The sequence below is a fragment of the Paracoccus beibuensis genome (genome assembly GCF_026162625.1).
Classification (GTDB): domain Bacteria; phylum Pseudomonadota; class Alphaproteobacteria; order Rhodobacterales; family Rhodobacteraceae; genus Paracoccus; species Paracoccus beibuensis.
Genome location: NZ_JAOTBD010000002.1, coordinates 112,468 through 165,903, shown reverse-complemented (window position 1 = coordinate 165,903; position 53,436 = coordinate 112,468). Strand labels below are relative to the sequence as shown.

Sequence of the window (53,436 nt, the reverse complement as noted above, 5' to 3'; positions counted from 1 at the left end):
CCAGAACAAGATCCTGATTGCTCTCTCCAAGGAGTATGCCGGCCGGTCGATCTGGTGGACCAACGACACCGGCGTCGCGAAATCCATGGACGGCAAGAGAACCATCTCCTTCGGGCTGAAGGGCAGCCCGGACATCCTGGGCTGCCTGGGCGGGCGGTTCATCGGGATCGAGGTAAAGACCGAAAGCGGTAAGCAGCGAGAGGCTCAGGCAAAGTTCCAGAAGGCGTTCGAGCGGGCAGGGGGCGTTTACATCATCGCCCGGTCGGTGGAGGATGCTCTGTCTGCCGTCCGCACCATCGCCTCCGCGTGAAGCTCCAGCCGACGGTGCGCGGACAGCCGGCTGATATGTTCCCGCACCTCTTCCTCGATGGCTTCGCGCACCCACTGGAAGACTTCGTCCGGATGGTGGTTGAAGTTCTCCAAGCACCAGTAACGGTAGTCGTCGACGATGATCCAGGCGGGGCCGACGAATATCTCCTCGCTCAGATAGCTGACGTAGATCCCGTCGGCCGTGCTGCGGTTCGGCTCGATAAAGGTCGGATCGAACCTCATCCGAGGCTCGCTTGCATGAGAAGATCGAAGGCCTCGTTCGCCATCTTCATCTCCGGGCCCGGTCGCCGAATCCACTCCCCCTCGCGTCGTTCGACGGCAAGTCGGGCGCGGGGGCCAACATTGTAAGCGTCGATAAACCTGGCCTCTTCTTCATTCGAGGGCAGATACGCTATCCAGTCATGCCGGCGAACGACGACACGCTCCTCACCGTAACTCATGACGACGCTACCCCAGAACACAGTGATGTGGTCAGGCTCCTTGTCGCTGTAAGCGCTGTGGAGTTCCAGTTTCCGGTGCGCGGAGAAGGTCATGCTGAGTTCCTCGATGTAGACAGGCGCTCGAGCTTAGCGTGGTTGCTTTCGTTGGCGCGGTGGTCGAGTTCCCATTGGGCGATCATGTGCCGGCAGCGCTGCTCTACCCCCTGGACAAGATCGCCATCAAAAGTGGTCGGGAGTTGCGCCATGACTTCGACCTGCGCATCCGGCAGCAGATACAGCGGCCGCCTGCCGGTCGCCGGATGGTAGCGCTCAATGGCATAGCGCATTGCGACCGCGCGATAGATTTCTGCATGCCACCGCTGCCGCTGCCAGTCGATCGGAGCAAACGGATGGATGAGCGATCCGGTGACGCGAAATCCGCCGTCTGGCACGGGGGGCATACGCGTCACAGTTGCGCCGAAGAGTCCAGATTTTCCGAACTTCAGGCTCAGGTCGAATGGCACTGCGCAGTCTGGATTGCCTTCGTCATGGTATCCGCGCAGTTCCTCGACGGTGAGCGCCATCGTCTCCCGCCAGGCGGCGTCGAAAGCCGCATCGGCATACCGGCGGATGTTCTTCCCGTATCGAGGGAGGCGGATCATGACGCCGTCCTCCTGATCGGTTCAGACAGACGGCGATCCGCTTCTGCATCGACAATGTCACGGACGGAGCGAACATGCTGCCATCGCGCGCGCTGGGCGTCTGTCATACGTAGCGCCGCCCATTCGCGATCGAGAGCCACTTCTTCGCGGAAGGCGAGGTTGGAGAGCCTCAGGAGCCCTCCAATGCTGTATGAATTGAGCCGGGCGATGAGTGCCTGGCGCTGGTTCTCCGGGATAGTCATGCCGAGACCCTCCCACGCAGCTCGGCGATCTCCGCACGCAGTTTGTCGGCTTCCAGCTCAGCCAGCCGGTAGATCTCATCGGCGTCGTCTGGGTGCATATCATACTCGCGCACGATCGAAGCGCAGGTGAGGTGGAGGCTGTCGAGCTGCTCTTGGGCGGCGGCGAGGGCCTCTTCGGGGGTGTAGGTCATCTGTCTGTCTTTCCTGTTCGTGGGGGTGGCCGGGGCGTGTGGCCCCGGCGGTGGGGTCAGGCGCAGGACGACATCTGCATGCGGTCGTGATTCGAGAGAGATGCAACCAGGGCCTGGTATTCGGGGAAAGCTGTAGAGACGGGCGACCATGCAGCGTCATTAAGAGAGGCGACGGCTTCGGGCGCATCGAAGTCGAAATACCAGTCACCAAAGATATGACGGTAAAGCAGGCCGTCAGCCCCAAGCCGGAACTGGATGCGCGCGAATGATGCGAGCGGATAGCCTTCGACGTCGCAGATCAGGATGGCGTCCTCGTGCTCGTAGTCATCAAATGTCAGGATGCCATCTTGGATGCTCCGACAGAACTTGCGGACCTGCCGGACGCGCTGCGGCTTGGCAGAGGTTTTGGCTGCGGAGGGCTTTTCTGCCGAAAAGAGGTCGCGCAGGCCGTCCAGGCTGAGGGTGCTGTTTTCGATTGTCTTGCTCATGGCTCTGTTGCCCCTGTAGCGGTCGGGGCGTTTTCTGTTTGTTCACCCGCTACAATCAGGAAATAGGCCTCTCATCGGCACTCGGAAGGAAAAAAACAGAAAAAAAGTGTCTGCCGGTCTGTTTTTCTTTCATGATGCTGGCAGACAAAGAAAAACCCCGGCGGTGAGGCCGGGGTTGGGGGTGGCTGATTAGCCTTTGACGTTCTTGACGACCTTCGACATCACGACCTCCTTTCTTCGCTCGGTTTGCGGGGGATGTCGTTCATGAAGAGAATGAAGGCCGCCTGCACCGCCGACATCCGACGGGTCGCATCGACGGTCGCAGGGATTCCCGGCGACGTGTATGAGATCGCACGCTTCCGAAGCGCCTCGATCACCGCGGCTCTGGTGTCCTCAGCGCCGCCGGCAGCGACGATCTGTTGGAGCTCCTTGATCGGCTTCCCAGTCACGCGCTGAAGCAGATTCCATACCGGCACACCCCGTTCGACATGCTGGAGGATCTCTTCGCCGAGGGTCGCATGCTTGGTAAAATCGCGGAAGGTGCCAGCCCGGCGCGTCATCGGCGGCACGTCGAAGGGGTCGAAGTCCTCAAGGTCGCCAGCGCTAATAACTTTCACCGGATCAAGGGGAGCCTTAAGCTTCTTGATCAGGTCTTCGCTCAGCGTGAACTTAATTGGCTGCCGGATCTCGGGCGCGACCGCCTTCTCCTCCGCCTCTTCCATGATGCCTTGAACCAGCCGCTTGTGCTTCACGCCGCCGGACTGCGAACCAAGCCGCAATGCCGTCCTAACCACCTCCTCCAGGTCATCCCGCTTCAGCGTAATCGTCTTGCTCATTCCTGCCTCCTGTCAGTCTGTTTTTCCGAGCTGGTGGGGAAATAGGGACAAATCGCCTGAACCAAAAAAGAAGGGCGGGAGAACTCCCGCCCATATCCTTCACACCCCCTGCGCCTTGAACCACCGCACTGCGGCCTGGTTGACGAACTTCGCGACCGCAGACCATTCCAGACCCATCTCCTCGATCTCTGCCTGGCTTTCTTTCTTCACGTCGCCGCCGATCCATTTCAGGAAGTCGGGGATCGTGCGAGGGTCAGCGACACCGCCACACGCCTCGGCCAGACCCTGACGGCAGCGCGCCTCGGTTACGAAGGCCGAGACGAAATCCTGAGCGCCAGTCGGGATCGAGAGCTTCTCGGAGACCGCCTTGCCTTCCTTCTTGACCCGATGCGCCTCGGCCTTAGACTTGAATGTCAGGGCCGGCCACTCATAGATGGTCATCGGTGCGAGAGGGGCGAGCACAAGGCCCTCACCAGCGTCGCTGACGCCGAACATGCGAGCGATGTATGGGTCCTCTTGGGCGATGGCATCGACAGCGCCATTGACGCGCTCCACAAGCTCTGCGGTGGGTCCGGAGTAATCAATTAGGATCTCAAACTCGACGGGCAGGACCTCGATGTCGGGGTGCGACGGCGTCAGCGCCCGGATGAACTCCGGGTCGTAATGCATGATCTCGCCGACCTGGATCGCGAAGACGAAGAACCGACGACGGTCAGTCTTGGAGACAGCGTCGGTCGGCTGAACTCCGGGGCCCGCCCACTCACCGAAAAACACGGCGTCCTGAGGTTGGACGCAGCCGGCGAAGAGATCGCGGACGCCGTCAAGCCATGCCGCGAAGTCGAAGTTGTCCGCGTCGACACTGAGGTCGCGGTTGCGGGATTGGGCGACGACGGTGCCGTTGGTCGAGACCCGGATGCCGGCATTGGTGCCATGAAGCTTGATCTTCGCCCCGTAGCGGCAGATCTGCGGATTGAAAGATTTGAACTGCCGGCGATAGACATGCGAAAAGCTGTCGATGCTCGGAAACTTCGTGAAGGCGGCCATCGGATGTTCACTCCCTGTTCTGGTATCTGAAAGGGAATTAGGTCCAGCGGGATCTGCACAAAAACGAATGTTTCTTGGGGTGCGGATTGGCCCGGACGGCAGGATTCGAACCTGCAACCTCCGGCTTCGTAGGCCGGCGCTCTATCCAGTTGAGCTACGTCCGGATGCTTGGAGGTCCCGGCCATATTGCCGGGACCCGCATGCCTCACAGAGGAAATAGGGCCGGATCATCACCGTCGCACACAACATGCGAGTTTTTTTTCAGCTTGGGCGCAAGGTTGATGTCGGGATCACCATTCTTGCCTCCTGCCTGTTTTTCTTGAGCTATGGAGGAGATAGGCCTGGGAGCGATGAACCAAAAATCTGAGGCGTCTATGACTCGACCTGGTTACCTCCGGTGTATACGGTGCCCGAAAAACAACCTTGGACAGTGATTATGCCTTTGAACACCGAAGAAGTTTTGAGAATTGCCGGCGACCATTTGCAGGAGTTGTCCGGTCACAAGTTCGACGTCTTGACGGTAGAGCCGCCGGTGTCGCCAGAAGCAGCTGTGAACCTGTCGAAGATCGTTTCGAAGCTCTCTCCCATCCTCGGCAACCTGATCGAGTTCAACGTGGTCGAGTATCTCGACGATCAGGATGAGTTCGCTGGACAAGGGACATGGCGCCGCCAAGACCCTGGCTTCCCAGATGCGGTCTTCGATGGCGTAGTTCCGCAGCCCGGCTTCGAGATCAAGGCGTGGTTTCCGCTCTCAACCGAGATCACTGCACGGTTCAAGGACAGTCAGAACCATTTCACTGACGAAAATACGAATGTGTGCATGCTGGCTTGGCTGCCGGAAAAGATCCTTTACGGCAAGCCCCAGATCATCGACGTGGTAATCGTGTCCGGCAAGTCAGTCGCTGAGGCGAGGGACAACCACTATCACAATCCGCCCCACTACATCGTCCAAGAGCCTGAGAACACAGAGAACCGGACCAGCAATCTTCAGCAGACGAACACGAATGGCTACCGCATCCAAGATCCGACTGAAGAACAGCTGCGAGCAGCAGAGAGACTGATCGCGTCATGGGGGAATGATGGTCACATCTACAAACCAACGCCGGAGTATCAGGCCCAACTGCGGGAACTGATGAACATCTGCAACTATCGGTTGGATACGAATTACGCGAAGATGGACCGGATTGTTCATCCGGGCCTTGAGGCATTCAAAGCCCGCGTCCTCGGTATCGAAACCGAGGGGATGACGATCTCACAGTGGGCAAACCTTTTCCGTGCCAGCGCGAGGGCAGAAGCCAAGCTTCGCAAGGCGATCAAGGCTCAGGAGACCGCCGAAGAGAAGCAGGACGAAAACGCTCTTGAGGCAGCGCTTCGTCAGATCCATGCCGCAGAGGAGGAAGTGCGACACGCCGATGAGCATGTCGCGAGAATCCTCGAGGAACGCCTGAACATCAAAGAAGCGGATGCTGATCAGCTTCTTGAATGATCCGCTCCAGCCCATAGTGGAAATAAGTGGGGTCGATCTCAGCAGCGAACGACCTCCGCCCGAGCCTCCGAGCAGCTACTGACGCAGAGAACAGGCCACCGAAAGGCTCCCAGACAACTTCGCCAGGACGAGTGGTAGCTTCAATCGTCCTGGTCATGAGGTCGAGCGGCTTCTGGTTCAGGTGCACCGCTTTACCTGATGTGCCGTGCGTCTTGATCCGCTCAGCGCCACGCAGGGCAGGGCGGCTCCACACGTTCGTCATGCCGTGGGGGCACTCGAAGTGGGAGCGGGTCTCTTCCCAGTCGGCGGCCGTCATCGGGCGCTCGCCGTCCTGCGAGAAGTAGGGACGGCCGGCCGGTTTTCCATGCTCATTCGCGTAATCGACGAGCATCTGGAACTTGCCTGACGGCATCCAATACCAGAGATGTCCCTGGTCGAGATACTTTCTAACCGCTGCATCCGCGACGCCGCAGGCCCTGTTCGCCTCACGGACCGGAAGACCTGAGCGCTTCCATTCTTCAAGCAACCAGAACTTGATGTGCTTGCCGTTCATCCGAGGCTCGCGGACATATTGCACGCAGACTTCGGAGACGACTGGGAAGCGCCGGATCTTCTTCGTGTTCACGTTCCCGGCGATATGGCCAATGCCCTTGTCCCAGATATTCGCGTTCACATAGCGCCAGCCGTGCTTCTCCAGGATGGGATGAACTGCCGCCCAGCCGATCTCGCTGTTCCAGAACCAGAGCATGGTGCTGCCCTTCGCTCGAGCGGACCAGGCGGCAATGTGCGGCTCATACCACTCAGGCATGCCAGTGTGATCGGACGTGTCGCCTTCGAAGCCGAGGACGCCGTAGGCGCCGTCTGAGACGATGCAGTCGGGCGCGTCCCAAGATGCGTAGCGATCAAGGCTGTTCCCGAACATAACCGTGGTTTGGCCGTCTGACCAATGGTCCGCTTCGGGCAGATCGACACGCTTGATCGCCTTTCCTCTACCGACGGTCGAGGTAGGGGTGCTGCGCATGCTGGGTTTCTCCTCGCGCGAGGAGGCGGGTTTGGGATCGAGCGATTCAGTCATGGGCAACTACTGACAGAGTCCGGGAACGAAAGCGATACGGAATCTGCGTCGCTTGCCCATTTCCCATGCGGAGGTCACATGCTCGCCAACACTGCTTTCACCTGCCGAAGATCGATATGAATGGGCTCGATGCAGAGGCTGTAAGGAACGAAATCAAGTTCCGTTTTCCGATACTCGATGACCCTCCCGTCCCATTCCACGCCCCAACCCTTCTTGGCGTTGGCTGTCTTGAGGATCTCCCAGACCGCATCGAAGGAAATCAGCCGGCGGCGCTCAGGAAGCATTTCGACGCCTGCCTTGATGATGGGGATGGCCTTGGCTCGCTTCTGCATCAGCCCAGGCACGTCCTTTTCTGAAAGATTATCAATCGCGGCAGCTCTCAGGATGGATTTGATGCCACCTGCACCGAGTGAAATTGTGGCATCAGGAATGTGCCCTGAGTAGTCGAACACATCTCGAAGCATTCCCAGCGCCTGCCGAATAGCCGCCTCAGCCTGAAGTGGTCCATCTTCCAACTCCTGCATCAACTCGACCAGGCCGCCGGTCACTCGCTCCGCAATCTCCTTCCGTTTCAATCCGGAAGCTGCTCTCTCACGCCTCCTGTCGATCGCCGCGACTGTTTCCTTTCCTGCGATCTTGATTGCGCAGCAGTTGCCGCAGAGAGCCAGTGACCCATCTGGCAGCACCGCAAAATACCCTCGGCGGTGAGTCTGGCGCTGGGCACAGAAACAGCACCGGACCATGTTGTCAGCGTAGTAACCAGTCGGCAGCAGATCTACCGGCCGAACGCCTGGCTCGACTTCCTGAACGACGCCGAGCTGGCCGAGCGGATCTCGAACGAGGAAACTATCCTCGCTTGAAAAAGGCTTTCCCATGCATCTCTCCAATCCCCCAACGATGATGATGACAATCCTCCCATGATGCAGAGTATCTGTTTTGTTCTCTTGTGGCAAAGGGTAGATTGAACCGCAATATGTTGGTCAAGCATATTGCGTCATGAAATTGAGATTTTTATCAGGCCTGAAGACCTTTTCTGTTGTCGAGAGTTAGTTGCCCGCCTTCCCAGAGCACAAATCTCTCGCTATCCAGTTCCCATCTACACGGAGAGGTTGAATGGTCACGCTTACCGGGCGGGTTTGGGACATCTATCAGGACGAAGGTCATGAAGCCGAGGAAGGCGACGTCTGGCTGCAATCGAAGCTCGACAGCGCCGGGCGCGCCGCTGTTGCAGGCAGACACGCGAACAATGGATATTCGGGATGGTTCGCCGGGTTCATCCACGCAGATGGAGCACGTCGCAAGTTCCTCGGCTGGCGGATCTTGTTCCCCGATTTCCAGAACGGCTTTGAAAGACAGGGCGACAAAGGCGATACGGTTTTCAGGATTGAGGAATGCCTGAAGGCCCTCGGCGATCTGGAGATCGTCAAGGTGAAAGGTGGATACGGGTTCGCCGATGAAGCCGAGGCAGAGCGAAGGGTCAATCAGCACTGGGAAGACTGGAATGCGCCTCGGAAAGGGATGACCCGAGAAGAAGCTCAAGAACATGCAGACAGGCGGAATGCGTCGAGAAAAACGCGACGTATCTACACGGCCGAGGACATCCTGGCTGAGAAGGAGCCGGAGTTCGAGAAGCGCATGCGGCTTCGCGGCAATCGACCCTTCGGGCTGGCATCTCTGAGCAAGATCGGTCGGTCATAATAAAAAACCCCCGATCCGAGGACCGGGGGCAAGTTCAGAGGGGGGATCGAGCCCCTCTGGGTTATCAGTTGATAGCGACCAAGCTCGGCTGACGCTCGCGGAGACGTCCGTCAGACCCTGCCTTGATGTCGCTGCCGGTGTAGATGCCATCGGCGTAGTCGTCGCCGATGGAGCTCAGCATCAGCCCATGACGGACGACGACACCGCCCCTCTTCTCACCCTTGTGGCCCTTCTCTTTCAGCAAATCGCCGAAGGCACGAGCGGAGATGGCGAAGCCGACGGCGTTATGCTCGACCCACTCCTTGTATGCCTTATAGACACGCCCGGCCTGAACCACTGCCCCTTTGCGGACAGTCACGCACTGAGCGAAGAAGTCGCCGGTCGCATCGGTCTCCACACGATACTCGGAGCGAGCCTCACGGACGCAATCAGGCTCCTCACCCAGACCGTCAGCATACCACTCGACCGCACCCTCGACAGCCCATGCCAGGATGCCGGGCATCTCGTTGATGAGGGCAGAGCGCAGCATCGGGTCTTTCGGCTTGGATACGCCCTTCACGAAGTCCTCGTGATCCGGGCTCTCATAGTGGTTCGAGAAGACGATGTTCACGACCCGGCGCCAGATGGCCTTGTCCTGGCTGTGGATGCGCGGGCGGAAGTTGGTGTCAAAGACCAGCTTGCCAACCGGTTGAAATTCGAAGGCGCGTTCGAACTTGAATGACGCGATCTGGGTGCCTTCGCCCGAGAGACCCTTCATCTTGCCTTCATCGAGTGCGTCATCGGCGTCGCCTTCCGAGGCATGGATGTAGCGAGCGCCACGGATGCCGGCCAACAGGTCGTCGGTGCCGCTGGACTTCGAGCGAGGTCCGCGCTGCTTCATCAGGTAGTCCTTCGGCAGCGTCTTCGCGTAGTCATTCAGGAGACGCTCGATGACATAGGTGATGACGCCTTTCCCGTTCGAGCCCTGCCCGGTGAGGAACAGGAACTTCTGCTCGCGGGTCTCGCCGGTGAGGATGTAGCCGATCCACCGCTTGACGTAGGCGATGAGCTTCCGGTTGCCGTTGAAGACATCCTTGAGGAACTTGATCCAGTTCGGGCACTGGGCGGCGGCATCGAACTTGGCTGCTGCTTGCTTCGAGATGAGGGCGGCAGGATCGGCCGGCAGGAGCGTGCCGGAGCGGAGATCGACCATGCCGTTCTTGACGCCGAGGATGTGCGGCTGAGCGTCCATCAGGGTCGCGTCGACCTGCATATAGGCGCGGGACTGCTTCACCATTGCCGAGACCGACTTCTGCGACTGGGACTGATTGGCCCACTTCGAGAGGTCTTCGAGCGAGAAGAGGACATTCTGGGGGTCATCGACCATGCCAGCGCCGTCCTTGTCGCCTTCGCGCATGATCTTCGCCTCGGTCTTGCTGAGGGGCAGATACTTCACGATGTCCGGGCGGTATTCGTTCAGGACGCGGGCGGTCTGGATGTCGCGGCTGATGCTGCGTGCGGCCTCGTGAGCGGTGCGCTCCAGGGCGCCCTCTTTGCCGTCGGCAACCCACCGGGTCCCGGTCCAGGCCATGACGCCCAGGCCGACTACGTCAAGGATGCGGTGGCCGTAATGAACCAGCATCCGGTCGGTGTTGCCCAGGTCTGTGCGGTCTGCGTTCAGCAGGCACCAGATGTCGGCGGCGGTGATGCGCTCGGCAGAGGAGGAGCCTTTCGGGGCATCCTCGTCATCTTCACCCTCTGCGACGACGCCGGTCATGCGGGCTTCGATGGCGGCGGTGCGGGCATCCTTACGAGCGGCAAGGACCATGGCCTGCTGCTGCCAGCGACCCTTGCCAGCCTTCTCGGAGAAGCCCTCGGTCACATCCTCCAGCTCATCCTTCGACAGATCGGCAAGAGCGTGGAAGGTGCGGATGCCAGCGTTGGCGAACGCTTTCGCGATTGAGGGGCCGATGCCGCCGATCTCGGTCAGCTTGTCGGGGGTCTCGTTGTCGATCTCGTCCTCGGCCTCATCGCCGGCACCCTGACCCATGAGATCGGCGGCGACGACAGCCTGACCGCGCCAGTCCTTCGAGGCGGCTTTCTTGGCGTAACCCTTGCAGACGGCGTCCAGCTCTTCATCGGTGGCGCGGGCCAGCATAGAGTAGGTGCGGATGCCAGCTTCGATCAGCTTGGCGGCGACGGCCGGGCCAACGCCCGAGATGGTGGTCAGGTTGTCGTCAGCGATGGCGGCTTCGACAGCGGCGGTCTCGGTCTGCTCACGGGCAGCCAGAGCGGCTTCGCGGATGCCCTGGGCGACTTCCTCGAACTGGGCGACGGAGGCGCGGAGTTTTCTGATGTATGCGTGCATTGTTCTTCGATCCTGTATGAAGTGCGGTCGTTGCCGCGGTTGTTGTTATTGGGGGCGCTGAGAGCGGCTTGAGGGAGATAGACCCATCGGAGCCGATCCAAAAAAGATCATGCGCGGGTCAGAAAGACCGCGCCGCGGTCGTTGCACTGGGCGACAACAGCGAAGGCATAAGGGCGGATGTCGGAGGGCAGGGAGGGCAGGTCGGCATCGGCGACGAGGAACTCACTCTTGCCGAGCTTGACGAGACCGACGCGGGAACCGATGAGGGATTTGCCGACTGCGATGCGGGCTGCGGCGTGGCGCTGGGCATAGGACCCGGAGGTCTTTGCCAGGGCGACGATTTCGCTTGCCTGGCTGGTCGTGCCGAGGTATTGGGGTTTCGATAGGGTCTTCATGTTCCGTCTCCGTTCTTCTTGATGAAGGGGAGATGGTTCCCTGGTGTGCCGACCGGTTGAAGATTTTTAAGAAATCTTACAAGCCGCTGATTTGGCTTGTGTTTTTCTGTCTTCCCAGGACTAACAGGACAGTTGTTCAGGACCCCCTATAGTGTGGGGTCAAAGTTAACTTTCAGGACTATAAGATAGAGTTCCCCCATGCGCGTGTGGGGGGTATATTATACTGCCTTCAAAGTTAAAAATGGCCCTATGCTATAAGGGGTCCTGAACAACTGTCCTGTTGTTCCTGCCGGTTCGCGGTAAATCACTGGAAAAGCAGTAGGAATTCGAAAAGTGATTGTCCTGGTCAGGGTTGGCGCCGGGCTGATTTTGCCACTGATCAGGAAGACGCAACATGATGGCAATGAAACACGCCATCCGCATCTTCGCCCCGCTCCTCCTCACCTCTGTCTGTCTTTCGGTGATCTGGGAACGCGTCCATGCTATGCTGCCGGTATGACAGACCCCGGCCGCATAGATCTCGGCAACTATCTTGAGTCGCGCGCCGACATCCTTGGCGGCGAGCCGGTCATCAAGGGCACGCGCATAACCTGTCGCTCAGTCTTGGGTAGGATCGAAGACGGGGACACGATCGACGATCTGTGTGCTGAGTATGACAGCATCCCGCGTGCGGCATTTGAGGCGGCCATAAGGTATGCCCGCACGCATCCGCAGGGTAGTGGCTTCCGTTTCGGCATCCTGAAGGGCGCGGTGGTGCCACCTCCAGGCGAGTTCTTTGCGGCGCTCACCGAGGAGGAACTGGCAGGCTGGGAGGGCGACGACCGCAGCACTTGGGACTTACCCGCTGCACTGACGGTCAAGCCGGACGACGAGCGATGAGCGCCCGCAGTGCTCTCTGATCATCCGTCATCTTTGGCTCCTCTCACGCGCAGCATACTACTGATCCGCCGTCGCGATACGGTTTTTGAGCCATCTCGTCTCCGTCCTATCTCCTGTGAAAGACAGACAGAAAGTCAGGGAGGATGGAATATGAGTGACGGACAAGCCATGTGGGCATTCATCATCGGCTTCGGGTTTCTCGCGGGCATTCCCGCAGCTGGCGTCTCGAACGCAACCAGCGCGCCAATCGTGCGTGAAGAGCTGACTGGCGGGCTTACGACGCAGGAGCGCTATAAGCAGACGGTGTTGTGCCGTTTTGAGCATTTCGAGCGCACGGGGGAGATCCTTCCGTGGCCGCAGTGCTGACGCCCGCGGCCGTCGAAGCGGCGATGCTGCTCGCGTGGTATATCGCGATCTCCGCAGTGCCGCTCTCCCTGCTGGCGGAGTGGTATCTCTCCATGCAGCGACGGCGCGCGTGGGAGCATTCGGCACCGGACCCGGAGGCCGTCCGGCGCACCTGGGCGCATATCCGCGCCGAGGTTGAGTGGCTGTTCTCCCGCCCGTCGGTAACGGCCGATCCCGTTCCTGACCTCGACCAGGAAAAGCGCATCAGCTGGGGTCGGGCGCGGTGACATAGCGCCCCCGGCGCAGTAAGCTGGCGGCATGAAAGATCCCGCCGACATGTCCCGCGACGAACTCGCAGAGGAGGTGCGCCTGCTGCGCGAGCTGCTCGAACAGCGTCAGGCCGGGCCGTTCGTATCCATCCAGGAGGGAGAGAAACGAACGCTGGAGATGATTGCTCGGAAACGCGCGGAGATGGGTATGAACTGGGAGATAGTCGCGGGTCCGGGGGATATGACGCGCGATGCACGTGAATATCTCGACGAGCTCGAACTGGTCCCGGCCCAGACGCTACAGCGCTACCTCTCCGATCTCGCGCGCCTGGGTGTCCGATATGGCATCGAACTCCAATCCGACCTCGAAACCGGCTGTATGCGCCTGGTGCCTCTCACTCCGGAGCAAGGCGGCTATTATGCCGAGCGCGTCGATGACGGCCCTCGCGTGCTTGCATCATACGGCAGCGGAATGGCGTGGGACGATCCGACAGATGGCGTAGTAGGCGACGACATGCATCCCGACGCACGAGCTGAGCGCGCCCGTAGGTGGCGCGAGGACAATGCCGAGGCGATCGAGGAGCACAACCAGCGCGAACTGATGCCGCTGCACAAATCGCGACAATCACTCGACGACGACTGATTTTTGGTTCGGCCGCGCTGGGCCTATTTCCCTGGAAAGCAACAGGGAGATTTCCATGAAGTATCTGTCTTTCGCGTTTTTCGTCTCCGTCTATGCCAGCGTCGCTATTGGTGCTGGCGCGCTACTGGCGGGGCATCTGGGTGATGTCGGTATTTCGCTCGCATCTGCCGTTCTGGGCGGCGCTTGGCTTGCTGGCGTGCGTGTGGAGTGGGTTCGGCTGTTCGGGCAGAAGGGAGGTGCGGCATGACCCTCCATCCATACCAAGCCGAACAGCTTCCACAAATTCACGAGGCAATCGAACGCTTCGTCGCTGAGATATCATCGGGTGCCCTGTTTTGGCGGCAGAGCCCCTTCAGGTTCGAGCGCTCACATGCTGAGCAGGACTTCCGAACCCGCGTGATCCGCAGCGGCGCCGTTCCGATCGAGGAAGTGGTCTTCAAGCACCGAGGCTTCCGGAAGCGAGTCCTCATCGCGCCGGTCTGCAAGGGCGCAGCCTCGGCAACACTTCGCGTCAGGTGTTTTCAGCTCAGCGATTTGTATGAAGGCGCAGGTGTGGATCTCGGTCGGAGCACCGTCTCCATGTCCGTTTCTTCTTCCGATGATCAGAGCATTCCTCAAATGGCGTGGTCGATGCTTTCGTCACACCAGCGGATGGCGATGTTCTCGGCTGTGGCACATCGCACGCCGAAGGGAGGTGCGGCATGACTGACCAACCCACCCACAGCCCGATCATTCTCGGCGCTGATGCGATCCGAGGCTTTGCGGCCTGGCACGGCGTGACGCCTGCCGAGTTCGTGTCCCGTGCGGCTGATCACGTCATGACGACCATCCCTGCGGACAATGAAGACCGATACGCGATCGTCCCGCTGAACCAGTGCGAGTGGAGGATGGGCGATGACTGACAAACCCACCCCAGCGAAGATCAAGGCATTCATCGACGATCTGGCGCGGATTTCGATGCGGCATGGGTTCGAAATATCCGAGGATGAGGGGCGTCTATATCTCGATCGTATCACTACCGACTTCGAGGGCTACTCTGTTCGCGTTGCAGATGGTGTGACCGATGGTTGGCCGATGATGACCTGCGTGGTCAGCGGTGGTGACTATGTCTCCAGCATCGACCTCACCAAGCTCAGCAACCACCAGCGGCTGGCGATCATGGGAGGGCAGGGGTGATGGACCATCCAGACTGCCACGTCTTCGAGGTGCCACGCGGCGTCGACAGCTTCGAGGTTGCGTCGCGGGTGTCTCGCCTCGGTGTTGATGGCACTCTCGGCGGTCCTGGCCGCACGCTGAAGGTCTATAAGAAGGCTGATCGTGCCGAGGTCGAGAGGCTGTTTGATGAGGCTTTGAGAGAAGCCCGGAGCATGGGAGGGCAGGACTGATGCGCGCTTGACTTTCTTCCTGGCGCCGCACCCTCCGCAGCCCCGCTTTTGAAAGGGCTGGGAACGGCGCAAAGAAGTGGAGCAGGGTAACAAAGTTTCAAAAAACCGGCTCAGCGTGATATTCTTCTTCCATGTTTTTTGGTGTGGAGATGGATCGTGAAACTGACAGTATTCGTAGCAGCGCTTGCAGTATCGTCAGGCGCTGCCGTCGCGCAACAACTCGACGTTGACTTCCAGATCACTGAGGATACCCAAATAGCCGGATGCAGCGGTGCTTCAGTGGTCGGTTTAGATCCAAACGGCGACGGTTTTTTGGCGGTTCGGTCTGGGCCGGGCGCGAACTACCGAAAGATCGATGAGCTACATAACGGAGACGAGGTCCGGACCTGCGAACCTCGCGGCGAGTGGTGGGGAATCTACTACGATGAGCCGCGGCGAAAGGGGTGGGTGCATGAAAATTGGCTTGGGAACTGGGCAGGTTGAGATTGACTGAGCGGACATACCCACGCCCTGCCGTTGATCTGTCAGTTGATGGTGAGGGAGGGCGGGGCTGATGAAGGTTGATCCCAACCGGTTTCAATTCGTGACCGGCGACGATCCTCACGCGCGCCTTGTCTGCTACGGCAACATGCCGGTCATGACGCAGATGTTTGATGACCCCGACTCTGCGTCGGAACGGAAGCGCTCGATCGCGGCGGCGACAAGTCTGCTTGAATACAGATGGTCAGCAGCCTCGTCACACGCGCGGATGTCGATATTGGCAGCGATTGACGGAGATGGCGATGACTGACCCCGACGCATGGACCCTCGCAGTCGGCGCACTTGAGCATGTCTGCCGCACGCACAATGTTGAGTTGCGCGCAACGCCCGAAGGCGTGATGCTCGTGCCCGCTCGACCCGACTGGCAGGGCTATGAGTGGCGTCCTGCTGAGCGACCCGCGGGCAGCGTCATACTGCTTGATAGAGGCGACGGACCGGAATAAGACACAACATATAGTGTCGCGATTTTTTTTGACGCACAACCGGCGGGGGCCCCAGCCCCCGGCCCACCTATTGTGGGGTAGCGGGCGAGTGCGGCGCTTTCATGTTTTCAAAATTTGAAAAACCCCCTTAACAACAACCAAGCCTCGAGCGATCTGCGATCTGCCTGTTTTTCCTGGGGTATTCAGGAGATAGGGCCTCGCCGCCGTTGTTGCAAGTTAAAACATTCACACCCCTACATCTTAACAAGGACACCTCCAGGGGCGCGAAATGGCAGACCCGAAAGCTTGCTCGGCAAGCGAAGCGGCGAAGTGGCTGCCGCTGACCCGGCAGACCATCGTCAAATACATCGAGACCCACGGCGCCCCCTGCGTTCAGCGGGCCGATCGCGCTGCTGGCAAGGAGTGGCTGATCTCGGTCCCGGACTTCGCCCGCTGGCTCGTTGACTGGGAAAGCTCCCGGGCAGTTGCAGAGGCCGTGAAGAAGTTCAGCCCGACCGGCGACCTGGACGACCTGACAAATCCTGGCCGGATGGACATTGATGAGGCCAAGCGGCGCAAGGCGGTGGCCGACGCGATCATCCGTGAGATCGAACTGGCTAAGGTCGCCAAGCAGGTTGTTCCGATCGAGGATGTGCTGGAGATCGTCAGCCGCGAATATGGTGCTGTCCGCACCGCGCTCTTCAATCTCGGGCCCGGCCTGGCCTCTGATCTGGTGCATGAGACTGACCCCGCCGTGATCGCCGACATTATCCGGCGCGCCGTCGACGAGTGCATGGAGCGGATGCAGGCCGATACGAAGGGGATCTCTGCTGCTGACCCGGATGAGATAGAGGACGGCGACGAGGGCGAGGAGGAGTAATGCTCGATACCTCCAACCTCACCCTGGACCCTTATGCGTTTTCGCGCGACGCCCTGACCGAAGCCTTGATGAGCCGAAGGGGTGCGGCCTTTGTGCCGTCGCCGAAGCTCGATCTTTGCGAGTGGTCGGAGCAGCACGGCGTCCTTGCACAGACGGCAGCAAAGGCGGGCCAGCGGTTCAAGCCCACGGGCTACCAGCGCGGCATCTTGCAGGCCATGTCGGACCCGAAGACCCGGCGCTTGTCGCTCCTCAAGTCGGCTCAGGTGGGCGCGACGCAGATGGTTCTGTTCGGGTTGGGCTACTACCTCGAGCACGACCCGTCCTCGGTCCTCTTCTATCTGCCCACCAAGGAAGACGTTCAGGACTTCTACAAGGACGACTTCACAGAGATGGCGCGGGATGTCCCCGCGATCCGGAAGATCCTCTCACCGGCCGGCGACAACTGGCACACCCGCCGCACCTTGAAGGGGTCTGTGGTCCGTTTTCGTTCGGCCTTTGACGCGAAGAACTTCCGCCGCATCCGGGCCCGGGCTGTGTTCCTCGACGAGATCGACGACGACGCTTACAACCCAACCGGGAACACGAAAGAGGACAAGATCACCGCGGCTTCGGAGCGCGGCAAGTCCTACCACAACGCGATCCTGGTCATCACGGGAACGCCGGGCATCAAGGGTGAGAGCCGATGCGAGGCCGAGTTCCTGAAGGGAGACCAGCGCCGCTACTTCGTGCCGTGCCCGCATTGCACCGAAGCTAACGGGAGTGAGCTCGATGGCTTTCAGCACCTCGAATGGGGTGGGCCCGATGTCGCATATGGTATCAAGTGGAAGAAGAACCAGCCCGAGACGGCGCACTACGTCTGCAAGCATTGCGGAAAAAAGATCGAGGAGAAGCACAAGGGCTGGATGGATCGCAACGGCGAATGGCGGGCGACCGCCACGCCCTCAGAGCCGGGTTATGTGTCCTTCCACATCTCGGCCCTCTACTCCCCGATGCCGGGCGCGGCCTGGGAAAAATGCGTGCGCTTCTTTTTGAACGCCAACGCGGTGCGGCACGAGAAACCGGGCGAACTGAAGAACTTCGCGAACCTGTGGATGGGCGAGACCTGGGAAGACCGGACCGGCGTGGGGCGCCGGAAGGACCCGCACGACTTGGAGATTTCGAAGACCATCAGCTACCAGGGCTTCCGCGTTCCTGACTATGTCCGCTTCCTGACGGCTGGCGTCGATGTGCAGCGCGGCAAGGATGGCGAGAACGGCTACATTGAATGCTCCATCTGGGGCTGGGGTGCGGGAGAGCGCGGCGCGCTAATCGGGCACTGGGTTCTCGACACACACGATCCCTCGAGCCCGATGGCCTGGGAGCATCTGACTGAGCTGCTGTCGCGGCGGTTCTCGGCGGAAAACGGGCGCGAGTATCAGGTCAAGGCGGCGGCGATCGACTCTGGCGACGATACCTACCGGCAGGAAGTCTATGACTTCGCAGCCAGGAACAGCATGCGGAACTGGTTCGCGATCAAGGGGGCCAGCACCCCGAAGGACCAGATTTGGCCGAAAGCCCCGAGCCGCGGCAAAGGCGGCATGGTCTATTCGATCGACGTCTCTGCCGCCAAGCATGTTCTCTATCGCCGCCTCCACGACGAGCCGGGATACCCAGGCGAGCTTCAGTTCCCGATCGAGTGGCCGGAAGACGGCTACCCTATCGACACCACCTTCTTCGAGCGCATCGCCTCCGAGCACCCGCACAACGCCAATGGGCGGATCATGTGGAAGAAGGATGGGGCACGGAAAGGGCGGTTCGGCAACGAGCCCTGGGACTGCTTCGTCTATGCTTATGCTTCGACGCACGCGCTTAGGCAGATGGCGAACGGCAAGATTTACACGGTCATGATGTCGCAGCCGAAGACCCGGACAGCTCCGCCGAAGCGGCCTGATGCTGCACCGGCGGCGGTAGAGGCCCCGGCCCCCGAGGTCGCGGCACCGGATGCGACCAAGCCGAAGAAGGCCCTCAGGCACAAGCGCCGGCCAAGGTCGATCATCGCGAGCTTCTGACTGCCTGCCTGTCTTTCGTCTGCAAGGAAAAACATTCACTTCCCTATATCCCGGAAAGTCCGGGGTAGTGAATGGCAATCCGTTACAGCGCATTCGACGATGCCAAGCTGCACGCTTGGCTGGAGCAGCTTGTCGAGCAGCAGCACAGCGGAGTCGCGTCCGTCTCCTATAACGGCGAGACCACCGTGTTCTCCTCGCCCGCGAATATCGAGGCGGCGATCTCCGGCGTCGAAAAGGAACTGGCGCGCCGCTGGGCCCGCCGGGCCGCAAAGGCGCGACGCTCGCCCCTTCAGCCGCAATACCCGCAGATGCCGGGTAAGGGATTTGACGCATGAGCGATGTGAATGTTGTGAAGCCGCGTGTTCGCGTGAAAGCCAGCAGCCAGTGGACCCGCGTCATTGCGCAGGGCTCCGCCGTCGGGGGCTTCCGGGCGCAGGCCTATGAGGCCGCGAAGTCCGGCAAGCGTTCAGCCGCAATGGGCTCGACCGCAATCGGCCCTGCCACGGCGGCGATCCAGTCGCTCGACACACTCCGCAACCGGTCCCGGCACGAGTTCAGGAACAACCCCTCGATTGTCCCGGCCATCGACGCGATCGTTTCGCACACCGTCGCCGGACTGACGCCTAACGCCAAGGACCCCGCACTCCTGAAGGCTTGGCGCCGCTTCGAGCGCGAGTGCGACGCACATTGTAACACCGACTTCGCTGGCCTGCTCGAGCAGGCCATGTTCGAGATCGTCTCCGCCGGTGAGACTTTCGCGCGCCATCGGCCCCGCGACCCTGACCGGGACCCGCATCTCTTGGTTCCTTATCAAGTCGAGATGATCCCCGGCGAGCAGGTCCCGACCTACGACGCATCAGGTGAGAGCATTGCCGGAATCGTTTTCTCGGGGCCGGGCCGCAAGGCGGGCGTGAAGTTCTTCAAGCACCGTCCCGATGAACGCATCGACCTCAGGTCGGTGGGGATGAATGACTTCAGCATCGTCCCGATGGACAGCGTGATCCATGCCTTCCTGCCGCGCTATGTCGGTCAGGTTCGGGGTGAGCCCTGGCTTGTTCGCGGCCTGATTGGGCTCAGCGATCTCGATGCATTTTTGGACGCAGAACTGGTTCGCCACAAGCTGACGGCGATGCATGTGTTCTCGGTCGAGACGCCGATGCGCGATGAGCTTCAGGACGCGCCAGACGACTATGATGCCGAGGGCAACCCGATCAATGAAGACGGCACCGCTTGGGAGCCTGCCGATCCGATCGAACTCCTACCTGAGTTCAAGCCGGGCGCAGTGGTTCCGCTGCCGCCTGGCTATAAGCTCAACCCCTCCACCCCGGCTGCAATTTCGGGCGGCTTCGATCCGTTTGTCAAAGTGCAGCTCCGCCGCGTCTGCAAGTCGCTGGGCGTTCCCTATGAGATCGCCTCCGGCGATAGCACCGGACTGAATGACCGGGTGCTCCGTTTCAATCTCATGGAGTTCCGTCGCACGGTTCGCCGCTGGCGCCGGATGCTCATTGCCAAGGTGGCGCGTCCGATCTGGATGCGCTTCCTCAACGAAGCTGTCGAGGTGGGCGTCTGGACGCCCCCTGCCGGCACCACGCTTGAGGACTATTACAACGTCGAATGGATCGGCGAGCCGATGGGGCACCTGCACCCGAAGCAGGAGATCGAGGCTGATATCCTCGCAATGGATGCCATGATCGTCTCGCCGCAGAAGGTCATCCGCGAGCGCGGCGGCGATCCCGATCAGGTCCTGGCCGACATCGCCGCCTGGCGAGCCAAGCTCGCCGAACACGGCCTGACGCAGGCTGATGTGAATGCTGCCCTCGCTGCCATGTCGACTTCCGAGCAGGACGACCAAAAGCAGAAGCAGGAGGAGGCCGACGATGAGTGAGTGGCTCTTCAAGGGGCGCGCGAAGCGGCTGGATGACATCGATCTGCCCCGCATCGCGTCCCGCATCGGGGTGGGCGAGGACGAGCTGCACGCGGTGCTCGAGGTCGAGACCCGCGGCGGCGGCTTTGACAGCCAAGGCCGCCCGAAGATGCTGTTCGAGCCGCATATCTTCTGGCGTGAGCTGGGGGCAGGGGCTAAGCGCGATCGCGCCGCTCGTGAGGGTCTGGCTTGCCGGAAATGGGGCGAAATTAAGTATCCCCGCGACAGCTACCCGCGCCTCATTGCCGCGATGCGGATCGACGAGAATGCCGCTCTGCGTTCCGCCTCCTGGGGGCTGGGGCAGATCATGGGCTTCAACTGCCGGCCCGCCGGCTACGGCTCCGCTGCGGCGATGGTCCGGGATTTTCTCGATGACGAGGAGAGGCACCTCGAAGCGATGGTCGAGTTCCTGATCAGTGAGGGGCTGGACGACGAGTTGCGCCGCCACGACTGGTCCGGCTTCGCGCGGGGCTACAACGGCGCGGGCTATGCCGCGCACGGCTATCACACCAAGCTCGCGGCGGCCTTCAAGAAGTGGCAGGGGATAAAAGACACACCATTCGTGATCCCCCGCGATTGTCATTCCGGGATCTTCGAGGCCATCCATGAACTCGCCGACCGTGCAGGATTTTCACGCGGCTGATGCAAGCGAAAACATTCACCCCCCCATATCCCAAAAATGACGGGAAGCACGATGGCTGAACAGACCGAACAGACTGGCAAAGTCCTGCCCTTCCGCGCTGCTGTGAGCGGTCGCTCCTGGTATAGCCTGGAGACGAAGGAGGATGCGGTCGAGGTTTCCATTTACGACGGGATTGGCTTCTGGGGTGTTGATCCTGCGTCGCTCATCCGCGATCTGCAAGCGATCGACGGCGAGGGAAAGACCGTCCGTCTTCACATCAACTCGCCTGGCGGGGATGTGTTCGGCGGCTACGCAATCGGCAACGCCATCTCTCGCATGAAGGCCGAAACCGTCGCCCATATCGACGGCATCGCCGCTTCCATCGCGTCCATCATCGCGATCTCGGCTGATCGGGTCGTGATGCCGAAGAACTCGATGATGATGATCCACGCGCCCTGGACGGAAACCATGGGCAACGCCGCCGAGCATCGCCGGACCATCGCCGCCCTCGACAAGATCGAAGGCCAGATCGTCGCCGCCTATGAGGACCGCGCCGCCCGCACGCTGGGTGAGGCCCGGACAGAGGGCGTCGAAAGCTTTGCCGCCCTGGTCGCGGCTGAAAGCTACCTGACCGCTGAGGACTGCCTGGCACTGGGCCTGGCTGACGAGGTGGTTGAGGCCGTCGCCATCGCCGCCTGCATCCGTCCGGATGTAGCCGCAAAGTTCGTCAATGCCGCCGCTGTCGCTCAGTTCGTCATGGCCGTAGAGGTCGAGGATGAGCCGGCTGCTCCTGCTTCATCCGATGAGGAGGATGGTGCTGACGTCGCCGCTGACGCGCCGGCTGAGGTCGAAGCCGACACTGCCGCCCAGGATGACGCTCCCGAAGAGGAAGCGGAGATCACGGACGCCGAAGTCGCCGCGATCGAAGCCACCTGCGCGGCCTTTGACATGTCCGACCGTGCGCCTGGATACATCCAGGCCCGCACCGACCTCGAAACCATCCGCGCCGAGCTGAAGAGGGCCGCGCGGAAAGCTCTCGTCGCCGCCGATGAGGCGCTCGAGGTCAATACTAAGATCGCTCCGGCTGCACCGGACGATGCAGAGATCGCGGCCTCGCGCTCCCTGAACCATGCCCGCAACGCGGGTGTGAAAGCCATGCGCGGCCAGCGCTGAAACCTGAAGCAAAGAAAGAGCGCCTATGTCTCTCATTTTTGATCTCTCTTCGTTTGACGCGCGCACGCTGACAAGCCGCGCGAGCGAAGGCACTCACGTCCCCTACCTGGACCTCCAAGCGGCTCCTTGGTTTGCGGTGGATTTCGCCGCCACCGAGACCGTCCAGGTCGATCGGGAATCTTACGGACACCAGCTCCTTGGTTCGACCGCTCGCGATGTTGTCGCCGCTGCGACCACCTCCTCGCGCAAGCGCGGCACCTATCCGATCAACAGCCAGAAGATCGGCGACAAGGTTGTCATCACCGCCTCCGACTTCCGCAACCTGCGCAAGACCGGCGAGCTGAGCCTGGAAGACTTCCAGTCTGTGCTCGACAAGCGCCTGGTCGAGAAGTTCGGCAATATCGACATGACGCAAGAGTTCCTGCGCATCTCGGCGGTCAAGGGCTTCATCCCCAACCTCGACGACGTCGCCGGCGCACCGCTGGTCGACTTCTTCACGCTTTACGGTATCGCCCGTCCCGCGGTTCTCGAGATGAACCTGGGCGCCGCTTCCCCGAAGGCCGGTGCGGTCCGTCAGAAGGTCACCGAGGCCATCCGCGCGATCAAGGCTGGTCTGGGCGCTGGCGTGAAGGCCTCGAAGATCGTCGTTGCCTGCGAGACCTCCGCGTTCGACGCTCTGCGCGAGACCAAGGAACTGCGCGATGCGTTCCAACGCGCTGAGGACGGCTCCTACCTCTGGGCCGACGGCACCCGCCCGGTCGTGTTCGGCGGCGTCGAGTTCTTCGAGTATACCGGCATCGGTCTTGATGCTGGCGAGATGGTCTTCATCCCGCTCGGCGTTCCCGGCATGCTGAAGACCGTCTTCACCCCCGCTGACCACATCGAGCTGGTCAACGAGGAAGGCATCCAGCGCGTTGTGATGCCCGCCCGCGGTGACAGCGGCACGCTGGACTTCGGTAAGGGCTGGGAAGCCGAGGTTGCCTCGTTCCCTGTCCATTACAACCTGCGCCCCGAGGCTGTCGTGCGCGCCGTCGCCGGCACCGTCGAGGCCCCGCAGGTTGGCGTGGCCGCCTGAGAATAGGGTAGGGGGCGCCTCGGCGTCCCTGTCCACCTCCGATGGCGCGTCCCAATATTGCACAGGCCATTCTTAGGGCTCAGGGCCGCCCCGCGGAATATACCGCGCCAGGCGGCTTTGCCGTGCCGTGCCGCGTCAAGATCCGGGAAGCAGACGCCCGAGTCCGCCTCAATAAGACCGCTGAAATGGCCGCCGCCCAGGTTCTGGGCTGTGTGTCAGCCGATCTGGGCGTCACGAACGGTGGCATCATCGAGCAAGGCGACTCGCGCTATCTTATCGAAGACTGGCAGCCGTCGAGCGTCCCCGGCCTGGTTGATCTGATCCTGACCAGGATCGAGGGCCGAGCGCAGGTCATTCACGACATGAGCCGTGCCGCCCTGGCTGGCTACCGCGCCGAACCTGTCCCCTTTCTTATCGACGGAGAATGGGTGGAGATCCGGGGCCATGTCCGTCGGCAGGTCGTGCAGCCTGACGAAATGGGCGAGTTCACGGAGATTCTGCAAGTCATCGCAATCGCCGAAGCCGACGCCGCCCACCTCGATGAGGGAACCATGGCGCGCCTTGACGGTGTCGAGCGCCCGATTGCCTCGCTGATGCGCGACGAGGGCGGTATCGTGAAGGTGGTGATCTGATGTCCAAGGGCGTGATCGGCTACGACCCCTTTGCCAAGAGCTTCAAGAAGGCCGTGCAGAAAGCCCGTCGTAAGGCCGGTCAGGCCATCGGCGGCAAGGCTGTAAAGGCCCGGCAGCAGGCCCTGGGGGCTGTCTCTCCGCGTCGGAAGAAGGCTGTCCGGAAGATCGTCACCCGCGACGGCATGCTGATCCTGCTTGATCACGCGCCCCTTGCCCGCATCCAGGAGACCGGGGGCACGATCTCCGGAAAGGGTGGCCCGCTCTTCATCCAGGACCGACGCCGACGAGCTCAGCCTGGGGACAAGACCTTCGTGACCAAGGAAGGCTACGTCATGGCGGTCAAGCCGTGGATCAAAAACGCGGCGGACGGCACGAAGCTGTCCTGGAACAATGCCAACAAGAGGCCCCGACTCATCGGTGTCCTGAAATCCTCCGTCTATATCAAGCCACACCCCGCATCGGCTCGCTTCGAGGCAATCGTCGATCGGTTTCTGCCGGAATACTACGCGGAGATTGACCGCAATCTTTACAAGGACTTGCGCTGATGACTGATAAGGCCGAACAGATCCTTCTCGAACTCGTGAAGATTTGCGGAACGCTTGGCGCGAAGACCGTCGCCCGCGACCACCGCTTCACGGTCAAGGCCGGGGACGCGACATTCATCGACATCCGGTCCGAAGGCGAGCAGTTCCTGCCGCCCGAAGGTGCTTCGACAAAGCCGGCAAAGGCCAAGCTGCGCCGCTGGCTCGCCAAGGCCGAGATCCGTGTCTACCTCCACAGCAACGACCCGACCAAGCTCCGGGGCGAATACAGCGGCATCTGGCTGGCCTTCCTTGACGGTTTTCAGGCCTCGCGGATCGTCGCCGGCACGCACACCGAGCCTGCGATTATCCCGGTCGGGTATGTCCCCGAGATCGAGTGCACCTATCACCAGCCCGGCGAGGCGCATGACTGCGGCCTGATCCAGATCAGCCTCGGCATCCCGTTTGACCGGTAATCCGTGCAAGCGAAAACATTCACCCCCCTATATCCCGGAAAGCCCAGAAGGAACCGCTCATGTCCCTCAAGTCCTACCTCGCCAACGGCGACAACTGCACACTTCTCAACGCCCGCGGCTACCTCAAGCTGGATGGTGACGAGCGCCCGATCAACCTGGCAACCATCGACAAGCTTTCGATCACGCCGTCTGTCGAGACCGCCGAAAAGCGCAACGGCAACAGCGGGACGCTGAAGACGATCAAGACCCGGATCACGCAGATCTCGGCCGATGTCTCGCTGACGCTGGGTGAACTGACGGCGCGCAACGTCGCCATGGCCGTCGCTGGCCGGGTCAAGTCCTTTATCCAGGCCGCTCAGACCGGTGTCGTCGTGAATGCGACCACTGTCTATCCTGGCGTCCTGGTTGAGCTGCCGGGCAAGGATGCGACGAACGTCATCGCCTCCGACGGCACCAACACTCTGGTCGAGGGCGTCGACTACATTCTCTGGGCCAAGGCCGGCAAGGTCGAGCCGATCAAGGAGTTCGCGCAGTTCGATGTGACCTGCGATCTTCCCGAGATCACCGAAGCCGACGGCCGCGAGCAGATTTCGCTCCTGTCCGCCGCCTCCGGCATTAAGGGTGAACTGACCGTCATCGGCACCAACCCCGAGGGCCCGCAGTATCTGCTCGAAGGCCTGCGCATCGAGCTCAACCCGCAGTCCGAACTCGCGCTGATCTCCGACGACGGCGATTTCCAGAGCGTCGAACTGACCGGCAAAGCGATTGCGAACCCGGGCCGCCCGCTCGACGAGTTCGGCACCCTTACCCGGACCAACTGATCCAGGCAGGCAGGGCGCAGACCCCGCCTCCTTTTCACTGAATAGGAACGGACATGATCGCACTCCGCACGCTTTCCATCGGGACCGACGAGGCCCCCGCGCAGTTTCCGATCCGAGACTTTTCTCGCGCGACTGAGACTGCCCTCGCGTCTGGCGTTGACGTCGTCGTCTCGTTGCCGGCGGGGCATTACGAGATCCGGTCGGATGCGGCGTTTGCCTACAAGCACGGCCGTGCGGCCGAGGTAGCGGGCTTCGTGGCTGTTCCGCATGATGCCAATGTCTGGCTCGGAGTTTCGCTCGGCGAGTCTGCTGACCTGGTTGTGACGCCGGCCGGGGTGGGGACCCTGTGGATCGTCCCGGCGGAGGTTTACTGATGTCGTTCGGTATGTCTGGAGTTGGCCTTTCTGGCGCTGCACTTGCGCCCGCTGGTCCGCGCTTTCCCGATCAGATCGCCGGCTGCATCGCTTGGCTCGATCACAAGTCGGGTGTAACTCTCGATGCCAATAGACGCGTTAGCGAGTGGTCGGATCGTCTGAGTGGCTTTGCGTTCGGCCAAGAGGACGAGTTTATGCGGCCACACAAGCTGCCTGACGGCCTCGTCTTCGGTTTGGACGGAGTGCTCGCTGGCCCATCCAGTGCTGCTGGCAGCGAGTCGTTTCTTGAGTCCATCCACTTCCTGCTGTCGCCCGCCGCAGATCCTGGCTTTTACCTGATGAATTCAGGTGGTCAGATCCAGCTTTTGGTCATGGGGACTTACCAGGTTATCGACAGCGGGCTGCCCTTTGCCGGGCTGGAAATTGTCGATGTCCGTCTCGACGGCGTCTCGGTGATGGCGACGACTGATATCAACACGGAATACCTTGAAGCCTACGGCGAGATCGAGGTTTGGATGGGCGGCGCCACCGCCCCCGATCATGCGGTCGAGGTTGTCGTCCGCGTTATGTCGTCTCTCGACCTTATCGGCCGCGGCGATCGGACTTTTATCATCGTGTCTGATGACACTCGCTACTCTCCGGTCGATTACTTCCGGTTCGAAGGCAACGCCGAACTCAAGCTGTCTCGGAGGGACAACCTCAGCGTCTGGCAAGATTTCAATGAGTATCCAATCCGCGGTTTCATGACATCGGATGCGCGCGCGTTTGTTTTTACTGGCATCAGTTCCGGTTGGGCGGCGTCTGTCTCTGGCTATGAAGTCGCGGAGACTGGATCGGCACACCTCCTCTATCGCGAGGATCTTATGCCGCTGGCTGCGGCGGATCTCTTCGGCGTTGCGATCGGTGCTTCTGAGGATGTCGGTCACGTGATCCGACACCTCGTGGTCTTCGATCGTGCTCTGTCCTCGGAGGAGATCGCCGAGGTTGTCACTGCGTTGCGTGAAGGTGAATGATGTCCGTGCTCGATCCCAATTTTGAAGCCGAAAAGCGGCGACTTGAACTCAAGCGTCTTTGTCGCGTCCGCATCCTCTCAAAAGCCCCTGAGGAAAAGCAGCGCAACATCGGGCTCGGTCTTCTCACCGCAGAAGAAGCGGAGCCTATCCTCGCACATATTCGTGGCTGCCTGGTCGCTTACGAAGCCGCGAAGATCGAGCTCCAGGCCATTGTCGCGAGCGAGGAGAGATTGGGGCTGAAGGTCGCCAAGATCCGGCGCCTACGGCTTCCCCTCTGATCCAAGGTGCAAGTTAAAGCATTCACCGCCCTATATCCTGCAAAAGGAATAGGGACCGCGAATGGCATCCATCTTCGACACCGCTCCTCTCTCGACGACTGTTGAGATTGACGGCAAGGACATCCAGGTCACGGCAGTCGGCATCGACACGCTGATCGAGGCGATCGGGAGCCAGGCCGCCGTCGCGCACATCGTGCGCTCCGACAACCGCGCCGCCGCGCTGGCCGCCGCTGTCGCCGCCGCCGGTGCAAAGGCGATCACGAAAATCCTGGCAGCGGGCCTGCGGGAAGACGAGAAGAGGCTGGAGAAGTTCGGCCTGGCCGGCGTCTATCAGCTGCGCCTCCTGAACGCGATCGCTGCCGTCTCTGTCCCTGAGGTCGAAAGAAAAAAGCTCGTGGCCGAGGTTCTTCAAACGGTCGCGGGCCTCGGCATGTCGGACCTGTTCGCAGAGACCCCGGCCAAGGCTGGGCGGAACTCAAAGAATACCTGATCGCAGCCGGACATTCGGACCCGGGATCTTACTCCCCCCGCCAGGCCGTCGCCTATGCCGAACTCGCCCTCGAACGGGAGAAGCGGGAAGCCTGGAACAACTACCTCGCCATGCGGATCGCGTTCCACGGCGGCGAGGATGCTGATGACCTGATGAGGAAACTGCTCAATGGCGACGCGTAGCTCCAAGCCGGTCCGTATCCCGTTTCTTGCGGATGTGCAGGACGCGCTGGCTGACCTGAAGGAGCTCGACCAGGCCGTCGAGGCTGTCGGCACCGCCGCTCAGCAGGCCGACCGGGAACTCGGCGAGATCGGCGACGACGGCGCGGCGGCAGCCCGGAAGGTCGAGACGGCATTCCGCGATCTCTATGTCGTCTCCGAAGAGACCGCCGAGCAGACCAAGCGTAAATACCGCGAGGCCTATGAGGCTATCGCAGAAGCCGGGCGCAGGGGCGAGCGCTCCGCCGACGAGGTCAAGCGCGCCTACATCTCGATGGAAAAGGGCATCGAGAAGGTCAATGAGCGGCTGGTCCGCGATACCGAAACCAAGTTCGACCGAATGGTCAGCAACATCTCCGGCAAGCTGAAATCCGTCGGCACAAGGATCACCGCAGGCGTCACGGCGGGCATCACCGCTGCGGCGACCGGCGGTGTGATGGCGATGCAGAACCTCAACCAGAAAATCATCGACGTGAAGAATGCGGCAGATGTCGCAGGCGTGAGTATGCGCGAGTTCCAGAGGTGGACGGCAGCCGGTGCAAATGTCGGCCTGGAGTTCGAGGATATTTCCTCGATGCTCAAGGACATGGGGGACCGAATTGGCGACCTCGCGCAGGCAGAATCCGGCCCACTGGTGGACTGGATGGAGCGCGTTGCTCCGAAGATCGGCCTCGTGTCCAAGAGTATTGTCGGCGACACCGCCGCTATCTCGGCCGAGACGAAGCGCCTCTTCGGAAACCTCAGCTCAACTGAAGCACTCCAGCTTTATGTCAGCGGGTTGGATAAGGCCAATCTCTCTCAGCACGATTTCCGGTTCTTCATGGAGGCTATCGCTGGCGACTCGACGAAGCTCCTGCCCCTCCTCAAGGACAACGGAAAGGCCCTGAAGGAGCTGGCCGACGCCGCCGAGGCTCGCGGCGCCTTCTTCGATGAGGAGGATGTGAAGAAGGCTCGCGAGCTCCAGGCTGCCAACGCACAACTCGCAAGCTCATTCCAGGCCCTCGGCATCGCCTTGATGGAGGCCGGGGTTCACGACGCGATCATCACCATCGTTCAGGCCGTGGCCAGCTTCATCACCTTCCTGGCCAACAATGTCAGCCCTGGCGTCCTGAAGTTCGTCGCCATCCTGGGCATGATCGCCCTGGCGGTCGGTCCGATCCTTGTCGCCATCGGCTTCATGATGACGGCCCTGGGTGGTGTCTCCATCGCCGCCGTCGGCATTGGGGCGGCCTTCCTTGCGGTCGCCGGTGCGGTGGCTGCCATCGTCTACGCCGTCGCCAAGAACTGGAACGCGATCACCAACCTATTCGGCGACGGGATGCGGTGGGTCCAGGACAACTGGCACAAGATGCTACTCAACATGGCCAGGGCGGTCGTGAACACGCTGCTCGCGCCGATCCGGGGCGTCATCAAGGCATTCAACTGGGTCCAGCGCCAGCGCGGCGGCCGCGAGGTCCCGGTGCCGGGATTCCGGTCGGGCGGCTACACGGGCGACGTGGCCGAGGATGAAGAGGCAGGGGTCGTGCACGGTCAGGAATTCGTGGTCCGCGCGCCGATGGTGCGCAAGTTCGGCCGCGGCTTCTTCGAGGCCCTGAACCGCGGACTCATGCCGCCGACGGTCGGGGCGCGTCTCAGCGGCTCTCAGGCTGTATCTCGGCCGGCATCGAGCGGCACGCCGGTGAATGTCCACCTCGATGGGGAATCCTATTCGATGCGCGCCGAAGACGATGTCGCGGCTCGCTTCCTCGAGCACGCTCGCAAAAAGGCGGCTCGTCGCTCCGGCTCCACCCCTGGCTTTGTAGGTGCCTGATGTTCACTGATCTTCGCATTTTCCGGCTCAATGCGGATCGCACCCGAGGCGCCGAGATCGCCATTTCGGCTGGCGGCGACTACGGCATCACGCAATCGCTCGATCCGATCGGCGGCGACGTGGACATGCGGTATGACGTCAACGGAGAGTTGATCATCGTCGAGAACCCGCTTTTCCGGAAATACGAAATCTCGATTTCGGCTCGGAACATGGCGGCTCCGGCCCTTGGCGGGTTGTGGCGCGGCACGCTCATACAGGTTTGGTCTATCCAGCAGCTCACGCACACAACCCGAGCGGACGGCACGGTCTACCTCGACCGCTCACCGGTGCCCGGCTCGATTGACGCGCGCACGGCGTCCGGCGCCAGCATTACGGCAGCGCTTGAGTTGGACGGCCGCACCGTCACGGCCCCTGGCTCTGCCGTCGTCCACTATCGCCCGATCCTCAACGGCGCGCTCGCAGAGGCACCCGGCAACTTCGACGAGGACGGCGGGCAGTCGTCCTGGTCACTGACCCTGAAAGAGCTCTGATGCGCCTGTTCTTTGCATACCTCGCGCCCGGCGAGAGCTTCGATGCTGCCACCCATGCTCGCCTGGATGAACGGCCGGTCCGGTTTTCCCTTTCGCACTCCGAGGGCGATTTGGCAGGCGCGACCGTGACAATCCCGGCAAAACCCGATGGCTACATTCGTCTCGGCCGCCGGGTGGCCATCTCGGTCGAGCACCTGGGGCAGGTCCATCCGCTGATCGTCGGCACGATCACAGCCGCACCGATCGGCCTTGATGGGGAGTATGCCGACATCGATATCGTGTGCCGCAACCCCGGCTGGCAGGCCGCACGGGACGTGCTTGTCGAGAGCCTGGCTGTCGCCCCCTACTTCGACGAGCTTTTCGCTCAACCGGGCCAGGCGCGGGACCAGGGCGCGGTGCTGACCGGGCGCGGCGCGACTATCGCCTGGGACCGCGTGACCGGCCTTCCGCGTCTCAATGACCTGATCGACGCGCCGCGGACGATTCAAGCCGGCCGGGTCCACCACAGGTCCGTTGTGCCGTCGACGGAGGCCCCGCCCCTCAAAGCCGTCGAGATCGAGGTCGGCGCGTCGTGGCATCAGGATGCGAGCGTCTACTCCGAGGTTGCGTGGGAGCATGGAGCGCAGATGTCCGTCGTCGCTGACGAGGCGATCCAAGAAGCCTGGCCGGCTGTCGGAGAGGAGATCGGTGGCGGTTGGCTCGTTGATGAGGCCGTGCTGCGTCTTGGCTCTCCGTCGCGGCGGAGGCTGAAGAACATCCCCGCCCAGTATGACAGCGCCCTCTACTCCGGCGACGTGCTGATCCATCCTGCATCGACTGCTCGCGTCATCCTCCGCAACCCGCGCAAGCAGGCCCGCGAAGAGCGAGTGACGGTCCGGGTCGAAGCGGACATTCAGGACCTCACCGAGGCCGGCGAAGAGGTGCAGACGATTTACCTGCGCGATCTCATCGGAGAGGGCGACGAGATCGACCCTTGGCAGCCGACGGCGAGCTACCAGGTGGGCGAGATTGTCTTCTATGCTGGCGACCTCTGGCAAGCTCTCGAAGAGCACACTGGCGGCTATGTCTTCATCGAGGCACAGTGGCAGAAGCTCGATCCTGTTCAGGGTCGGATCGCGGAAAGCTTCTTTGCGACCGCGCGCGGGCAGGCCGCTTTGCGTCATGCTATCGAGCGGGCCAAGGCGCGCCTCAAATACGCCGCCCGAGCTGTCCGGGTGCGCTTTTCCGTGCCACTTGAAGATGTTCTGGGCCTCCAGATCGACGACGCTGTGTCCATGTCCGATCCGCGCTTCGCCCCCGCGGCAGGGAAGGTCGTCGATTACGCATTCGAGATCGCAGACGGCCATTCGGTCGCGCATATCGAAATCGCCTGCGCGGTCGGCCGAGGTGGTCCAGAGTGGGTCGAACCCGTCATGCCCGCCATCGTGCCGCCGGTGCTTGGCCCTGCGGAATATCCCGCGACCGGCCGGGTGTCGCCCCTCGCCGACGCTCAGTTCGCCGCCCTCGAGCAGGCCCCGGATGTCTATGACATCTCGATCCGGGTCGAGATTGACGCGCCTCCTGTGCCGACCGCTTCGCGGTTGGGGCATTCGGTGCGGTTCGAGGCCGGGACTATTTCCATCGAAAATGGAGTCGACGTCGAATGAGCACGATGGCAGCCCTGATCCGGGCACACGAGCGCGATCCGCGCACGCTTTATCAGGCCCCGAAATCTGATCGGGAGAGCGCCCCTGGTCGATATGACAAGACGGCCTCGCAGGGGTCTCCCGCTTTGGAGCGGCGCGCGATCCGCGACGGCGCCCGCAGCCTGGCGCCGATGTATCCTCAGATCCCCATGGAGGCCTGGGACGACATCTACGACTACGACGATATCCAGTCCTACCTCGACGGCCTGGCCGACCCGGACATCACGCCACCAGATGTCCCGGAAGTCGATCTACCGCTGGTGCCCTCGCCGGAGTTCCCGGAGACACCGCCCGTAGATATGCCGCCGGTCGCCGGCGAGCGGCTTGTCGTCTTGCATGACGGCTCAGTCTCCTTGTCCGAGGATGGCGGCGACGGCTGGAAGCATATCAGCGGCGCTCCGGCGTCCCCGCTTGGCTTGTCCGCACCCAATGGGGCGCCGGTCATCGTTGCGACTGCCAACGCCGTCTACCGCTCCATCGACCTGGCGTCCTGGCTCGACATCAGCGAACTGGGTGTCAGCGAGGTCGAGATTCCCATCCTGAACGGCGACTTCGAGGACTATACCAACGGCTGGGACTACGTCTCTGGCGACAGTCCCCGGACCCGCTCGACGACACAGCCGGCGCAGCGTCTTGGCTCGACGAGCTACCTGACACGGGACTGGGTTACGGGCGACAACTCTGGAAATTTCGAGATCTCGCAGCGGGTGTTGCTGTCCGAGGGTGCCCGGAAATTGAAGCTGACCGGCGCAGCCTACACGGAAATCGGCGCGACGGCGACCATCGGCCTGCGCGGCGAGATCGAAGCGCCCGAGGTGCCGGGCTTCGATGCTCTGCTCTGGGATGGTAATGTCGGCGTCGGCTACAGCACGCACAAATATCCGAGCGTCGTCCGCAATGTGACGCAAATCAACGGCCGCGAGGTTGAGGCGGCTTGGCTGCTGGAGAGCTACATTTCGGGTGTGCATTCAATGAACGCTGACCCGACCGGCGCGCGCGGCCCCGCAGGAGGCATTCGGTCTCGCTACTGGGATATGGTCATGAGGCTGAACTTCCGGTTCAACGACACGAAAGAGCCTGCTCCCGTGAGTGGCGGCTTTTCCCTTAATAACATGGACTCTGGTCGCGGTGCCTACATCGAGAAGGTCGCTGGCGTCGAGATCCGTCCGGCTGAGGGGACTGAGCTGAAAATGGGAACTCGCAACTATGAGGGCCGTGCCTACACTGACGCGCGCTCCAATGTTGTGAATGGAGCCTGCTCGGTCCTCCTAACCGACGTCAGTCAGGTGCGGATTATTTTCGCGACCACCGACACGCCCTGGAATGAGGTGAGACTCCTGCCGACCCCGCTCTTTGAGCATCAAGGCGGCACCCGCTGGATCGATGTCTCAGCATCTGCGACCGGAGACGTCCAGTGGATGGACCTCGAAGTCCTGGCCGATCTGGCCGCCGCGCTCGACGAGGTTGAAGTCTATATCCGCGGCGAGGGCACGCCAGCCAACGTCTACATCGACAATGTGCGGCTGTTCGAAATCCTCGATGCGACGAGCATGGACATCGCCGCCATTGAGCGCAACGTCCCGGATGGCTCGACCTCGATCCTTGATCGGGACCGGGCTCTCCGCGTCAAGGCGGGCGTCGTCTCTCAGGTGGCGGACTACGGCATCGCGGCGACGCATGTCGCTCACACAGATAAGGGGGAACGGTTCGCAGCCTCGGCCTTGGGCGCCCATACCCCGAGCGGTCAGCTTGTCGGGCTCGATGGCCTTGTTGTCGATCGCTTGATCGGCGGGACAGATCGCTTGCTTGCGGTCTGTGTAAATGGCGCTGTGATCGAGATCGATGGCGACGACCTGACATTCCGAGTTCTCTCGGTCGTTGAAGCGGGCTCTGCGCTGGTCTGGTCGAAGCCGCTGTCGAGCTACTGCAAGGTCAGTCCGTCCGGCATGGTGCATGCGAGCGACGACCTCGAAACTTGGCGCGAGATGCCGAAGCTTCCCGCCTTCGAGACTCCGGAAAAGACGCATGAGGGGCTGAGCCTGATGGCGGCCCCGTCGGGGCGACTCTTTGTCTACAAGGCTGGCTGGAAGAGCCTGTCTTTCCTGGATGCTGGCGCGACGGCCTGGGAGGTATCCGGGCAGTTCCCGGACCCGATCATCGACGCGGAAATCAGTTCTCCGGGCTGATTGTTTTTGGGTAGGCTTTCCGGGTCCTATCTTCCCTGTATGAATGAAAAAACATGCAGGTCGGGCCATGAAGCAGAACAGGCGAGCGGAGCAGTTTCGAAGCGGGGCGCAATCCCTATCGATCCTCGTCGTGCCGGACACTCACTTCCGGCCTAACGAAAGCTTCGATGACACGGACCGCGCCGGCGCTGTCGGGCGGTTCGCGCTCGACAAGCGTCCGGACGTGATCATCCACATGGGCGACCTGGTCGACATGCAGTCCGTCAGCAAATGGGCTGGCGCGAAATCCGTGGGCGGTGCTGGCGGCAGCCGATCTCACGAGCGCAAGCGCATCCGCGAGGACTTGGCCTGCTTCCGGGAGATGCAGCGGGCGATGTGGGCTCCGATCCATCGAGCGAACGAGCGCCACATCAATCGGAGTAGGCATCGCGAGCGCGTCTACACGCCTCGGGGTATCCAGCTCCTTGGCAACCACTGCGGATGGCTCGACCGGGTGCCTGAGAACATCCCCGAACTCGATGGCTTGATCGGGACGTTCCTGCTTCACGAGATCAGCGAAGACAATGGGCTGGAATGCTACGACTTCCGCGAGGTTGTCACCATCGGCGGGATCGACTTCTCTCACAACTTTCCGACAGGGAACTCGCGGCAGCCGGTCGGGATCGCGCAAGCGCTCAACAAGTGGGGCAAGAGCCTTGTCTTCGCCCACACCCACACGGTGGGCTACGATCGCAAGCCGGTCGGCAAGGACGGGGCCATGATGGCCTACATGGCCGGTTGCTTCATGCCTCCGCATCGTTGCGGGCCCTTCGAGTGGTCGGGCTTGTCGCTTCTGACCGAGGTGGCGGACGGCAACGCGCTCATCCAGCAGTTTTCCTACGATCAGATCATGGAAGGGTGGGGTGAGGGCGGCTATGCCCAGCAGCTCCGCCAGGCACGTGCCGCGGGCGCCCAACTCCGCTATGACGCCGAGAGGGCCTTCGAATGACGCTCTCCACCCGAGACAGCAACAAGCTGCTGCGTGATTTTCTCCCGTTCGCGGAGAAGACAGTGCGGGCTTTCGTCCGGCGCCACCCGGATCTCGATGCCCATGAAGTGGAATCCCGCGCCATGGAAGCCTATTGGCTCACGATCGACTTGTTCGACCCGCAGCGCGGCCTGAGCTTCGCGACCTATGCCGGGGCCAGGATGAAGGGCCGGATGCGGGATTATGCTCGCACGGAGCGGGCACGTCGGAAGGCATATCGCGACTTCGTGGAGGAGCACCCCTACGACGACATCGACACCGCCCACGGCCCCGACCTGATCGAACAGGCCGACGCGGACCGCGCCCTGCAAGGCTGGCTGGACCGGATCAAGGACTCTCGGCACCGTGAGGCACTCATCAGTCGCCTTCAAGGCATGACCAGCCCCGAGATCGCCGCCCTGGCGGGAGTAGATTCCTCGACCGTATGTCGCTGGCTCCAACGTGCAAGAAAAATCATTCAAGACCCTACATCCTGATAAAGGGTGTGAGGGGTTAGATCATGTCGGATGCGGCTGCGTCGCCAGACCTGTGGGATGTTTTCAAGGTTCTGGTGCCGGTCGCTATGGCCGTCATAGGGGGCGGGCTCGCGCTGCTCTGGCGGCGGATCGACGGCAATGAGAGCCGGTGCACTGGTGGTCTGAAGGACTTGGATGCCAAATTGGACGCACTCGCAGCTAAGCAGCACGAGCATGAGCTGGCCAGCTCTCGCAGCTACGTTCAGCGCGAAGAGTTCAACCGCGTGGTCTCGAACTTGGAAACCAAAATCGACGGGCAGGGCACGATGATCCACGAGATCCACCGCCTCGTCGCTTCGATGAAGGCCAAACTCGATGCCAGCGAGCGGTGAGATCCAAGGCTTCTCCTGGGAAAATCGTCGCCGCCAGGTCGCCCTGACATTGGCATTTTGTCGCTGGATCTATGGTGCCGCCCTACTGCTCACCGCAGCGGCCTTTGTGGGGCTCTGTGATCCCGATCAAGCGGCTTGGGACGGCGTTGCGGCAACTCTGACGGCAAACACTGCCGTCTATGTCCCGACCCTCATGTCCTATCTGTTCGGGGCCGCCGTCGAAAACCGCGCTATCGCCTCCGCATCGAAAGGCACCCTGACATGATCACCACCGCACTCCGCGTCCTGAAACTCACCCCCTGGCTCGCCCTGGCCGGGGTCGCCTGGCTGTTTCTCGATATGCGGTCGGATCTCCGAAGCCAGGATCGTGAGCTTGTCCGCCTCGAACAGGAGCTGACCAACGCCGCCGCCCAGATCCAGACGGTGAAAGATGAAGCCGACGCCGCAATCGAGCGGCAGGTCCAGGCCATCGCCGCCGTCGAAGCCGAACTCGAAAGACAGACAGAGATGCAGGTCCGGTATCGAGACGCCAGAGAGAGCCTGGCCGGTCTTGATGATGGAGAGGTCGCGCCCGTTCTGGGTGCCGCACTGGAGGCCCTGAGATGATCCGAGCAGTCCTGCTCCTCATTGCGGCATCCCTTGCCGCATGCGCCAGGGTGGAGAACCAGGAGCGCGTTGTTCGCATTCCGACGCCCGTCAGCCCGCCGGCGGCTCTCCTGCGTTGCCATGGCGCTCCTGTGCCGCCCTCAGGGGCGATAACCCAAGCCGATGTTGCGGCGTATGTTCTCGATCTCTCAGAGGCCGGCGAGGATTGCCGCAGCAAGCTGGATGCCGTGCGCGGATACATTGCAGACACGCTCAAGCAAGGCGCTCAATGAGGTCTTCCTCCGCACGCGTCGGCACAACCAACACCGCCGGAAACAACCTCACGAAACTGTGATCCAATCCGGCTCTCGGATTTTTTCATCGGTCGGATGTCATGGCCATGAACGAGGTCATGACAGAGCCAGAGGCCGCTGAGTATCTGCGGTGCAGCACGAAGACGTTGAAGCGTCGTCGTCGCGACGGTCAGATCGCGTTCATCCGGGATGGCCGAATACTTTACCTGCGTTCCGACCTCGATACCTACCTCCAAGCTCGCCGCACCGCAGCAGTAGCTCCTCCGCCGCCAACGAAGGCGCATAAGTATCGTGTGACGAGGACCCCTGCTTACGACGTCGTCGACTTGCTCTACGGCTGATGCATCTGCTATCCCAAAGGAAATTCACGGGAACACTGATGCATGGAAAAGGTGGAAAAATTTGGTCGGTTCACCATCGCCATAAACCGAGGGGCGTTTTATCTGCGGTGGTGGAACCCACACACCAAAAAGACTCAGTCCGAGCGGTTGCAAGCAACTGAGGTCGAGCAGGCCAGAAAGCTTGCACGTGAGCGCGCGAAGCTTCACATGGATCGCACCGAAGCGATCCGCCCCGGTAGTGGTGACGATCCAACCTTTGGCGAAATCTGGCTTGGTTATGAGCAAGATAAGCGAAAGCGGCTCGCCAGCGAGCGGTTTCGGCTTCTCGAGAACCGGCGGGAACTCTACTACAAACCCCATCTTTGGTCCGTCAGAATGTCAAAAATGGGGCCAGCCTTGCGCGCCTTGGTGTTGGGCATGGAGGAGGGCCGGATACGTCCCGAGAACACGAAGTCTAAACTCAAGACCCTGACCTCGGATGGCAAGCCGCGCCTGCATCCCAACACAATTGCGGACATCGTCGGGAGCGCTGCGGAAGCATGTGCTTTGGCAAAGAGCGATGGCCTGACGATCCACAACCCGCCGAAGATCCCATTCATCGTCGGACTCACGGCGCCCGAGGATCGCGATCCGAAGGGGCGCTACGTCAGCTTCGAGGAGATCGGTCTCCTGATTGATGCGTGCCGCCGTCCTCACATCCTCGATCTGCTGCTTCTGGATCTGGGCTGTGGTGGCCGCGTTGGCGCGGTGGCCGACATGAAGGGGAAGAAGGTCAGCCTGGACCTCGGCATCATCGACCTGCTGGGAGAGGGTTTTGTCGACACCAATCGACGAAAGCTCACACCAATCGTCCCCATCACCGGACCAATGCACAGGATTCTCGTCCGGTTGATAGCGCAGCATGGCAACGACTTCCTAATCTATGCGGGAAAGGAGCCGTTGGCGGAGGGCTCAAGAAACTGGACGCAGATCATTCAGAGGGTCGTCGCAAGGGGCATCAAGAATCGGACGCCAGATCAAGTTAAGCGGAAGCTTCTCGAACCGACGCCAGAAGGCAACGTCAACTGGTATTCGATACGACGGACGTTTCCGGACTGGCTGGATGAGCGGGTCAGTGATGCGGCCATCAGTGCGGTCATGGGCCACTTTGAGATCACGAACCGAACAAGGCGCCGGCTCTTCGAAGAGGGCAGTCCGACGACCGATCTATACAAGCGAATGAAGCTCGGTCCCGTGCTCGAGGTTGCCGACGTCCTGGAGCGCGAATGGTGGCCTTCCATCCAGCCGTTCACGAGCGTAGACCTGCGTTCAGACGCAGCGCGACTGATGCGAGCTGATGCAGCGGAGTAAAAAATATGAAAAAATACAATGTGCATCAGCAAAAAGATGACCACGTCCACGACGTGCAGATCACGCGCGAATCGCCGAACTACAGGCTGGGCTGACGGATCGACCGCGCCACGTCAGGGCGTGTATTCGACAAAGCTGCTCGTGCAGCCGAAGGATGAACATTCCACGTGGGGTGTGGGCTTCGGTGCGCAGGCGGCGGTCGCGAGGATGGTGAGAATAACAAGGTACCGGGTCACTGGGTAATTCCTTTTCGCTCGACCGGCGGGCTTGGCTGCAACGCCGCGTTCGCTGGCCGGGCCACGTCATTGAAACAGGCGGGCCGCTTGCGTGGCCCTTCACCATGATGCGCCGAAAAAGATCCGATTTGGCCCTGTCGTTTTGTACAGGCTTCATCATCGCGTCCCGACAAGGTTCGGCGCGGACCCTTGCAGCCCCGGGCAGGGTCGCGGCATGATGGCCAGATGCGGCCCGGACCGGACATATTGCCGCGCGACCCAGGGTCGCGATTGAAAATCCTCGCAATCGGCGGTGAACCACTCCACCATGACTGCAGAGGGAACGATTGCGGACGACAGGGCGGGGGCCTGGCGGTTTGGCAAGAGATCACGACAGGAACCCAAGCGCGAAGGCCCGGATGAGACGAGACGTCAACCCGTTACTACAGAACCTGATCCACACGCGCCTGCAACAGATCGCCGAGCGTTTCGGCACGGTGTCGACCCCCCTCGGCACGGCCATGCAGCATGCGGCACTGTCGCCTGGCAAGCGATTCCGCGGCATGCTGCTGCTGCTGGCTGCGGATGCCTCGGGCAATGTCAGCGATGCGCTGGTCGACGCGGCCGCCGCGGTCGAGATGGTGCATGCCGCCTCGCTGATCTTCGACGACATGCCCTGCATGGACAATGCCACCCTGCGCCGTGGACAACCGGCGACGCACGTGGCGCATGGGGAAAGCCGGGCGCTGCTGGCAGGCATCGCGCTGATCACCGAGGCAATGTCGGTGCTGGCCGCGGCACGGGGCGCCTCGGCGCCGGTGCGCGCGACGCTGGTGCGGATCCTCAGCGACGCGCTTGGACCTGCGGGCCTGTGCGCGGGACAGGATCTTGACCTTCACGGCGACAAGGACCGGCCCGGGATCGAGCTGGAGCAGGACCTGAAGACGGGCGTGCTGTTTGTGGCGGGCCTGGAGATGCTGGCCGTGATCCAGGACTTTGACGAGGAAGAGCGGGCGCAGGTCGTGGCCTTCGGCCGGCAGCTGGGTCGCGTGTTCCAGTCCTATGACGACCTTCTGGACGTCATCGGCACGCCCGACGCCATCGGCAAGAGCACCGGTCGCGACCGTCCCGCGAACGGTCCGGCGCGGGGGCTGCTGGCGGTCGGGGACATGCAGCACGTCTCAAGGCATTACGAGGCGAGCCGCGCGCAGCTGGACGCGATGCTGAACCATCGCCGCCTGCGCGCGCCGGAAATCGCGGCGCTGCTGGAACGGGTGCTGCCCTACGCGGTGCGCAACAGCGCCTGACGGATCACCGCCCGTGCGGTCGCGTCCACAGACCGGCACGCGGCGCCCCGTGCCGGATCAGGCGCGATGATGCGGTATCAAAGCCGCCACGCGCCACCAGCCTGATCTTCGCGGCCTTCGACGTGCTGATCCTTTGGCGATAGGCCGCGGGGCCGCCGCGTCGGATGCGCATGCCGATCGCGTGATAGATCCGCAAGGCCGCGGCAATGGACCACGCGCAGCGCGGCGGCAGGGCGGCTAGTCCCAGCCGGGACGAGGCGTAGTAGGGCTCGGCCGCGTCCAGAAGTCGGATGATGACCCCGTAAAGCGCGGGCGAGGGGATGGGGCCGTCGACCCGCGCCTGCGCCTGGTCCAGCCAGTCCGACGGCAGGTAGCAGCGGCCGATGGCAGCGTCATCAATGACGTCGCGCGCGATGTTTGTCAGCTGGAAGGCCAGCCCCAGGTCGCAGGCGCGATCCAGTACGGCGCTGTCCCTGACGCCCATCACCCGCGCCATCATCACCCCCACCACGCCGGCGACGTGGTAGGAATAGTCCAGGACATCGTCCAGCGTCCGATAGTCGCGCGCCTGGACGTCCATCGCAAAGCCGTCGATCAGGTCCAGCGGCCAGCGGTCCGGAAAGTCGTGCCGTCGTGCCACCGCGCGCAGGGCGGCGAAGGGCGGCGTCACCTCGGCCTCGTCGTGAAGCGCCTCGAGGGTCTGGCGGCGCAGATCCTCGAGCCGCGCCTGCGGGTCGTCGATCAGTTCGGGACGGTCACCCAGAACCTGCCCGTCGATGACGTCATCCGCATACCGGCACCAGGCATAGAGCATCACAGTATCCTCGCGGATGCCCGGCGGCATCAGCTTCGCAGCGGCGGCAAAGCTTTGCGACCCCTTGGCGATGGCTTCGTGCGAGGTCTGGACCAGCTCGCTCATGCGACGGCCGCGTCTGCCAGCATGACCTGAGCCGTCGCCTTCGCGCTGCCGACGACGCCGGGAATGCCAGCGCCCGGATGAGTGCCTGCGCCGACGATGTAGAAGTTGCGGATGCTGCGGTCGCGGTTGTGCGGCCTGAACCAAGCCGACTGCGCCAGGATCGGTTCGACCGAAAAGGCGCTTCCGTGATGTGCCGACAGTTCCGATTTGAAGTCGGCAGGGGAAAAGATGCGCCGGACCGTCAGGTTCTTGCGCAGGTCGGGGATCATGCGCTCCTCGAGGCTGGCCAGGATCTTGTCGGCGTAGGCCGGCCCGATGCGGTCCCAGTCGATGTCGGCCCGGCCCAGATGCGGCACCGGGGCCAGCACGTAATGCGTGGACCCGCCCGGCGGCGCCAGGCTGGGGTCGGTCACGCAGGGCGAATGAAGGTAGAGCGAGAAGTCGTCGGCCAGCCTGGGCCCCTTGAAGATCTCGTTTACCAGTTCCTTGTAGCGCGGCCCGAAGAGGACGCTGTGATGGGCCAGCCCCTCGGGCATCTTCGACAGGCCGAAATGCAGCACAAAGAGCGACATCGACCACCGCTGCTTGCCAAGAATCGCCGCCTTGGTGCGCCCGCGCCGCGTGTGGCCCAGAAGATCGCGATAGTTGTGCATGACATCGCCGTTGCTGGCGACCATGTCGGCGGAGAGCATGCGGCCATCCTGCAGCGTCACGCCCGTGGTGCGCGGCCCGTCGGTATCGATCCGGGCGACCCTTGCGTTCAGCATCATCTGCCCGCCCAAGCGTTCGAACAGCGCGACCATGCCGGCGACCAGCTGGTTGGTGCCGCCCTTGGCGAACCAGACGCCGCCGCGACGCTCCAGCGCGTGGATCAGGGCATAGATCGCGCTGGTCGAGAAGGGATTGCCGCCCACCAGCAGCGTGTGGAACGAAAACGCCTGCCGCAGGTGCGGGTCCTTGATGAAACGCGCCACGACGCTGTGGACGGACCGATAGGCCTCCAGCTTGATCAGGGCAGGGGCGGCGTTCAGCATCTGGCCCAGCTTCAGGAACGGCGTCGTGCCCAGCTTGAGGTAACCCTCCTGATAGACCGCCTCGGCATAGTCGTGGAACTTGCGGTACCCCTCCAGGTCGTCGGGGTTGAAGGCGCCGATCTGCTCCTCCAGCCGTTCGCCGTCGTTGACATATTCGAAGACCTTTCCGTCCGCCCATTGCAGCCGATAGAATGGCGACACGGGCATCAGCGTGACGTCGCGGGCCATGTCCTGGCCCGACAATGCCCACAGCTCGCGCAGTGCATCGGGGTCCGTGATGACCGTCGGCCCTGCATCGAAGACATGGCCCTGGTCGTGCCAGACATAGGCGCGACCGCCCGGCTTGTCGCGGGCCTCGACCAAGGTCGTGGCGATCCCGGCGGATTGCAGGCGGATGGCCAGGGCCAGCCCGCCAAACCCTGCGCCGATGACGATGGCGGTCCTGGCGGTCATGCATTCTCCTGCAGAAGGGGCCGCTCTGGCAGGCAGCGGATGGCCTTACTCAGCGGGATAGGGGGCTTGCCAGTGACGATGCGCAGCTGGTCGACGCGCGTCAGGCGACCGGCATAGAAGCGCTCGATCAGACCCTCGGGCATGCGATAGAAGCGCTGGAGTAGCGTGTAGCGGCGGTCTGGCGGGCAGCCGCGGAACAGCATCCGGTTCAGCAGCCGCAGAAACCGGTCCTGCCGGGCGCGGAAGATGGCGAAGTCGCGCAGCGCGCTGCGCAGGTGGTCCGTCGTCAGCCGGTCCTGCCGCGCAAGATCCGCGACGACATCGGCGATCTGCGCCGCATAGGGCAGCGAATAGCCGGTGACCGGATGGAAGAAGCCGGCGCGAAGGCCCACTGGAACCGCACCCGCCGCGTGATCCGCCCAGAACGCGGCTGCATCATGGGCCAGCGCGATGGGCAGGATGCCGCGTTCGCGACGAACCTCCTGTCCCGTCCAGCCGCGTGCGCGGGCATAGTCGTGCGACGCCCGCGCCAGGCGTTCATCGTCCAGATCGCCGCCGTCGCTATAGCGCGTGTCCTCGATCAGGATGCGGGTCGGGGAAAAGGGCAGCAGGTAGATGAAGCGATAGCCGTCCTGCTGGGGAACGGTCGCGTCCATGATCATCGGGCGCCGGACGCCATGCGGGCTCTCGGTCTCGATCTCGATGCCGACGAATTTCTGAAAGCCCACCGCCAGATGGGCCGAGGGCTGGGCGCCACGCCCGTCGATCACGCAGGGCGCAGCAAGACGCTCGTCCCCGACGGTTGCCGCATTGGCGTCGATGGACGACACCGGTCCGTTCCAGCGGATCTCGGCCCCGGCCTCGGACACCGCCCGCATCAGCCCGCCACCGTCCAGCGAGCCATAGCCCGTGCGCATTCGGCGGGCATGATCGGGGAAGCTGACCTCCTGATCGGGCCAGCTGGCACGTCGGATCGGCCGCAGCAGGTCCAGCCAGCGCGGCTGAAGGTCGGTGTCGTGGCAGGACCAGGTATGGCCGTCCGATGCCCCCGACGCCTGGTCCAGCAGCAGGACGCGCAGGTCGGGCCGCGCCTTGCGCAGCGCCAGCGCGATCAGGCCGTTGGCAAGGCCGGCGCCCGCCAGCACGACATCGTGGCTCATGCGGCACGGCCCATCAGGACGACCGCTCGGCGTCGGGGCGCAGCACGCCCGACCGCTTGAGGTCCTTCTTCAGCTTGTCCACCGGCGGTGCATAGATGAAGCCGAAACTGACGCAGTGGTCCCGCCCCTCGACCGCGTGATGCAGCCGGTGCGCCTGGTAGAGCCTGCGGAAATAGCCGCGTCGGGGGATATAGCGGAACGGCCAGCGCTGATGAACCAGACCGTCGTGCAGGATGAAGTAGATCAGCCCGTAGACCGTCATGCCAAGCGCGACCCACCACAGGACCGGCCACCAGACCGCACCCACCGTGAACAGGATGGTGGCGAGCACTGCGAAGACGACGCCGTAGAGGTCGTTCTTTTCCAGCGCGTGGTCGTGTTCCTCATGGTGGGACTTGTGCCAGCCCCAGCCCAGGGGGCCGTGCATGATCCAGCGGTGGACGGAATAGGCTGTCAGCTCCATCACCAGGACGGTTGCGACGACGATGAGGAACTGCGTCATGCGCGGCCTCCGGATTTGCGGGTGCGGGGCAGGCGCCACCACGGCACATGCGGGTGCAGGTGATGTTCGTGGTGATAGCCGCCGAAGTGAAAGCAGGTCAGCAGCGACAGCGGGTCGCCGATCCCGGTCGAGCGGGCGTTATGACGGTCGGGAAAGGCGTCATGCCCGGGACGGTGGGGCAGCCAGGTCCCGAAGACGAACAGCTGGATCGACGCCAGTATCGCAGGCACCGGCCAGAAGACGACATATATCCAGCGGTCGCCCAGGATCAGCGCATAGGTCGTCACGATCACCGGCAGCAGCAGTCCCTCGCGCCAGCCGAAATAGGTGGCGACGAAACTGCCGTACCAGCGGACCGGCCCGCCGTGGTCGAAGTCCGGGTCGTCGTCGGTGCCGGCATGTCTGTGATGCGCCATGTGCTTGGCGATCAGCTTGCGCCAGGAAAATCCTGCATAGAGCCACAGCGCCAACTGCCCGATCGCGGCGTTCATCCGCGTCCGTCCCGGCACGATCGAACCATGCATCGCGTCATGCGCGATGATGAACAGGCCGACCGACAGCCACGTCAGCCCGGCCAGGCACAGGACCGCCAGCCACGGATGCGCGGGCGCGTCCAGCGACCACAGCGTGAAGACATGCAGCGCCAGCCAGCACAAGACGATCGCGGCACACAGGCCGAGGTTGACGATCGTGTCGCCAGGTTTGCCGAGCGTGCGTCCGGTCATCCGAAACTCCTGCGTCGCATGGTGACAGCCTAGCCCTCTGTCCGGTCCTCTTCCAGTCCCGCCGGTTGCGACCAATGGCCACCGGGTTCGGGTTGCAGCAGGGGCGCCTGCCGCAGCGCGCCGAGGTCGGACGAGCCGGTGCAGAACATCGCAATCCGCAATTGCGCGATCACGTCCGTAAAGTGGTCGACCAGTGCCTCAGCACCGTCGCGGGCGGCTGGCAGGGCGCCCGCGGCCTGCCCCGCCAGATCAGCGCCCAGCCTGAGGGCGCGGGCGACGTCCAGGCCGTGACGCACCCCGCCAGAGCCGATCAGGCTCTGCCCGTCGCCGATCAGCGGTGCCACTGCGCGAAGTGCGTCCGCGGTGGGAATGCCCCAGTCGTGGAAGGGCGCGGCCAAGGACTGCAGGCGGGCGTGCCCGCGCTCTGCCTCGACCCGCGCCCAGCTGGTGCCGCCCGCGCCGGCGATATCCAAGATCGTGACGCCCGCATCCAGAAGCCGCCGGGCGACGCCCGCCGAAAGACCCGCACCGACCTCCTTGACGCCAAGTGGGACGGGCAGGGCGCGGGCCAGCTCCTCGATCCGGGGCAGAAGCGACGCAAAGTTGCGGTCGCCCCCTTCCTGGATCGCCTCTTGCAGCGGGTTGAGGTGCAGGACCAGCGCGTCGGCCCCGATCATGTCCACCGCCCGCTGCGCCTCGGCCACGCCGAAGCCATAGTTCAGTTGGACGGCGCCGATATTGCCCAGGACCGGGATGGCGGGGGCTGTTTCGCGAATCTGCCGTCCCAGCCCGCCCCGCGCGCCGGATTCGACCGCGATGCGCTGCGAGCCGACGGACAGGGCGATGCCAAGGTGGTTGCACGCCTCGGCGATGTGCCGGTTGATCCGCTCGGCCTCTTCGGGACCGCCGGTCATGGCCGAGACGAGAAGCGGCGCTGCCATGTCCCGGCCAAGGAACCGGGTCGTGCAATCGACCCTGTCGAGGTCGATCTCGGGCAGGGCGTCGTGCAGGAACCTGACGCCGTCAAAGCCCGAGTGCAGACTGTCCTGCCTGCCACGCCCCTCGGTCACGATGCGCAGATGATCCGACTTGCGGCGCGAGATTTCGGTCATGGTGTCGTCCTGCCCTGCTTTCGGCGACTGTCGCCGCTGTCGGCCCAAGTTTCCAGACCGATAGAAGCCCTGCGAGACGGTATCCGTTCCCGCGTCGACCCGTGCCGGTCCCTCTGGCGATCAGCCGGCGACGATGCTGCGCACGGCCTCGGCCGCAAGCGGCGCGATTCGGCGGCGAAATTCCTCGGGTTCCCATTCTGCCAGAGAGGCGGCGATGTGGATGGCCGCGACGGGTCGACCCGACGAATCGGGAATCGCGACGCCAAGCGCCACTTCGCCCATCAGGATCTGCTCGGTCGCCAGGGCGTGTCCATTCTGGCGCGTCAGCGCGATCTGGTCGCGGATGACGGCCGGGTCCGTGATCGTTCTGGGTGTCAGCTGGCGGAAGTCGGCCTGCGCCAGGATCGCGTCAACCTCTGCCTGGGGCAGCATCGCCAGCACCGCCCATCCGCCCGAGGTGCAGACCGTCGGCACGCTGTTGCCCACCAATGTGGCAAAGAACGTCTCGCGCTTGCTCTGCATCCGTGCGGCATAGACCATCCGCTGGCCGTCGAACAGCGATAGGTCCACGCGTTCGCGCACGTTGCGGCGCAGTTCCAGCAGGATCGGGTTGGCCCGGCGCACCAGCGGGTTCAGCCGCAGATAGTCGTGCGTCAGGTCCAGGATCGGCAGGTCCAGACGAAAGCCGCGGCCGTCCTCGGCCATCCTAAGATAGCCCAGCTTGCGGAACGTGTGCACCAGGCGCTGCGCGGCGCTTCGGGTCAGCCCCGCCCGCGTCGCGATCTGGTTCAGCGACAAGGCTCCCTCGGCGCCCTTGAACGACTCCAGCACGCCCATTCCGCGGGCAAGCGACTGCACGAAAAGCGGGTCCGTCCCGGGCGCAGGGTCTTCGGGCGGACTTTCACCGGGCATGGCGTTCTCCGGCATTGACATCTGACTTTTCGCCTCAATACATTCGTCTTGCAATGCAGCCGTATCGGATGGCAATACCTTGCTGAACCGCTCGCGACAAGACCCGCCCCTGCGAATTGCCGTTGCCGGCTTCGTCCACGAGAGCAATTCCTTTGCCCCCAGTCCCGCCGACATGGCGGCGTTCGAACAGGGCGGCGGCTATCTTCCCCTGTCGCGCGGGTCGCAGATCCTGCAAAGGGCGCGGGACGTGAACCTGCCAATCGCAGGCGCCATCACTCATGCCCGTGCCCAAGGCTGGGATCTTGTGCCGCTGGTATGGGCGGGTGCCGTGCCCTCGGCACCCGTGACGTCGGAGTGTTTCGAGGCGATCGTGGAAGAGATCGTCTGCGGACTGCGCGATGCGGGGCGGCTGGACGGTGTGTTCCTCGACCTGCACGGGGCAATGGTGGCGGATGGCCATCCTGATGGCGAAGGCGAGATCTTGGACCGCGTGCGCCGGGCCGTCGGTCAAGACGTTCCGGTGGTTGCGGCGCTGGACCTTCACGGCAACATCAGCCCCCGCATGATCGACATGGCGAACCGCGTCATGGGGTTCCGCACCTATCCGCATGTCGACATGGCGGCGACTGGCCAGCGTGCCGCCGTCGAACTGGACCGTCTTCTGGCGGGCGGCCAGAACTTCAAGGCCTTTCGCCAGCTGGACTTCCTGATCCCCATTGCATGGCAGTCGACGATGGAGGAGCCTGCGGCGAGCCTCTATCGACTGGTGGCCGCGACAGATGACGACGACGTCTGCCTGTCCTTCTTCATGGGCTTCCCTGCCGCCGATTTCGTCGACTGCAGGCCCTCGGTCGTTGCCTATGCCGACAGCCAGTCAAAGGCGGACGCATGGGCCGAGCGCATGGCGCGGGCCGTGCGCGATGCCGAACCCTCGTTCTGCGGCCAGTCGTGGCTTGCCAGCGACGGTGTCGCCGAGGCGCAGCGTCTGGCATTGACCGCCGACCGTCCGGTGATCCTTGCCGACACGCAGGACAACCCCGGCGCGGGCGGCGACTCTGACACGACCGGCATGCTGCGCGCGCTGGTCGAGGCACGCGCCACCGATGCGGCCATCGGTCTTCTGACGGACCCGGAAGCTGCAGCCGCCGCCCACGCCGCAGGCGAGGGTGCGACCATCCAGATATCGCTCGGCGGTCGATCCGGCATCGCCGACGACGAACCCTTCACCGCCACCTTCCTGGTCGAGAAGCTGTCCGACGGACATTGCCATGCCACCGGCCCCTATTACGGCGGCGCGCATCTGCAGCTGGGTCCCTGCGCCTGCCTGCGGATCGGCGGCGTTCGCGTCGCGGTGGCTTCCGAAAAGGCGCAGATGGCCGACCGCGAGATGTTCCGCTTCCTGGGCATCGAACCCGAGGCCCAGGCAATCCTGGTGGTCAAGAGCTCGGTCCATTTCCGCGCCGACTTTGCGCCCATCGCCCACCGTATCCTGACCTGCGTCGCGCCCGGTCCCATGCCGGTCAGCCCCGCAAGCCTGCCCTTCCGCCACCTGCGTCCCGGCCTCCGGCTGGAGCCATGCGGGCCGGCATTCGACCCAGAGCGCAAAGCCGACGCCAAGATCGGCCTGCGTCTCGCATCAACAGAGAGGACACCATGTTCAACCGACTGACCGCGACCCTTCTCGCCTCGACCATGCTGACCGGCGCTGCCTGGGCTGATACGACCGTCAAGGCCGTGATGCATTCGGGCCTGCGCGTGCTGGACCCGATCATCACCACGGCGCATATCACGCGCAACCATGCCTACATGATCTACGACGTGCTGATCGCGCAGGATTCGGACTTTCAGCCCCAGCCGCAAATGGCCGACTGGACCATCTCGGATGATCAGCTGACCTATACCTTCACGCTGCGCGACGGCCTGACCTTCCATGACGAGGCACCCGTGACGGCGGCCGATGCGGTCGCGTCGCTGAAGCGGTGGGCCCAGAAGGATGCTGGCGGTCAGGTCATCATGGACCGCACCGCCAGCCTGGAAGCGACGGACGACAAGACGATCACCTGGACGCTGACCGAGCCTTTTGTTCCGATGCTGGACGTGCTGTCCAAGCAGTCGGCCATCCCGCCCTTCATCATGCCCGCCCGCATCGCCGAAACCTCGGCCGACGAGGCGATCACCGAATATGTCGGCTCGGGTCCCTTCCGCTTCGTCGAGGACGAGTTCCAGCCCGGCCTGATGGTCGTCTATGAGAAGTTCGACGAATATGTTCCCCGGGAAGAGCCCGTCGACTGGATGGCCGGCGGCAAGGTGGTGAACATCGACCGCGTCGAATGGGTCAACATGCCGGACGTCCAGACCGCGGTGAACGCCCTGTCCGGCGGAGAGATCGACTATATCGAGGCGATGCAGGTCGACCTGATCCCGCTGCTGGAGGGCGATCCGAACATCGTCGTCGAAAAGCGCGAACCGACCGGCATGCAGACGATGGTGCGAATGAACTTCCTGCACCCGCCCTTCGACAACCAGCAGGTCCGGCAGGCCGCGCTTAAGGCGATCCAGCAGGAACCCGTGCTGGCCGCGATGGTCGGCAACCCGGAATATTATCAGGTCTGCGGCGCCATTCTGGGTTGCGGAACCCCGCTGGAGGACACGACGGGCGCCGACACGCTGACGCAAGGGAGCGGCGCCGAAGCGGCGCGCGCGCAGCTCGAGGAGGCCGGCTACGACGGCACCCCGGTGGTGCTGATGGCGCCCACGGACATGGTCGCACTGGCCACGCAGCCGGTCGTCGTGTCGCAGATGCTGCGCGAGGCGGGTTTCGAGGTCGAGCTGCAGCCGATGGACTGGCAGACGCTAGTGACCCGCCGCGCCAGCCAGGCGGCCCCGGCCGAAGGGGGCTGGAACGTCTTCATCACCAACTGGATGGTGCCCGAGATCTCGAACCCGATCTCGAATCCGATGCTGAACGGCCGCGGCGACGACGCCTGGTTCGGCTGGCCCACCGACGAAACCATCGAGAGCCTCAAGGAAGGGTTCATCGACGCCCCCGGCGCCGAAGGCCAGGTCGAGGTTGCGCAGAAGATCCAGGCGCATGCGCTGGACAATGGGCTGCTGATCCCGCTGGGGCAGTACACGCTGCCGCAAGCGCGCCGGACGACGATCACCGACATGATCGATTCGCCCGTGCCGGTCTTCTGGGGCATGCAGAAGACCCAGTGACGCGACAGGGGCGGTTCCTGCCGCCCCAGCCTTTTCCGTTCGGAGGAACCTGATGCTGGGGTATATCCTGCGGCGCTGCCTTGCCGTCATTCCGGTGATGTTGCTGGTCGCCGTCTTCGTCTTCCTGCTGCTGCGCCTGACGCCCGGCGATCCCGCGGCCATCATCGCGGGCGACATGGCAACGCCCGCACAGCTTGAACGCATCCGCGAGGCGATGGGCCTGAACCAGCCGCTGCATATCCAGTTCGTGACCTGGGTCGGACGGCTGCTGCAGGGGGACCTGGGCGTGTCGCTGATCTCGAACACCCCGGTATCGGCGATGATCGCGGATCGCGTGGGGCCGACCTTCTCGATTGCGATCCTGACGATCATCATCTCGGTCGTGCTGGCGGTGCCGATGGGGGTGCTGGCCGCATGGAAGCACCGCAGCGGCGCCGACTATGCGGTGATGACATTTTCGGTGCTGGGTTTCTCGGTCCCGGTCTTCGTTGTGGGCTATCTCTTCATCTTGGTGTTCTCGCTGCAGCTGGGATGGTTTCCGGTGCAGGGCTACACGCCTTTGGCGCAGGGGCTGGGGGCGTTCTTGTCGAACGCCATCCTGCCCGCGCTGACACTCAGCACGATCTATGTCGCGCTGATCGCCCGGATGACCCGCGCCAACATGCTGGAGGTTCTGGGCGAGGATTACATTCGCACTGCCCGCGCCAAGGGTGCGCCGGAACGCACCGTCCTCTTTCGCCACGCGCTGCGCAATGCTGCCGTGCCGATCCTGACCGTCATCGGCACCGGCTTCGCGCTGCTGATCGGCGGCGTCGTCGTGACCGAGACGGTCTTCAACATCCCCGGCATCGGCCGCCTGACGGTCGATGCGATCCTGGCGCGAGACTATCCGGTGATCCAGGCGATGATCCTGCTGACAAGCTTTCTCTATGTGCTGGTCAACCTGCTCATCGACCTCAGCTATTCCCTCTTCGATCCGAGGATCCGTTACTGATGGCGATACCCCAACCGACCTCTGCCATGCAGCCGGTCCTGCGCTGGCTGCGCCTGCCGCGGCTTGGCGTCGGCACCGGCATCGCCGCCGCGATTTTGGCCGTGATCGTCCTTCTGACGCTGTTGTCGCCCTGGATCGCGCCGCACGATCCGCTGACGATGAACCCTCTGGCGCGGCTGAAGGGCCCCATCGAGGGGCATCCACTGGGAACAGACAATTTCGGGCGCGACATCCTCAGCCGCGTGCTGATCGGGGGGCGCCTGTCGCTGATCATCGGCATCGCGACGGCAGCCATCGCGGTGCTGATCGGCCTGGTGATCGGCGTCGTGGCCGGATTCTTCCGCACGGCCGACGCGATCATCATGCGGATGATGGACGCGCTGATGGCGATTCCGTCGATCCTGCTGGCAATCGCGCTGGTGGCGCTGAACGGGCCATCCGTCGGATCGGTCATCGCCGCCATCACCATCCCCGAGATCCCGCGCGTCGTGCGGCTGGTCCGGGCTGTCGTCCTGGCCGCTCGAGAGGAACCCTATGTCGAGGCCGCGATCGCGCTTGGCACGTCGATGCCGAAGATCCTGGTCCGGCACCTGGTGCCGAATACGCTGGCGCCGCTGATCGTGCAGGGAACATACATCCTGGCCTCGGCCATCCTGACGGAGGCGATCCTGTCGTTCCTGGGCGCCGGCGTCAGCACGGAGACGCCCACCTGGGGCAACATCATGGCCGAGGGGCGGCTGTTCTTCCGCATCAAGCCCGAGCTGATCCTCTATCCTGGGCTGGCGTTGTCGCTCTGCATCCTGTCGATCAACCTTTTGGGCGACGCGGCCCGCGACATGCTGGACCCGCGACTGAAGAAGCGGGCGGGGTAGGGAAATGATGTTCAAGACACGCAACCACAACGACGCGCCTGTCGTGCTGCAGACCAGCGGCCTGACCGTCAGCCTGCCCGAGACGCCGGGCAACCTCAAGGTGCTGAAGTCCATCGACGTGACAATCCGCCATTCGGAAACCGTCTGCCTGGTCGGCGAATCCGGGTCGGGCAAGTCGGTGACCTCGCTGGCGATCATGGGCCTTCTGCCGCAGGCGCTGAAGGTCGCGGGCGGTTCGATCCAGCTGCAGGGCCGCGACCTCTTGCCGCTCAGCCAGGCGCAGATGCGCGATCTGCGCGCGGCTCGCGTCGCGATGATCTTTCAGGAGCCGATGACCGCGCTGAACCCGGTGCTGCGCGTCGGCGACCAGATCATGGAGGTGATGGAGCTGCACACCGATCTGCCCGCCGCCGAACGACGCCGCCGCGCCGTGGCGATCATGGAGCAGGTGCATCTGCCGGACGTGGACCGCATCTTCCGGTCCTATCCGCACCAGCTGTCAGGCGGTCAGCGTCAGCGCATCATGATTGCGATGGCGCTGGTGCTGGAACCGGTGCTGCTGATCGCCGACGAACCCACGACCGCGCTGGACGTGACCACGCAAAAGCAGATCCTGGCGCTGATCGACGAATTGCAGCAGAACCACGGGACGGCGGTCCTGTTCATCACCCATGACATGGGTGTCGTCGCCGAAATCGCCGACACCGTCTATGTCATGAAGCGGGGCGAGATCGTCGAACACGGCCCGGTGGACGCCCTGCTGCGCCAGCCGCGCGCCGAGTATACGCGCCAACTGCTGAAGGCGGTCCCCAGCCTGTCCCCACGGCCCGCGCGTCCCGAGGCCGACGACGCGGTCCTGCGTGTCGAGCGGCTGAACAAAATTTATGGCGGTGGCGGCATCCTGCGAAAGCTGCCGCAGGCGCATGCGGCGAAAGACGTGGGCTTCACCCTGTCGCGAGGCCGCACGCTTGGCATCGTGGGCGAGTCCGGGTCCGGCAAGTCCACGGTGGCGCGCTGCATAATGCGGCTGATCGATCCCAGTTCGGGGCGCATCATGCTGGACGGCAGCGATATCGCCGGCCTGTCGCGCGCGGCG

General features: G+C 62.9%; 67 protein-coding genes and 1 tRNA gene (2 of these 68 cut by a window edge). 48 read left to right on the top strand and 20 right to left on the bottom strand.

The window, feature by feature from the left end; all coding sequences use genetic code 11:
- Positions 1 to 310, top strand: the 3' portion of a protein-coding gene (locus OC159_RS02580) for a VRR-NUC domain-containing protein (protein WP_265499592.1). 17 nt of this gene lie to the left of the window's left edge; the window shows 310 of its 327 coding nt (coding positions 18–327); the start codon falls outside the window, past its left edge; its stop codon occupies positions 308 to 310.
- On the opposite strand, the gene OC159_RS02575 is transcribed toward OC159_RS02580, so the two are convergent.
- The 9 genes from OC159_RS02575 to OC159_RS02535 all read right to left on the bottom strand — a co-directional run bounded on the left by OC159_RS02575 (position 247) and on the right by OC159_RS02535 (position 4,376).
- Positions 247 to 552, bottom strand: coding sequence for a hypothetical protein (locus OC159_RS02575; protein WP_265499591.1), 306 nt, complete (start codon positions 550 to 552; stop codon positions 247 to 249). The two genes, OC159_RS02580 and OC159_RS02575, sit on opposite strands and share 64 nt — an antisense overlap.
- Positions 549 to 863, bottom strand: a complete 315-nt coding sequence (locus OC159_RS02570; protein ID WP_265499590.1) for a hypothetical protein — start codon at positions 861 to 863, stop codon at positions 549 to 551. Before OC159_RS02570 ends, OC159_RS02575 begins: the two co-directional genes overlap by 4 nt.
- Complete coding sequence (locus OC159_RS02565) at positions 860 to 1,411, bottom strand: hypothetical protein (protein ID WP_265499589.1); 552 nt, start codon at positions 1,409 to 1,411, stop codon at positions 860 to 862. The genes OC159_RS02570 and OC159_RS02565 overlap by 4 nt, the downstream gene beginning before the upstream one ends.
- On the bottom strand, positions 1,408 to 1,653 hold the full coding sequence (locus OC159_RS02560) for a hypothetical protein (protein WP_265499588.1): 246 nt from the start codon (positions 1,651 to 1,653) through the stop codon (positions 1,408 to 1,410). Before OC159_RS02560 ends, OC159_RS02565 begins: the two co-directional genes overlap by 4 nt.
- A complete protein-coding gene (locus OC159_RS02555) occupies positions 1,650 to 1,844 on the bottom strand; it encodes a hypothetical protein (RefSeq protein WP_265499587.1) in 195 nt (64 codons plus the stop codon). The genes OC159_RS02560 and OC159_RS02555 overlap by 4 nt, the downstream gene beginning before the upstream one ends.
- Positions 1,845 to 1,900: 56 nt before the next feature.
- A complete protein-coding gene (locus tag OC159_RS02550; RefSeq protein ID WP_265499586.1) occupies positions 1,901 to 2,332 on the bottom strand; it encodes a hypothetical protein in 432 nt (143 codons plus the stop codon).
- 221 nt (positions 2,333 to 2,553) lie between these two features.
- Positions 2,554 to 3,168: a hypothetical protein gene (locus tag OC159_RS02545; RefSeq protein WP_265499585.1), complete on the bottom strand. Its 615-nt coding sequence runs from the start codon at positions 3,166 to 3,168 to the stop codon at positions 2,554 to 2,556.
- A 99-nt stretch (positions 3,169 to 3,267) separates the two neighbouring features.
- Entirely contained in the window at positions 3,268 to 4,212 is a 945-nt protein-coding gene (locus tag OC159_RS02540; protein WP_265499584.1) for an RNA ligase family protein, read from the bottom strand.
- A gap of 87 nt (positions 4,213 to 4,299) precedes the next feature.
- A tRNA-Arg gene (locus OC159_RS02535) sits at positions 4,300 to 4,376 on the bottom strand.
- A gap of 233 nt (positions 4,377 to 4,609) precedes the next feature.
- Here OC159_RS02535 and OC159_RS02530 point away from each other — a divergent pair.
- A complete protein-coding gene (locus tag OC159_RS02530) occupies positions 4,610 to 5,698 on the top strand; it encodes a hypothetical protein (protein WP_265499583.1) in 1,089 nt (362 codons plus the stop codon).
- Here OC159_RS02530 and OC159_RS02525 read toward each other — a convergent pair.
- Both OC159_RS02525 and OC159_RS02520 read right to left on the bottom strand, forming a co-directional pair.
- Positions 5,664 to 6,773: a DNA methyltransferase gene (locus tag OC159_RS02525; RefSeq protein WP_265499582.1), complete on the bottom strand. Its 1,110-nt coding sequence runs from the start codon at positions 6,771 to 6,773 to the stop codon at positions 5,664 to 5,666. The genes OC159_RS02530 and OC159_RS02525 overlap by 35 nt on opposite strands.
- A 74-nt stretch (positions 6,774 to 6,847) precedes the next feature.
- Positions 6,848 to 7,648, bottom strand: a complete 801-nt coding sequence (locus OC159_RS02520; protein WP_265499581.1) for a hypothetical protein — start codon at positions 7,646 to 7,648, stop codon at positions 6,848 to 6,850.
- 238 nt (positions 7,649 to 7,886) lie between these two features.
- On the opposite strand from OC159_RS02520, the gene OC159_RS02515 reads away from it, so the two are divergent.
- The gene (locus OC159_RS02515) at positions 7,887 to 8,471 is read left to right on the top strand and encodes a hypothetical protein (RefSeq protein WP_265499580.1); all 585 of its coding nucleotides are present in this window, start codon (positions 7,887 to 7,889) and stop codon (positions 8,469 to 8,471) included.
- Between the two features lie 64 nt (positions 8,472 to 8,535).
- On the opposite strand, the gene OC159_RS02510 is transcribed toward OC159_RS02515, so the two are convergent.
- Both OC159_RS02510 and OC159_RS02505 read right to left on the bottom strand, forming a co-directional pair.
- Positions 8,536 to 10,818, bottom strand: coding sequence for a phage/plasmid primase, P4 family (locus tag OC159_RS02510; RefSeq protein ID WP_265499579.1), 2,283 nt, complete (start codon positions 10,816 to 10,818; stop codon positions 8,536 to 8,538).
- Between the two features lie 107 nt (positions 10,819 to 10,925).
- Positions 10,926 to 11,213 carry a hypothetical protein gene (locus tag OC159_RS02505; RefSeq protein ID WP_265499578.1) on the bottom strand — a complete coding sequence of 96 codons (288 nt, stop codon included), beginning with the start codon at positions 11,211 to 11,213 and terminating at the stop codon, positions 10,926 to 10,928.
- Positions 11,214 to 11,546: 333 nt separating this feature from the next.
- Here OC159_RS02505 and OC159_RS02500 point away from each other — a divergent pair, with 333 nt between their 5' ends.
- From OC159_RS02500 to OC159_RS02315, 40 genes are all read left to right on the top strand, one after another.
- The gene (locus tag OC159_RS02500) at positions 11,547 to 12,092 is read left to right on the top strand and encodes a DUF433 domain-containing protein (protein ID WP_265499577.1); all 546 of its coding nucleotides are present in this window, start codon (positions 11,547 to 11,549) and stop codon (positions 12,090 to 12,092) included.
- A gap of 150 nt (positions 12,093 to 12,242) precedes the next feature.
- A complete protein-coding gene (locus OC159_RS02495; protein WP_265499576.1) occupies positions 12,243 to 12,458 on the top strand; it encodes a hypothetical protein in 216 nt (71 codons plus the stop codon).
- Positions 12,443 to 12,724, top strand: coding sequence for a hypothetical protein (locus tag OC159_RS02490; protein WP_265499575.1), 282 nt, complete (start codon positions 12,443 to 12,445; stop codon positions 12,722 to 12,724). The genes OC159_RS02495 and OC159_RS02490 overlap by 16 nt, the downstream gene beginning before the upstream one ends.
- A gap of 31 nt (positions 12,725 to 12,755) precedes the next feature.
- Complete coding sequence (locus OC159_RS02485; protein ID WP_265499574.1) at positions 12,756 to 13,349, top strand: hypothetical protein; 594 nt, start codon at positions 12,756 to 12,758, stop codon at positions 13,347 to 13,349.
- Between the two features lie 55 nt (positions 13,350 to 13,404).
- Complete coding sequence (locus tag OC159_RS02480) at positions 13,405 to 13,596, top strand: hypothetical protein (RefSeq protein ID WP_265499573.1); 192 nt, start codon at positions 13,405 to 13,407, stop codon at positions 13,594 to 13,596.
- On the top strand, positions 13,593 to 14,054 hold the full coding sequence (locus OC159_RS02475; RefSeq protein WP_265499572.1) for a hypothetical protein: 462 nt from the start codon (positions 13,593 to 13,595) through the stop codon (positions 14,052 to 14,054). Before OC159_RS02480 ends, OC159_RS02475 begins: the two co-directional genes overlap by 4 nt.
- Positions 14,051 to 14,251, top strand: a complete 201-nt coding sequence (locus OC159_RS02470; protein WP_265499571.1) for a hypothetical protein — start codon at positions 14,051 to 14,053, stop codon at positions 14,249 to 14,251. The genes OC159_RS02475 and OC159_RS02470 overlap by 4 nt, the downstream gene beginning before the upstream one ends.
- Positions 14,244 to 14,525 carry a hypothetical protein gene (locus OC159_RS02465; protein ID WP_265499570.1) on the top strand — a complete coding sequence of 94 codons (282 nt, stop codon included), beginning with the start codon at positions 14,244 to 14,246 and terminating at the stop codon, positions 14,523 to 14,525. The genes OC159_RS02470 and OC159_RS02465 overlap by 8 nt, the downstream gene beginning before the upstream one ends.
- Positions 14,525 to 14,734, top strand: a complete 210-nt coding sequence (locus tag OC159_RS02460) for a hypothetical protein (RefSeq protein ID WP_265499569.1) — start codon at positions 14,525 to 14,527, stop codon at positions 14,732 to 14,734. The genes OC159_RS02465 and OC159_RS02460 overlap by 1 nt, the downstream gene beginning before the upstream one ends.
- 141 nt (positions 14,735 to 14,875) lie before the next feature.
- Positions 14,876 to 15,217 carry an SH3 domain-containing protein gene (locus OC159_RS19970; protein WP_322626701.1) on the top strand — a complete coding sequence of 114 codons (342 nt, stop codon included), beginning with the start codon at positions 14,876 to 14,878 and terminating at the stop codon, positions 15,215 to 15,217.
- Between the two features lie 70 nt (positions 15,218 to 15,287).
- A complete protein-coding gene (locus OC159_RS02450) occupies positions 15,288 to 15,524 on the top strand; it encodes a hypothetical protein (protein WP_265499568.1) in 237 nt (78 codons plus the stop codon).
- Positions 15,517 to 15,717, top strand: a complete 201-nt coding sequence (locus tag OC159_RS02445; RefSeq protein WP_265499567.1) for a hypothetical protein — start codon at positions 15,517 to 15,519, stop codon at positions 15,715 to 15,717. Before OC159_RS02450 ends, OC159_RS02445 begins: the two co-directional genes overlap by 8 nt.
- A gap of 268 nt (positions 15,718 to 15,985) precedes the next feature.
- Positions 15,986 to 16,576, top strand: a complete 591-nt coding sequence (locus OC159_RS02440) for a terminase small subunit (RefSeq protein WP_265499566.1) — start codon at positions 15,986 to 15,988, stop codon at positions 16,574 to 16,576.
- Positions 16,576 to 18,624 (top strand): terminase gpA endonuclease subunit, encoded by a 2,049-nt coding sequence (locus tag OC159_RS02435; protein WP_265499565.1) that lies wholly within the window; start codon positions 16,576 to 16,578, stop codon positions 18,622 to 18,624. Before OC159_RS02440 ends, OC159_RS02435 begins: the two co-directional genes overlap by 1 nt.
- A gap of 71 nt (positions 18,625 to 18,695) precedes the next feature.
- Entirely contained in the window at positions 18,696 to 18,959 is a 264-nt protein-coding gene (locus OC159_RS02430) for a hypothetical protein (RefSeq protein WP_265499564.1), read from the top strand.
- The gene (locus OC159_RS02425; RefSeq protein WP_265499563.1) at positions 18,956 to 20,509 is read left to right on the top strand and encodes a phage portal protein; all 1,554 of its coding nucleotides are present in this window, start codon (positions 18,956 to 18,958) and stop codon (positions 20,507 to 20,509) included. Before OC159_RS02430 ends, OC159_RS02425 begins: the two co-directional genes overlap by 4 nt.
- The gene (locus OC159_RS02420) at positions 20,502 to 21,191 is read left to right on the top strand and encodes an N-acetylmuramidase family protein (protein WP_265499562.1); all 690 of its coding nucleotides are present in this window, start codon (positions 20,502 to 20,504) and stop codon (positions 21,189 to 21,191) included. The genes OC159_RS02425 and OC159_RS02420 overlap by 8 nt, the downstream gene beginning before the upstream one ends.
- 51 nt (positions 21,192 to 21,242) lie before the next feature.
- Positions 21,243 to 22,343, top strand: a complete 1,101-nt coding sequence (locus OC159_RS02415; protein ID WP_265499561.1) for a head maturation protease, ClpP-related — start codon at positions 21,243 to 21,245, stop codon at positions 22,341 to 22,343.
- A 136-nt stretch (positions 22,344 to 22,479) separates the two neighbouring features.
- On the top strand, positions 22,480 to 23,418 hold the full coding sequence (locus tag OC159_RS02410) for a major capsid protein (protein WP_456095336.1): 939 nt from the start codon (positions 22,480 to 22,482) through the stop codon (positions 23,416 to 23,418).
- A 41-nt stretch (positions 23,419 to 23,459) separates the two neighbouring features.
- Positions 23,460 to 24,050, top strand: a complete 591-nt coding sequence (locus tag OC159_RS02405; RefSeq protein WP_265499559.1) for a hypothetical protein — start codon at positions 23,460 to 23,462, stop codon at positions 24,048 to 24,050.
- On the top strand, positions 24,050 to 24,595 hold the full coding sequence (locus OC159_RS02400; protein WP_265499558.1) for a hypothetical protein: 546 nt from the start codon (positions 24,050 to 24,052) through the stop codon (positions 24,593 to 24,595). Before OC159_RS02405 ends, OC159_RS02400 begins: the two co-directional genes overlap by 1 nt.
- A complete protein-coding gene (locus OC159_RS02395) occupies positions 24,595 to 25,047 on the top strand; it encodes a hypothetical protein (protein ID WP_265499557.1) in 453 nt (150 codons plus the stop codon). The genes OC159_RS02400 and OC159_RS02395 overlap by 1 nt, the downstream gene beginning before the upstream one ends.
- A gap of 59 nt (positions 25,048 to 25,106) precedes the next feature.
- Positions 25,107 to 25,868 carry a phage tail tube protein gene (locus tag OC159_RS02390; protein WP_265499556.1) on the top strand — a complete coding sequence of 254 codons (762 nt, stop codon included), beginning with the start codon at positions 25,107 to 25,109 and terminating at the stop codon, positions 25,866 to 25,868.
- 53 nt (positions 25,869 to 25,921) lie between these two features.
- A complete protein-coding gene (locus tag OC159_RS02385; protein WP_265499555.1) occupies positions 25,922 to 26,242 on the top strand; it encodes a hypothetical protein in 321 nt (106 codons plus the stop codon).
- Positions 26,242 to 27,255 carry a hypothetical protein gene (locus OC159_RS02380; RefSeq protein ID WP_265499554.1) on the top strand — a complete coding sequence of 338 codons (1,014 nt, stop codon included), beginning with the start codon at positions 26,242 to 26,244 and terminating at the stop codon, positions 27,253 to 27,255. The genes OC159_RS02385 and OC159_RS02380 overlap by 1 nt, the downstream gene beginning before the upstream one ends.
- On the top strand, positions 27,255 to 27,533 hold the full coding sequence (locus OC159_RS02375; RefSeq protein ID WP_265499553.1) for a hypothetical protein: 279 nt from the start codon (positions 27,255 to 27,257) through the stop codon (positions 27,531 to 27,533). The genes OC159_RS02380 and OC159_RS02375 overlap by 1 nt, the downstream gene beginning before the upstream one ends.
- Before the next feature lie 61 nt (positions 27,534 to 27,594).
- The gene (locus tag OC159_RS02370) at positions 27,595 to 28,023 is read left to right on the top strand and encodes a hypothetical protein (RefSeq protein WP_265499552.1); all 429 of its coding nucleotides are present in this window, start codon (positions 27,595 to 27,597) and stop codon (positions 28,021 to 28,023) included.
- Between the two features lie 168 nt (positions 28,024 to 28,191).
- A complete protein-coding gene (locus OC159_RS02365; protein ID WP_265499551.1) occupies positions 28,192 to 30,051 on the top strand; it encodes a phage tail tape measure protein in 1,860 nt (619 codons plus the stop codon).
- Entirely contained in the window at positions 30,051 to 30,581 is a 531-nt protein-coding gene (locus OC159_RS02360) for a hypothetical protein (protein ID WP_265499550.1), read from the top strand. Before OC159_RS02365 ends, OC159_RS02360 begins: the two co-directional genes overlap by 1 nt.
- Complete coding sequence (locus OC159_RS02355; protein ID WP_265499549.1) at positions 30,581 to 32,227, top strand: hypothetical protein; 1,647 nt, start codon at positions 30,581 to 30,583, stop codon at positions 32,225 to 32,227. Before OC159_RS02360 ends, OC159_RS02355 begins: the two co-directional genes overlap by 1 nt.
- Positions 32,228 to 32,232: 5 nt before the next feature.
- On the top strand, positions 32,233 to 34,452 hold the full coding sequence (locus tag OC159_RS02350) for a hypothetical protein (RefSeq protein ID WP_265499548.1): 2,220 nt from the start codon (positions 32,233 to 32,235) through the stop codon (positions 34,450 to 34,452).
- 67 nt (positions 34,453 to 34,519) lie between these two features.
- The gene (locus OC159_RS02345; protein WP_265499547.1) at positions 34,520 to 35,440 is read left to right on the top strand and encodes a metallophosphoesterase; all 921 of its coding nucleotides are present in this window, start codon (positions 34,520 to 34,522) and stop codon (positions 35,438 to 35,440) included.
- A complete protein-coding gene (locus tag OC159_RS02340; RefSeq protein ID WP_265499546.1) occupies positions 35,437 to 35,955 on the top strand; it encodes a sigma-70 family RNA polymerase sigma factor in 519 nt (172 codons plus the stop codon). Before OC159_RS02345 ends, OC159_RS02340 begins: the two co-directional genes overlap by 4 nt.
- 23 nt (positions 35,956 to 35,978) lie before the next feature.
- Complete coding sequence (locus OC159_RS02335; RefSeq protein WP_265499545.1) at positions 35,979 to 36,326, top strand: hypothetical protein; 348 nt, start codon at positions 35,979 to 35,981, stop codon at positions 36,324 to 36,326.
- Positions 36,310 to 36,591, top strand: a complete 282-nt coding sequence (locus tag OC159_RS02330) for a hypothetical protein (protein WP_265499544.1) — start codon at positions 36,310 to 36,312, stop codon at positions 36,589 to 36,591. Before OC159_RS02335 ends, OC159_RS02330 begins: the two co-directional genes overlap by 17 nt.
- Positions 36,588 to 36,932 (top strand): hypothetical protein, encoded by a 345-nt coding sequence (locus tag OC159_RS02325; RefSeq protein ID WP_265499543.1) that lies wholly within the window; start codon positions 36,588 to 36,590, stop codon positions 36,930 to 36,932. Before OC159_RS02330 ends, OC159_RS02325 begins: the two co-directional genes overlap by 4 nt.
- Positions 36,929 to 37,204: an Rz1-like lysis system protein LysC gene (lysC, locus tag OC159_RS20340; RefSeq protein WP_456095335.1), complete on the top strand. Its 276-nt coding sequence runs from the start codon at positions 36,929 to 36,931 to the stop codon at positions 37,202 to 37,204. Before OC159_RS02325 ends, lysC begins: the two co-directional genes overlap by 4 nt.
- Positions 37,205 to 37,305: 101 nt before the next feature.
- The gene (locus tag OC159_RS20065; protein WP_407674037.1) at positions 37,306 to 37,566 is read left to right on the top strand and encodes a helix-turn-helix domain-containing protein; all 261 of its coding nucleotides are present in this window, start codon (positions 37,306 to 37,308) and stop codon (positions 37,564 to 37,566) included.
- A 42-nt stretch (positions 37,567 to 37,608) separates the two neighbouring features.
- Positions 37,609 to 38,916 carry a hypothetical protein gene (locus OC159_RS02320; protein ID WP_265499542.1) on the top strand — a complete coding sequence of 436 codons (1,308 nt, stop codon included), beginning with the start codon at positions 37,609 to 37,611 and terminating at the stop codon, positions 38,914 to 38,916.
- 634 nt (positions 38,917 to 39,550) lie between these two features.
- On the top strand, positions 39,551 to 40,438 hold the full coding sequence (locus OC159_RS02315; protein ID WP_265499541.1) for a polyprenyl synthetase family protein: 888 nt from the start codon (positions 39,551 to 39,553) through the stop codon (positions 40,436 to 40,438).
- 4 nt (positions 40,439 to 40,442) lie between these two features.
- Here OC159_RS02315 and OC159_RS02310 read toward each other — a convergent pair whose 3' ends face one another.
- The 7 genes from OC159_RS02310 to OC159_RS02280 form a co-directional block, all read right to left on the bottom strand.
- Positions 40,443 to 41,357, bottom strand: coding sequence for a phytoene/squalene synthase family protein (locus OC159_RS02310; RefSeq protein WP_265499540.1), 915 nt, complete (start codon positions 41,355 to 41,357; stop codon positions 40,443 to 40,445).
- On the bottom strand, positions 41,354 to 42,844 hold the full coding sequence (locus tag OC159_RS02305) for a phytoene desaturase (RefSeq protein ID WP_265499539.1): 1,491 nt from the start codon (positions 42,842 to 42,844) through the stop codon (positions 41,354 to 41,356). Before OC159_RS02305 ends, OC159_RS02310 begins: the two co-directional genes overlap by 4 nt.
- Positions 42,841 to 44,004: a lycopene beta-cyclase CrtY gene (gene crtY / locus OC159_RS02300; protein WP_265499538.1), complete on the bottom strand. Its 1,164-nt coding sequence runs from the start codon at positions 44,002 to 44,004 to the stop codon at positions 42,841 to 42,843. Before crtY ends, OC159_RS02305 begins: the two co-directional genes overlap by 4 nt.
- A 13-nt stretch (positions 44,005 to 44,017) precedes the next feature.
- Positions 44,018 to 44,506, bottom strand: a complete 489-nt coding sequence (locus OC159_RS02295; RefSeq protein WP_265499537.1) for a sterol desaturase family protein — start codon at positions 44,504 to 44,506, stop codon at positions 44,018 to 44,020.
- The gene (locus tag OC159_RS02290) at positions 44,503 to 45,231 is read right to left on the bottom strand and encodes a fatty acid desaturase (protein WP_265499536.1); all 729 of its coding nucleotides are present in this window, start codon (positions 45,229 to 45,231) and stop codon (positions 44,503 to 44,505) included. The genes OC159_RS02295 and OC159_RS02290 overlap by 4 nt, the downstream gene beginning before the upstream one ends.
- Positions 45,232 to 45,260: 29 nt before the next feature.
- Positions 45,261 to 46,343: a type 2 isopentenyl-diphosphate Delta-isomerase gene (fni, locus tag OC159_RS02285; RefSeq protein WP_265499535.1), complete on the bottom strand. Its 1,083-nt coding sequence runs from the start codon at positions 46,341 to 46,343 to the stop codon at positions 45,261 to 45,263.
- 120 nt (positions 46,344 to 46,463) lie between these two features.
- Positions 46,464 to 47,255, bottom strand: coding sequence for an IclR family transcriptional regulator (locus OC159_RS02280; protein WP_265499534.1), 792 nt, complete (start codon positions 47,253 to 47,255; stop codon positions 46,464 to 46,466).
- Positions 47,256 to 47,334: 79 nt separating this feature from the next.
- Here OC159_RS02280 and OC159_RS02275 point away from each other — a divergent pair, with 79 nt between their 5' ends.
- The 5 genes in view from OC159_RS02275 to OC159_RS02255 are tightly spaced (at most 52 nt apart) and all read left to right on the top strand, a layout consistent with a single transcriptional unit that may run on beyond the window.
- Positions 47,335 to 48,924, top strand: coding sequence for a M81 family metallopeptidase (locus OC159_RS02275; RefSeq protein ID WP_265499533.1), 1,590 nt, complete (start codon positions 47,335 to 47,337; stop codon positions 48,922 to 48,924).
- On the top strand, positions 48,909 to 50,474 hold the full coding sequence (locus OC159_RS02270) for an ABC transporter substrate-binding protein (protein WP_265499532.1): 1,566 nt from the start codon (positions 48,909 to 48,911) through the stop codon (positions 50,472 to 50,474). Before OC159_RS02275 ends, OC159_RS02270 begins: the two co-directional genes overlap by 16 nt.
- 52 nt (positions 50,475 to 50,526) lie before the next feature.
- On the top strand, positions 50,527 to 51,468 hold the full coding sequence (locus tag OC159_RS02265) for an ABC transporter permease (RefSeq protein WP_265499531.1): 942 nt from the start codon (positions 50,527 to 50,529) through the stop codon (positions 51,466 to 51,468).
- A complete protein-coding gene (locus tag OC159_RS02260) occupies positions 51,468 to 52,340 on the top strand; it encodes an ABC transporter permease (protein ID WP_265499530.1) in 873 nt (290 codons plus the stop codon). The genes OC159_RS02265 and OC159_RS02260 overlap by 1 nt, the downstream gene beginning before the upstream one ends.
- 4 nt (positions 52,341 to 52,344) lie before the next feature.
- A protein-coding gene (locus tag OC159_RS02255; protein ID WP_265499529.1) for a dipeptide ABC transporter ATP-binding protein crosses the window boundary here: on the top strand, positions 52,345 to 53,436 show its 5' portion. Its footprint extends 582 nt past the window's final position; 1,092 of the gene's 1,674 nt are visible here — the first part of the coding sequence; the start codon lies at positions 52,345 to 52,347; its stop codon lies beyond the right edge, outside the window.

Excerpts from the sequence above, each read along its gene's own strand:
- OC159_RS02380 (WP_265499554.1), top strand. The coding sequence starts at position 26,242 with ATGTCGTTCGGTATGTCTGGAGTTGGCCTTTCTGGCGCTGCACTTGCG.
- OC159_RS02260 (WP_265499530.1), top strand. The coding sequence starts at position 51,468 with ATGGCGATACCCCAACCGACCTCTGCCATGCAGCCGGTCCTGCGCTGG.
- OC159_RS02385 (WP_265499555.1), top strand. The coding sequence starts at position 25,922 with ATGATCGCACTCCGCACGCTTTCCATCGGGACCGACGAGGCCCCCGCG.
- OC159_RS02470 (WP_265499571.1), top strand. The coding sequence starts at position 14,051 with ATGACTGACCAACCCACCCACAGCCCGATCATTCTCGGCGCTGATGCG.
- OC159_RS02525 (WP_265499582.1), bottom strand. The coding sequence starts at position 6,773 with ATGACTGAATCGCTCGATCCCAAACCCGCCTCCTCGCGCGAGGAGAAA.
- OC159_RS02330 (WP_265499544.1), top strand. The coding sequence starts at position 36,310 with ATGCCAGCGAGCGGTGAGATCCAAGGCTTCTCCTGGGAAAATCGTCGC.
- OC159_RS02295 (WP_265499537.1), bottom strand. The coding sequence starts at position 44,506 with ATGACGCAGTTCCTCATCGTCGTCGCAACCGTCCTGGTGATGGAGCTG.
- OC159_RS02350 (WP_265499548.1), top strand. The coding sequence starts at position 32,233 with ATGGCAGCCCTGATCCGGGCACACGAGCGCGATCCGCGCACGCTTTAT.
- OC159_RS02575 (WP_265499591.1), bottom strand. The coding sequence starts at position 552 with ATGAGGTTCGATCCGACCTTTATCGAGCCGAACCGCAGCACGGCCGAC.
- OC159_RS02395 (WP_265499557.1), top strand. The coding sequence starts at position 24,595 with ATGACTGATAAGGCCGAACAGATCCTTCTCGAACTCGTGAAGATTTGC.
- OC159_RS02435 (WP_265499565.1), top strand. The coding sequence starts at position 16,576 with ATGCTCGATACCTCCAACCTCACCCTGGACCCTTATGCGTTTTCGCGC.
- OC159_RS02505 (WP_265499578.1), bottom strand. The coding sequence starts at position 11,213 with ATGAAGACCCTATCGAAACCCCAATACCTCGGCACGACCAGCCAGGCA.
- OC159_RS02370 (WP_265499552.1), top strand. The coding sequence starts at position 27,595 with ATGGCATCCATCTTCGACACCGCTCCTCTCTCGACGACTGTTGAGATT.
- OC159_RS02310 (WP_265499540.1), bottom strand. The coding sequence starts at position 41,357 with ATGAGCGAGCTGGTCCAGACCTCGCACGAAGCCATCGCCAAGGGGTCG.
- crtY (WP_265499538.1), bottom strand. The coding sequence starts at position 44,004 with ATGAGCCACGATGTCGTGCTGGCGGGCGCCGGCCTTGCCAACGGCCTG.
- OC159_RS02475 (WP_265499572.1), top strand. The coding sequence starts at position 13,593 with ATGACCCTCCATCCATACCAAGCCGAACAGCTTCCACAAATTCACGAG.
- OC159_RS02390 (WP_265499556.1), top strand. The coding sequence starts at position 25,107 with ATGTCCCTCAAGTCCTACCTCGCCAACGGCGACAACTGCACACTTCTC.
- OC159_RS02570 (WP_265499590.1), bottom strand. The coding sequence starts at position 863 with ATGACCTTCTCCGCGCACCGGAAACTGGAACTCCACAGCGCTTACAGC.
- OC159_RS02335 (WP_265499545.1), top strand. The coding sequence starts at position 35,979 with ATGTCGGATGCGGCTGCGTCGCCAGACCTGTGGGATGTTTTCAAGGTT.
- OC159_RS02460 (WP_265499569.1), top strand. The coding sequence starts at position 14,525 with ATGGACCATCCAGACTGCCACGTCTTCGAGGTGCCACGCGGCGTCGAC.
- OC159_RS02280 (WP_265499534.1), bottom strand. The coding sequence starts at position 47,255 with ATGCCCGGTGAAAGTCCGCCCGAAGACCCTGCGCCCGGGACGGACCCG.
- OC159_RS02360 (WP_265499550.1), top strand. The coding sequence starts at position 30,051 with ATGTTCACTGATCTTCGCATTTTCCGGCTCAATGCGGATCGCACCCGA.
- OC159_RS02545 (WP_265499585.1), bottom strand. The coding sequence starts at position 3,168 with ATGAGCAAGACGATTACGCTGAAGCGGGATGACCTGGAGGAGGTGGTT.
- OC159_RS02510 (WP_265499579.1), bottom strand. The coding sequence starts at position 10,818 with ATGCACGCATACATCAGAAAACTCCGCGCCTCCGTCGCCCAGTTCGAG.
- OC159_RS02425 (WP_265499563.1), top strand. The coding sequence starts at position 18,956 with ATGAGCGATGTGAATGTTGTGAAGCCGCGTGTTCGCGTGAAAGCCAGC.
- OC159_RS02340 (WP_265499546.1), top strand. The coding sequence starts at position 35,437 with ATGACGCTCTCCACCCGAGACAGCAACAAGCTGCTGCGTGATTTTCTC.
- OC159_RS02305 (WP_265499539.1), bottom strand. The coding sequence starts at position 42,844 with ATGACCGCCAGGACCGCCATCGTCATCGGCGCAGGGTTTGGCGGGCTG.
- OC159_RS02450 (WP_265499568.1), top strand. The coding sequence starts at position 15,288 with ATGAAGGTTGATCCCAACCGGTTTCAATTCGTGACCGGCGACGATCCT.
- OC159_RS02415 (WP_265499561.1), top strand. The coding sequence starts at position 21,243 with ATGGCTGAACAGACCGAACAGACTGGCAAAGTCCTGCCCTTCCGCGCT.
- lysC (WP_456095335.1), top strand. The coding sequence starts at position 36,929 with ATGATCCGAGCAGTCCTGCTCCTCATTGCGGCATCCCTTGCCGCATGC.
- OC159_RS02550 (WP_265499586.1), bottom strand. The coding sequence starts at position 2,332 with ATGAGCAAGACAATCGAAAACAGCACCCTCAGCCTGGACGGCCTGCGC.
- OC159_RS02555 (WP_265499587.1), bottom strand. The coding sequence starts at position 1,844 with ATGACCTACACCCCCGAAGAGGCCCTCGCCGCCGCCCAAGAGCAGCTC.
- OC159_RS02375 (WP_265499553.1), top strand. The coding sequence starts at position 27,255 with ATGTCCGTGCTCGATCCCAATTTTGAAGCCGAAAAGCGGCGACTTGAA.
- OC159_RS02320 (WP_265499542.1), top strand. The coding sequence starts at position 37,609 with ATGGAAAAGGTGGAAAAATTTGGTCGGTTCACCATCGCCATAAACCGA.
- OC159_RS02270 (WP_265499532.1), top strand. The coding sequence starts at position 48,909 with ATGTTCAACCGACTGACCGCGACCCTTCTCGCCTCGACCATGCTGACC.
- OC159_RS02265 (WP_265499531.1), top strand. The coding sequence starts at position 50,527 with ATGCTGGGGTATATCCTGCGGCGCTGCCTTGCCGTCATTCCGGTGATG.
- fni (WP_265499535.1), bottom strand. The coding sequence starts at position 46,343 with ATGACCGAAATCTCGCGCCGCAAGTCGGATCATCTGCGCATCGTGACC.
- OC159_RS02420 (WP_265499562.1), top strand. The coding sequence starts at position 20,502 with ATGAGTGAGTGGCTCTTCAAGGGGCGCGCGAAGCGGCTGGATGACATC.
- OC159_RS02405 (WP_265499559.1), top strand. The coding sequence starts at position 23,460 with ATGGCGCGTCCCAATATTGCACAGGCCATTCTTAGGGCTCAGGGCCGC.
- OC159_RS02290 (WP_265499536.1), bottom strand. The coding sequence starts at position 45,231 with ATGACCGGACGCACGCTCGGCAAACCTGGCGACACGATCGTCAACCTC.
- OC159_RS02485 (WP_265499574.1), top strand. The coding sequence starts at position 12,756 with ATGAAAGATCCCGCCGACATGTCCCGCGACGAACTCGCAGAGGAGGTG.
- OC159_RS02325 (WP_265499543.1), top strand. The coding sequence starts at position 36,588 with ATGATCACCACCGCACTCCGCGTCCTGAAACTCACCCCCTGGCTCGCC.
- OC159_RS02430 (WP_265499564.1), top strand. The coding sequence starts at position 18,696 with ATGGCAATCCGTTACAGCGCATTCGACGATGCCAAGCTGCACGCTTGG.
- OC159_RS02560 (WP_265499588.1), bottom strand. The coding sequence starts at position 1,653 with ATGACTATCCCGGAGAACCAGCGCCAGGCACTCATCGCCCGGCTCAAT.
- OC159_RS02445 (WP_265499567.1), top strand. The coding sequence starts at position 15,517 with ATGACTGACCCCGACGCATGGACCCTCGCAGTCGGCGCACTTGAGCAT.
- OC159_RS02465 (WP_265499570.1), top strand. The coding sequence starts at position 14,244 with ATGACTGACAAACCCACCCCAGCGAAGATCAAGGCATTCATCGACGAT.
- OC159_RS02520 (WP_265499581.1), bottom strand. The coding sequence starts at position 7,648 with ATGGGAAAGCCTTTTTCAAGCGAGGATAGTTTCCTCGTTCGAGATCCG.
- OC159_RS02365 (WP_265499551.1), top strand. The coding sequence starts at position 28,192 with ATGGCGACGCGTAGCTCCAAGCCGGTCCGTATCCCGTTTCTTGCGGAT.
- OC159_RS02355 (WP_265499549.1), top strand. The coding sequence starts at position 30,581 with ATGCGCCTGTTCTTTGCATACCTCGCGCCCGGCGAGAGCTTCGATGCT.
- OC159_RS02480 (WP_265499573.1), top strand. The coding sequence starts at position 13,405 with ATGAAGTATCTGTCTTTCGCGTTTTTCGTCTCCGTCTATGCCAGCGTC.
- OC159_RS20065 (WP_407674037.1), top strand. The coding sequence starts at position 37,306 with ATGGCCATGAACGAGGTCATGACAGAGCCAGAGGCCGCTGAGTATCTG.
- OC159_RS02495 (WP_265499576.1), top strand. The coding sequence starts at position 12,243 with ATGAGTGACGGACAAGCCATGTGGGCATTCATCATCGGCTTCGGGTTT.
- OC159_RS02565 (WP_265499589.1), bottom strand. The coding sequence starts at position 1,411 with ATGATCCGCCTCCCTCGATACGGGAAGAACATCCGCCGGTATGCCGAT.
- OC159_RS02515 (WP_265499580.1), top strand. The coding sequence starts at position 7,887 with ATGGTCACGCTTACCGGGCGGGTTTGGGACATCTATCAGGACGAAGGT.
- OC159_RS02400 (WP_265499558.1), top strand. The coding sequence starts at position 24,050 with ATGTCCAAGGGCGTGATCGGCTACGACCCCTTTGCCAAGAGCTTCAAG.
- OC159_RS02345 (WP_265499547.1), top strand. The coding sequence starts at position 34,520 with ATGAAGCAGAACAGGCGAGCGGAGCAGTTTCGAAGCGGGGCGCAATCC.
- OC159_RS02440 (WP_265499566.1), top strand. The coding sequence starts at position 15,986 with ATGGCAGACCCGAAAGCTTGCTCGGCAAGCGAAGCGGCGAAGTGGCTG.
- OC159_RS02315 (WP_265499541.1), top strand. The coding sequence starts at position 39,551 with ATGAGACGAGACGTCAACCCGTTACTACAGAACCTGATCCACACGCGC.
- OC159_RS02540 (WP_265499584.1), bottom strand. The coding sequence starts at position 4,212 with ATGGCCGCCTTCACGAAGTTTCCGAGCATCGACAGCTTTTCGCATGTC.